Genomic DNA, 56790 nt, shown 5'->3' with positions numbered 1-56790 from the left:
TCCGTGCGGGCGGCCGGGTAGCCCGACAGCGTGCGCGCCTGCACGGGCACGCCGCTGGCGTCGACGAGGACGTCGACGTCGATCTCGGCGGCCACCGTGCGCTCCGGGAGGCCGAGCGCGGCGACGACCTTCGGGTGCAGCTCGCCGAGGTGGCCGACGAGGACGCCGTCGGCCGTGGTCACCCGGGCGCAGCGACCGGGGTGGTAGGGCATGACGTCGTCGGCCTCGAGCGTCAGGCGCAGCGCGAGCGCCTCGCCGAGCTGGGTGACGAGCTCGACGACGTCGGCGAGGTCGGCACGACGACCCGCACCCCACCAGCCGGCGCGGTCGCGGTCGCCGGCGAGGACGAGGGCGAGGTGCCGGGGCTGGGCGGGGACGGCCGCGCGGATCGCCGCGAGCGTCTCGGCGTCCGGGTGCACGCCGACGTCGGCGGTCGGCGCGGGCTGCTGCTCGCCCTCGCGCTGCACGACGAGCCCGGTCTCGAAGAGCGCGACGTCCTTCGCCCCGCGGGCGAGGTTGCGGCGCAGCGACTCGACGAGCGTCGTGAGCACGCGGGTGCGCATGAGCGGCTGCTCGTCGGAGAGCGGGTTGGCGACGACGAGGGTGCGCTCGCGCTCGGCCGCTGCGTCGAGCCCGAGGGCCTCGTGCTGGGCGTCGCCGACGAAGGGCGGGTTCCACACCTCGGAGAGACCCTGCGCCGCGAGCACGGTCGCGAGCAGACGGCGCACGCCCTGGCCGTGGGTCAGCCCGCGGCCGCCCGGCGCGGTCGGGACCACGGACGGGATGGCCTCGTAGCCCTCGAGCCGGGCGACCTCCTCGACGAGGTCCTCCCCCGTCGTGAGGTCGGGTCGCCAGGTCGGCGGGACGACGACGTACGTCTCGTCCTCGGTGCTCACCTCGCAGCCGATCTCGCGCAGGCGGCGCTCGACGGTCGGGCCGTCGTAGGGCACGCCGACGACGCGGCCGGGCAGGTCGGCGGCCATGCGCACCGGCTCGGGGCGCAGCGGCTCGCCGACGTCGGTGACACCGGGGTCGGCCGTGCCGCCCCCGTGCTCGACGAGCAGCTCGACGGCCATCTGGGCGGCAGCGGCGGCGAGCTGCGGGTCGACGCCGCGCTCGAAGCGGCGCGACGCCTCCGAGGGCAGCCGGTGACGGCGGGCGGTCCGGGCGACCGACACCGCGTCGAAGTGGGCCGCCTCGAGCAGGACGTCCGTCGTCGACGGACCGACCTCGCTGTCCTGGCCGCCCATGACACCGGCGATGGCGAGCACGCGCTCGCCCCCCTCGGTGACGAGCAGGTCCTGCGGGCTGAGGGCGCGCTCGACGTCGTCGAGGGTCGTGAGCCGCTCGCCGTCGCGGGCGCGGCGCACGACGACCGGCCCGTCGAGGGTCGCGACGTCGAAGGCGTGCAGCGGCTGGCCGAGGTCGAGCATGACGTAGTTCGTCACGTCGACGGGCAGCGAGATCGGACGCATGCCCGCCTCGGTGAGCCGCGTCGCCATCCAGTCCGGCGTGGGCGCGGAGACGTCGATGCCGCGCACGACGCGGGCGACGTAGCGGTCGCAGCCGGGACGGCCGCGCACCGGGGAGTCGTCGCGCAGCTCGACGGGGTAGCCGCCGGCGCCGGCCGCCGGGGCGCGCTCGGCGAGCGCGAGGGCCGGGTCGACGAAGGGGGCGCCCGTCGAGTGGGCGTACTCGCGGGCGACGCCGCGCACGGCGAAGCAGTAGCCGCGGTCCGGGGTGACGTTGATCTCGACGGTCTCGCGGTCGAGGCCGAGGAGCGGGATCGCGTCCTGGCCGGGCTGCAGCGAGGAGGCGTCGGGACGGTCGGTGAGCACGAGGATCCCGTCGTGGTCCTCGCCGATGCCGAGCTCGGCGACCGAGCAGATCATCCCGGCGCTCACGTGCCCGTAGGTCTTGCGCGCCGAGATCTCGAAACCGCCGGGCAGCACCCCGCCGGGGAGGATGACGACGACGAGGTCGCCCGCGTCGAAGTTGTGCGCGCCGCAGACGATGCCCTGGGGCTCACCGGTGCCGTTGGCGTCGCCGACGTCGACCGTGCACCAGTTGATCGTCTTGCCGTTCTTCTGCTCCTCCGGCTCGCGGGTGAGCACCCGGCCCACGACGAGCGGGCCGGTGACGTCACCGGTGTGCAGGCCTTCTTCCTCGAGCCCGACCTGCACGAGGGCGGCGGCCACGTCGAGGCCGCTCACCCCGTCGGGCAGGGTGACGTGCTCGCCGAGCCAGTCGACGGGTACCCGCATCAGATCTCCATCCCGAACTGGGCGTCGAATCGCACGTCACCCTCGATCATGTCGCGCATGTCGGACACCCCGGTCCGGAACATCAGCGCCCGGTCGATGCCCATCCCGAAGGCGAAGCCGGTGTACCGGTCGGGGTCGACCCCGCTCGCCGTGAGGACGTTGCGGTTGACCATCCCGCAGCCGCCCCACTCGATCCAGCCCGTGCCCTTGCACGTACGGCAGTCGGGGTCCTCGCCGCGGCACACGAAGCAGCGCAGGTCCATCTCGGCGCTCGGCTCGGTGAAGGGGAAGTACGAGGGGCGCAGCCGCGTCGTGATGCCCTCGCCGAAGAGCGAGGTCGCGAGCCGGTCGAGCGTGCCCTTGAGGTGCGCCATCGTCAGCCCCTCGTCGACGGCGATGCCCTCGACCTGGTGGAAGGCCGGCATGTGCGTCGCGTCGAGCTCGTCGGTGCGGAAGACGCGGCCGATCGCGGCGACGTAGAGCGGCACGCCGCGCTCGATGAGCGAGCGCGCCTGGACCGGTGAGGTGTGGGTGCGCAGGACGAGACCGGCGTCGGCGGGCTCGAGGTAGAAGGTGTCCTGCATCTGGCGCGCGGGGTGGTCGGCGTCGAAGTTCAGCGCGTCGAAGTTGAACCACTCGGCCTCGACCTCCGGACCCTCGGCGATCTCCCAGCCCATGCCGACGAAGAGGTCGGCGATGCGCTCGGACATCAGCTCGATGGGGTGCCGGCGCCCGAGCGGGCGGCGGGCCGCGCGCTGGGTGACGTCGAGGGTCTCCTCGCGCAGGATCCGCTCGTCGCGCTCGGCCTCGAGCTCTCCCTGGCGGGCCGTGAGGGCCTGGGCCACCCGGCCGCGGGCCTGCCCGACGCGCTTGCCGGCCTCGGCCTTGGCGCTCGGGGGCAGGGCGCCGATCTCTCGATTGGCCAGGGCCAGCGGGCTCTTGTCCCCCTGGTGGGCGGGGCGCACGGCCTTGAGCTCCTCGAGGGAGCTCGCGGCGGCGATCGCGGCGAGGGCGGCGTCGACGGCCTCCTCGACGGCGGCGGGCGCGAGCGCGGCCACCTCGACGGGGTCGTAGCTGGTGTTGGGTCCGGACACGCCTGAGAGTCTAGGTAATGCCCGCGGGAGATCTCACCGCGGTTTCGCTCGCGCTCGCGGGCGGCAGGGGTGACGATGGCCAGGGCCCGACGACGCAGCCGGGCCGACCTGCCCGACCGACGAAGGAGTCACCCCGTGCCCGAGCCCAGCCACGCCGTGGGACGCACCGACCTGCCGATGCCCGAGCGCACGATCGGCGCCGACCTCGACGCGACGGTCGCGGCGCACGCAGACCGGGACGCGCTCGTGGAGATGGCGAGCGGGCGGCGCTGGACCTACGCCCAGCTGCGCCGCGACGTCGACGAGCTGGCCCGCGGCTTCCTCGCCATGGGCGTGCGGCCGGGTGACCGCGTCGGCATCTGGGCCCCGAGCTGCGCCGAGTGGACCCTCACCCAGTACGCGACGGCGAAGATCGGCGCCGTCCTCGTCACCGTCAACCCCGCCTACCGCACCCACGAGCTGCAGTACGTCCTCGCCCAGGCCGGCACGAGCGTGCTCGTCTGCACGCAGTCCTTCAAGGGCAGCGACTACCCGCAGATGGTGGCCGAGGTGCGCGACGAGCTGCCGGAGCTGCGCGAGGTCGTCGTCATCGGCACGCCGTCGTGGGACGCCCTCGTGGCCGGCGCGCGGTCCGTTGACGCCGACGAGCTCGCCCGGGTCGGCGAGGGGCTCGCCCCGGACGACCCGATCAACATCCAGTACACGTCGGGCACGACGGGCTTCCCGAAGGGGGCGACCCTCTCCCACCGCAACATCCTGGGCAACGGGTGGTTCGTCGGCGAGGGCTGCCGCTACACGCACGAGGACCGGATCTGCATCCCCGTGCCCTTCTACCACTGCTTCGGCATGGTCATGGGTAACCTCGCGGCCACCTCGCACGGGGCCTGCATGGTCATCCCCGCCCCCGCCTTCGACCCCGCCCTCACGCTCGCCGCCGTGGCGGCCGAGCGGTGCACGAGCCTGTACGGGGTGCCGACGATGTTCATCGCCGAGTGGGCCCTGCCGGACCGCGAGAGCTACGACCTGTCCACCCTGCGCACGGGGATCATGGCCGGCTCCCCCTGCCCCGCCGAGCTCATGCGCCAGGTCCTCGACGCCGGGATCAGCGACATGACGATCTGCTACGGCATGACCGAGACCTCGCCGGTCTCGACGCAGACGAGCCCGGACGACCCCTTCGAGGCCAAGGTCGGCACCGTCGGGCGCGTCGGACCTCACCTCGAGGTCAAGGTGGTCGACCCGACCACCGGCGAGACGGTGCCCCGCGGCGAACCCGGCGAGCTGTGCACGAAGGGGTACTCCGTGATGCTCGGCTACTGGCGCGAGCCGCAGAAGAGCGCCGAGGCGATCCGCGACGGGTGGATGCACACGGGCGACCTCGCGGTCATGGACGACGAGGGCTTCGTGCGGATCACCGGGCGGATCAAGGACGTCGTCATCCGTGGGGGCGAGAACATCTACCCCCGCGAGATCGAGGAGTTCCTCTACACCCACCCCGACGTCCTCGACGCCCAGGTCATCGGGGTCCCCGACGATCGCTACGGCGAGGAGCTCATGGCCTGGGTGCGTCTGCGTGAGGGCGCCGAGCCGATGACCGCGCAGTCGCTGCGCGACTTCTGCACCGGCCGCCTCGCCCACTACAAGATCCCGCGCTTCGTCCACGTCGTCGACGACTTCCCGATGACCGTCACCGGCAAGGTGCGCAAGGTCGAGATGCGCGAGGCGGCCGCGCAGATCCTGCGGCGGGACGGTGCCTGACGACGGGCGAAGGGGTGCGCCCCCTCAGTCGTCGAGCTCGACCTCCTGGAGGGTCCCGTCGGGCTTCACGGGGTTCTCGAGGCCGTTGGGCAGGAAGGGGTTGTCGGAGTCGAGCACGTCCTGGCGGTAGGGCTCGGCGTCGGACTCGTTGCTGATGACGAGCTGCCCGTCGCGGATGACGAGCCCCTGCGACAGCGGGCTGAGGTCGTCGCGGACGACGGTCTGCTCCCCCGTCACCGGGTCGACCTGCACGAGGTTCGACGGGTCGTCCGGGCCACGGGACTGCGTGAAGTAGTAGTGCTCGCCGTCGCTGACGAGCCCCTGGATGTTGTACGGGGCCTCGAAGGTGTGGACCGGCTCGGGCATCCAGGTGCTCGGCGGGCCGGGCGAGTACGCCGGGGTCGGCAGCTCTCCGTCCGGTCCGAGCTCGTACTCGTAGACCGTCGGGGTGTCGCCGTCCGCGTCGCCGCGGTTGAGGTACTCGGCCACGACGAGCCGCCCGTCGGCGACGGTGAGCGTCGAGCCCGTCGGCACCCGCACCGTCTCGACCGGGGCGGTCGGGTCGGCGGAGGTGTCGTCACCGCCGGCCGCGAGCAGGGTGTCGAGCGAGTAGCGCTGGACGTACGAGCCGTCGCTGCCCTCCTCGCCGTTGCCGGAGACGTAGACGTTGTCCCCGTTGACGGCCAGGCCGCCGTAGTGGTCGTTGCCCTCGACGGGCACGTAGCGCGTCTGGCCGTCCTCGGTCTGGATCGCGAGGAGCCCCTGCTCGGGGTTGTCGTGGTCGTAGAAGGCCCAGACGTAGGCGCCCTCCTCCTCGCTGTAGCCGAAGCCCTGCGGCACCCACGGGCGCCCGTCGTCGGGATAGGGGATCTCGACGTCCTCGGCGCTGGGCAAGGGGCCGCGGCGACCCCCACCGGGATCGGTGCTCGTGCGGACCGGCCCGGTGCCGCCCGTCCCGGGCGCGCCGCCGCCCCCTTCGCCGCTCGCCGCGCGCTGGTCGGCCGCCTGCTGCCGGGCCCGCTCCGAGACGAGGCGCAGCATCGCCGACGCGTCGCCCAGCGAGCGGTGGGCGCCCTGCCACTGCTGCCCGAAGGACTCGACGTCGGGGCCCGACCACGACTGCCCGAGGACCGCTATCCCCGAGGTGCCCGTCTGCGCGACGACGTCGACCCGGTCGGCCAGCGCCGACAGCGCCACCCCCACCTGCTCGACCCGCTCCGGGTCCTGCCCCTGCGTCACCGTCATCGGCTTCCCCCGTCTCTCGCGCACGGCCTGCTCGTCCCGGGTCAGCGTAGGGGCACCCCCGCCGCTGGCCCATGGGGACGACTCCCCGGCCGACGCCCCGCCGGGCGCCCTAAACTTGACTGGTTCCAGATCATGCGGGACTCTGGACGGATGCACCCCACCCTGTCCCCCGACGACGCCGCGCAGATGCTGCGTGCGCGGTCGCTGCGGGTGACCGCGCCGCGGGTCGCGGTCCTCACGGTGCTTGCCGCGACACCCCACGCGACGGTCGACGTCATCACGACCTCGACCCGCGAGGTGCTCGGCTCGGTGAGCACCCAGGCCGTCTACGACGTCCTCGCCGCTCTCGCCCGCGCCGGCCTCGTGCGCCGTTTCGAGCCGGCCGGGCACCCGGCCCGCTACGAGATCGAGCTCGGCGACAACCACCACCACCTCGTCTGCCGCTCCTGCGCGACGATGGTCGACGTCGACTGCGCGACGGGCTCCGCCCCCTGCCTCGACGCCGCCGACGACAACGGCTTCGCCATCGACGAGGCCGAGGTCATCTACTGGGGCCTGTGCCCCCGGTGCCAGGCCGAGCTCGAGCCGGCGCTGAGCGTGGACGCCCGCTGAGCGCACAGCCCCCCGGTGGGTCATGATCGAGGTGGGCCGCCGCGACGCGGACCGGCCGGCTGAGATCTCGACCGAGGAGCACAGCGCATGTCCACCCCTTCGCACCCCGCCCCGCACGCAGGCCCTGACGGGACCGTCGACGTCTCCGGGCCGTCCACCACCGCCAGCGGTGCGCCCGTCGCCAGCGACCGCAACAGCCTCTCCGTCGGGGCGAACGGCCCGCTGCTGCTCCACGACCACCACCTCGTCGACACGCTCGCCCACTTCAACCGCGAGAACATCCCAGAGCGCAAGCCGCATGCGAAGGGTTCCGGCGCCTTCGGCCGCTTCGAGGTGACCGGGGACGTCAGCCGGTACACGAGGGCCGCGGTCTTCCAGCCCGGGACGACGACCCGGATGCTCGCGCGCTTCTCGACCGTCGCCGGCGAGCTCGGCTCGCCCGACACGTGGCGCGACGTCCGCGGCTTCTCGCTGCGCTTCTACTCCTCCGAGGGCAACTACGACCTCGTCGGCAACAACACCCCGGTCTTCTTCGTCCGCGACCCCATGAAGTTCCCCCACTTCATCCGCAGCCAGAAGCGCCTGCCGGACTCCGGGCTGCGCGACATGACGATGCAGTGGGACTTCTGGACCGCCAACCCCGAGTCGGCGCACCAGGTCACCTACCTCATGGGTGACCGCGGGCTCCCCCGCACGTGGCGTCACATGAACGGCTACGGCTCGCACACGTACATGTGGGTGGACGCGCAGGGCGAGCGCTCCTGGGTGAAGTACCACTTCCACAGCGAGCAGGGCGTCGAGGCGCTCACCGGCGAGGCCGCCGAGCGGATCGCCGGGTCGGACGCGGACTTCCACCGCCGCGACCTCTTCGAGGCGATCGAGCGCGGCGACGCCCCGCGCTGGACGATGTCGGTGCAGGTCATGCCCTACGAGGACGCGAAGGCCTACCGGTACAACCCCTTCGACCTCACGAAGGTCTGGCCGCATGAGGACTACCCGCTCATCGAGGTCGGCACGATGACCCTCGACGAGAACCCCGTGAACTTCTTCGCGCAGATCGAGCAGGCCGCCTTCGCGCCGAGCAACACCGTGCCCGGCATCGGCTTCTCCCCCGACAAGATGCTCCTCGGCCGGGTCTTCGCCTACGCCGACGCGCACCGCGCGCGGGTGGGTGTCAACGCCGACCAGCTGCCGGTCAACCGCCCCGCGGTCGAGCGCACCAACGCCTCCGTCTTCGACGGGGCGATGACCTACGAGCACTCCGGTGCCGCGCCGACCTACCTGCCGAACAGCTACGGACGCCCGCACGCGGACGAGACCGGCCCGGTGGCCGCCGGGTGGGAGGCCGACGGCGAGATGGTGCGCTCGGCCTACGAGCTGCACCCGCAGGACGACGACTTCGGCCAGGCGGGGCTGCTCGTGCGTGAGGTCTTCGACGACGCGCAGCGCGAGCGGCTCGTCGCCACCGTCGCGGGCACCCTGCCCGACGTCGTCGAGCCCGTCCTGTCACGGGTCTTCGAGTACTGGCGCAGCGTCGACGGCGACATCGGCGCGCGCATCCAGGCCGCCTACGAGGAGGCGAAGGGGGCCAGCCTCCCCGGCGGCGACGCCGACGACGCCAAGGCCGAGCAGGACGTCATCAGGGAGTCCCGCACCCACGCGGACGCCTGAGCGGCGCCCTCGAGGGACCCGAGGACGACCCGAAGGGGGTGCCCCTCACCGTGGTGAGGGGCACCCCCTTCGTCGTGCGCGGGTGATGCGCTCGGGCCAGCTCAGGCGCGGGTCGAGGCGTAGAGGCACAGGGTCGCCGCCATCGCGAGGTTCAGCGACTCGGCGTGCCCGTAGATCGGGACGCGGACGACCTCGTCGCAGGCGGTGAGGAGGTCGTCGGGCAGGCCCCAGGCCTCGTTGCCCATGACCCAGGCGTGGGGGCGGGTGCGGTCGACCTCGTCGACGCTCGCGCGGCCCGAGCCGTCGGCGGCGTAGGTGCTCACGCCGGCCTCGTCCAGGCGGGCCAGGGTGGTGGGCACGTCGAGACCGGTGACGACCGGGACGTGGAAGAGGGAGCCGACGGTCGAGCGGACGACCTTCGGGGCGGTGACGTCGACCGAGGACCCCGAGACGAGGACGGCGTCGGCCCCCGCGGCGTCGGCACCGCGGATGACGGTGCCGAGGTTGCCGGGGTCACGGACGTTGGTGAGGAAGACGAGGGTGCGGGGGCCGACGGCGAGGACGTCGTCGAGCCCGGCGGGCTGCCAGCCGACGACGGCGGCCATGCCCTGCGGGTGCTCGGCGTCGCACATCGCGGCGAGGACCTCCTCGCTCACCTCGTGCACGAAGCGACCCGCCTCGCGCGCGTCGTGGACGACGTCGGCGTAGCGGTCGGCCGCCTCGGCGGTGACGTAGAGGTCGACGACGTCGTGGGGGGCGAAGCGCACGGCCTCGCGCACGCCCTGGGGACCCTCGACGAGGAGGCGTCCCGTGCGGCGTCGCACGGGACGACGAGAGAGCCCTCGCACCGACCGCACCCGGTCGGAACCGGGGTTGGTCAGCACGGGGCTCTCTCGGTGCTGCTCTGCGCTCAGGCGCTGGCCGTCTCGGTCTGCGCCGGGACGTTGGCCCGGGCGATCTCGACGAGCGCGGCGAAGGCGGCCTCGTCGTTGACGGCGAGCTCGGCGAGCATACGACGGTCGACCTCGATCTCAGCGGCGCGCAGCCCCTGGATGAAGCGGTTGTACGTCATGCCGTTGGCGCGGGCGCCGGCGTTGATGCGCTGGATCCACAGGCGACGGAAGTCGCCCTTCTTGGCCCGGCGGTCGCGGTAGCTGTAGCCCAGCGAGTGGGTGACCTGCTCCTTGGCCTTGCGGTAGAGCCGCGAGCGCTGACCGCGGTAACCGCTGGCCCGCTCGAGGACGACCCGGCGCTTCTTCTGGGCGTTGACCGCCCGCTTCACGCGTGCCACGTGAGTACTCCTTCGTTGTGGGGTGTGTCGACTGGCAGGTCAGAGGCCGAGGAGCCGCTTGACCTTCTTGGTCTCGGCCGGGCTCAGCTCGACGTCGTTCGCCAGGCGGCGGGCGTGCTGCGGGGTCTTCTCGTGGAACTTGTGCACGTGGTTGGCGCGCTGGCGCATGATCTTGCCCGAGCCGGTCACCCGGAAGCGCTTCTTGGCACCGCTGTGCGTCTTGTTCTTCGGCATCTCGCCGTTCTCCTTGCTGATCTGCTCTGCTGGTTGGCGGGGGACGGCGCTCAGGCCTGCGAGGTGCTCTCGCTCGCGGGGGCCTGCTCGACCTGGTCGGCCTGGACCTCGGTGCTCTCGACCTCGGTGGTCTCGGTCTGCGGGGTCTGGGCCTCGACGGCCTCGGCCTGCGCGGCCTCGTCCTTCATCCGACGCTGCTGGGCGCGTGCCTCGGACTTCTTCTTGGTCGGCCCGAGGACCATGACCATGTTGCGGCCATCCTGCTTCGGCGAGGACTCGACGAAGCCGAGCTCGGCGACGTCCTCGGCGAGACGCTGCAGGAGACGGAAGCCCAGCTCCGGGCGCGACTGCTCGCGGCCGCGGAACATGATCGTCACCTTGACCTTGTCGCCGGCGCTGAGGAAGCGCACGACGTGGCCCTTCTTCGTGCCGTAGTCGTGGGCGTCGATCTTCGGGCGGAGCTTGATCTCCTTGATGATCGTGTTGACCTGGTTCTTGCGCGCTTCGCGCGCCTTCATGGCGGCTTCGTACTTGTACTTGCCGAAGTCCATGAGCTTGGCCACAGGGGGCTTGGCCATCGGGGCGACCTCGACGAGATCGAGGTCGGCCTCGGCGGCCAGACGGAGGGCGTCCTCGACCCGGACGATCCCCACCTGCTCCCCGTTAGGCCCGACAAGCCGCACCTCGGGGACACGGATGCGGTCGTTGATGCGAGGCTCGCTGATGTGATGCTCCTTCGTCGGTGGTCCTGGTCCCGGCACGACGAAGGGCTCCTCGCCGTGCGAGGAGCCCACCTGGACACGAGCACCACGACGCCGTCGGACCCCCGCCGAGACGGCGAGGCCGAGGACGACCGTGACGGTCGCGACCTGAGACCCGGCCGATCGAGTCGGCCCGGGTGGAAGCGGTGAAGCCCCTCTTGCGCTGCACGCGGACGTGCAACCGGTCGACGTCAAGACTAGCAGCGGCCCCGCGGCCGACGAAATCAGCCCGGTCAGCCCACGCGGGCGGGCGGGCGCGAAGCCCGGGCCGACGCGACGGAGCGGCTGCGCCGCCGCGCCTGGAGCACGACGAGAGCCGCTCCCGCGACGAGCAGACCCGCCACGGAGACCGCGACGAACCCCGCCGGGGCACCGGCGTGGTCGATCGCGAAGCCCGCGACGGGAGCACCGAGGGCGCTGCCTCCGGTGATCGCCGACCCGTGCCAGCCGAGGGCCTCGCCGCGCGAGCGCTCGGGCACGATCCGGCTCAGCTGCTCGGTCGTCGCGGTGAGCGTCGGCGCGCAGAAGAAGCCGGCGAGCAGCAGGGCCAGGCTGCTGACGAGCGTCGACGAGGTGAGCGCGACCGGCAGCGTGGCGAGCGCGAGGGCGACGAGGAGCACGTGCGCGGGGACGCTGCGGTGCCACATGCCGTAGAGCAGACCGCCGACGAGCGAGCCGAAGGCCCACACGGCCATCGCGACCGCGACCCCCGTCTCCTCCCCCACCGCGCGCAGCAGCGCGACGACCGAGACGTCGGTGCCCGAGAGGATCACCGTCGTCGCGGCGGTCATCGCGAGCACGGCGACGGCCGCGCCGGAGAACCACGAGCGCGCCGGGGCGAGGGTCGAGGAGGACTGCGTCGAGTCCTGGGCGGGCGCGTCGCTGACGATCGTCGGGTCCATCCACCACATCGCCGCCGCGCCGAGGACCCCCAGCCACATGAGGACGAGCAGGACGTAGCGGGTGTCGAGGGCGCTCGCGGCGACGACGCCGATGGCGGGGCCGATCATGAAGGAGATCTCCGTCGCGACGGAGTCGAGCGAGAGCGCGCTGCGGCGCTGCTGCTCGGGCACGGCGTGGAGAATCATCTGGCGCAGCACCCCCCAGATCGGCACCTGGAAGAGGCCGGCGACGACGACGGCCGCGACGAGCGGCCAGTACGACAAGAAGGGCGCGACCGACCACACGAGCGGCAGCACGACGAGCGAGGGCACGAAGGTGCGGCGCAGGCCCTGCCGGTCGACGAGCCGGCCGCGCCACGGGTTGCTCACGGCGAGCGCGAGGGTCAGGGCCATGCTCGCGATGCCGGCCTTGCCGTAGCTCTGCCCGAGGTGGGTGACGACGTGCAGCGTGAGCGCGATGAGGCTCGCCGCCATCGGGGTGCGCAGGATGATGCCGAAGATCAGCGCGTGGCGCACCTGCGGGATCCGCAGCACGTCACGGTAGGGGGCGATGGTCACAACCACCTATGGTGCGGCTGCCCCGCCCTCCCCGGCAAACCGGTCCCGACGCGAGGCGAAGGGGTGACCTCAGCTCACCCGGAAGGTGAGCCCGTCCACCCGCGCCCGCAGCTCGCCGTCGGCGGCGAGCCGCTCGCCCACCCCTTCGACGACGGCCTGCAGCTGCTCGGTCGCCAGGCCGGGCACGATCTGCAGCGACAGGACGAGCTCGCCGGCCTCTGCGCCCGCGACGAGCTCGTGCCCGAGGACCTGGGGCGCACCGGAGAGCGCGGCGTCGACGGAGCGGGCGACGAAGGGGTCCTCGTGCGGCGGCAGCCAGGGCTGACGCTGGACGAGCGCCCACAGCATGCTCGAGCGCACCTCGACGGCGTGCTCGCTCGCGCAGTCGAGCACCATGAGCTGGGCCTGCTCGGAGATCGCCGCCTCGGCGGCCCGCTCGGCCGTGACCGGCACGGGGCGCAGCGAGGTGTCGAAGGCCGCGAGGTCGGCAGCGCTGGAGAAGACGGGCAGCGCGGTGCGCCCGTCGGGGTTGTCGAGCAGGACGACGGCCATGTCCGTCTCCTTCTCGGCGGTGAGGCCGCCCACGCCCTCGGTCGTCTCGGCCGCGACGGCCGTCACCGGCACGAGCAGCCGAGCACCGCGCAGGGCCTCGACGAGCGCCGCGTCGTCGCCCGTGCCGAGCGCGGCGCCCAGGCGAGGGTCGCGCGAGCCGTCGTCGCCCTCGAAGCCCGAGTGCGGCACGGCCCGCCCGCCCCACGGGACCCCGGCCGAGTCGGCCGGGCCCGTCTGCGGGACCTGCTCGGGCTGGTCGGGCTTGTCGGGAGAGGTCACTGGGGCCCGGCCGCCTCGATGGCGTCGGCCATCGTCAGGGTGCCCCGGTAGAGCGCCGAGCCGACGATCGCTCCCTCGACGCCCGCCGGCACGAGCTCGCGCAGGGCGGCGACGTCGTCCGCGGTCGTCACGCCGCCGGAGGCGACGACGGGTCGCTGGGTCGCGGCGCAGACGTCACGCAGGAGCGAGAGGTTCGGCCCGGCGAGCATGCCGTCCTTCGCGACGTCGGTGACGACGTAGCGGGCGCAGCCCTCGGAGTCCAGGCGCGCGAGCGTCTCCCAGAGGTCTCCCCCTTCGCTCGTCCACCCGCGCGCCGCGAGCGTCGTGCCGCGCACGTCGAGACCGACGGCGACCCGGTCGCCGTACGTCGCGATGGCGCTCGCGGTCCACTCGGGGTCCTCGAGCGCCGCGGTGCCGAGGTTGACGCGCCGGCACCCGGTCGCGAGGGCGCGACGCAGGGTCACCTCGTCGCGGATGCCCCCGCTCATCTCGACGTCGATGTCGAGCCGGCCGACGATCTCGGCGAGCAGGTCGGCGTTGCTCCCCCGCCCGAAGGCGGCGTCGAGGTCGACGAGGTGGAGCCAGCGCGAGCCCTGCTCCTGCCACGACAGCGCCGCCTCGACGGGGTCGCCGAACTGGCCCCCGCTGCCGGCGACGCCCTGGACGAGCTGGACGGCCCGCCCCTCGGAGACGTCGACGGCCGGCAGCAGCTCCAGGCTCGGGATCGGGTCGGTCGCGCTGGTCATAGTGAGCTCACCCAGTTCTTCAAGAGGTGCAGTCCCGCGTCCCCGGACTTCTCGGGGTGGAACTGCGTGGCGGACAAGGTGCCGTCCTCGACGGCGGCGGCGAAGGGGTGGCCGTGCTCGGCGACCGAGACGACCCGCTCCCCCAGCGCTCCCGTGTCGGTGACGGCGTAGGAGTGGACGAAGTAGAAGCGCTCGCCGTCGAGCCCGTCGAGCAGCGCGCTGCCCCGGCCGGCGACGACGGGGGTCCAGCCCATGTGCGGCACGACGGGGGCGTCGACCCGGTGCACGGAGCCCGGCCACAGCCCCAGGCCCGGCTGCGGGTCGGGCGAGGGCTCGTCGGAGCCGTCGAGCATGACCTGCATGCCGACGCAGATGCCGAGGGTCGGTGCGCCGTGGGCGAGCCGGGCCCGGACGACCTCCCCACCGCCGGCGTCGCGCAGACCGGTCATGCACGCGTGGAAGTTGCCGACGCCGGGCACGAGCAGGCCGTCGGCCCGCTCGGCGCGGACGAGGTCGGAGGTGAGCTCGACGGCGGCGCCGACGTGCTCGAGGGCGCGGACGACGGAGCGGACGTTGCCGCTGCCGTAGTCGAGGACGACGACGTCGGTCATGGGCGGCCGTCCTCGGCGACGCGGGCGAAGCCGGCGAGCGAGCGGGGGTCGGGCTCGACGAGCGCGCCGGGCTGGTCCTCGCCGCGCACGACCTGCGCACCGGGCAGCTGGAGCACCTCGAGGACGTGCGCGAGCCAGTCGTGCGAGGGCAGCTGGGTCTCCTCGAGCGCGGCGGTCACCTCGGCGGTGCTCACCCCGGCCCCGGCGAAGGGGGCGAGGTCACCCGGGCGCAGCGGCGCGAGGTCGCCCTGGCGCACGAGGGAGCCCCGACGCATCCGGACGGCCCAGCGCTTCATCGTGCGCCAGCCGGTGGACTGGGCGGCGATGACGGCGCGGTCGCCGACGACGCCGAGACCGAGGGAGGGCGCCACGCGGGGCCCGACGGGTCGGGCGAGCAGCACCGACGTCGGGTCGTCGTAGGGGGCCGCGGCCGCGACCCGGCCGGGTGCCGCGGAGACGAGGGTCCAGCCGTGCTGCTCGGCGACGTGGCAGGCCACGACGCCGCGCCGGACCCACGTCGAGGCCGACGCGGCCGACGCGGAGACGAGGACGAGTGCGCTCACCAGGATCGGCTTACAGCGCGCCCTTGGCGCTGGGGATGCCCTCGACCCGGGGGTCGAGAGCCACCGCGGCGCGCAGGGCACGGGCGACGGCCTTGAACTGCGCCTCGACGATGTGGTGCGGGTCGCGGCCGGCGAGCACGCGCACGTGGAGGGCGATGCCGGCGTGGTGGCCGAGCGTCTCGAGGACGTGCCGGGTGAGGGAGCCGACGTAGGCGCCGCCGATGACGACGTACTGCTGCCCCTCGGGCTCACCGGTGTGGACGACGTAGGGGCGGCCGGCGACGTCGACGACGGCGTGCACGAGCGCCTCGTCGAGCGGCACGGTCGCGTCGCCGAAGCGAGAGATGCCGGACTTGTCGCCGAGCGCCTCGCGCAGGGCGTCGCCGAGGCAGATCGCGACGTCCTCGACGGTGTGGTGCGCGTCGACGTCGGTGTCACCGGTGGCCGTGACGTCGATGTCGATGAGGCTGTGCTTGGCCAGCGAGGCGAGCATGTGGTCGTAGAAGCGCACCCCCGTCGAGACCGAGCTGCGCCCGGTGCCGTCGAGGTCGATGCGCAGCTCGACCGAGCTCTCGGACGTGGCGCGCGAGATGGTCGCGGTCCGGTGCTGCTGGGTGGTCACGGGCGGGCCCCTTCGGCAGTGGCGGTCGTGGTGCTGGTCGGCGCGAGGTGCTGCGGGAGCAGGGAGCGCAGGGCGGTGAGGAAGGCGGTGGTCTCCTCCGGCGTGCCCGCGGTGACCCGCAGGTGGCCGGAGATGCCGACGTCGCGGACGAGCACGCCCGCGTCGAGCAGAGCCTGCCAGGTGGCGGGGGCGTCGGCGAGCCCTCCGAAGAGGACGAAGTTGGCGTCGCTGGGCACGGGTCGCAGACCCATCTCGGCGAGCTCGGTGACGAGCCGGTCGCGCTGCTCCTTGATCGCCTCGACCGTCGACAGCAGCCGCGGCGCGTGGGCCAGGGCGACCTCGGCGACGGCCTGGGTGGGCGTCGAGAGGTGGTAGGGCAGGCGCACGAGCCGCAGGGCGTCGACGAGGCTCGGGTGCGCTGCGAGGTAGCCCAGGCGCGCCCCGGCGAGGGTGAAGGCCTTGCTCATCGTGCGCGTGACGACGAGCCGCTCGTGGTGCTCGAGCAGCGCGAGGGCGCTCGGGGTGCCCGGCCGGGCGAACTCGGCGTACGCCTCGTCGACGACGACGATCGCCCGGGGCGCGGCCGCGAGGACCGCCTCGATGGACTCGAAGGGCAGCGCGGTGCCCGTCGGGTTGTTCGGGGAGCACAAGAAGACGAGGTCGGGGTCGCTCGCCCGGACCTGCTCGACCGCCGAGCCCACCTCGAGGTCGAAGCTCTCGGCGTCGCGCTGGCCGTCCACCCAGCGGGTGCCGAGGGTCTCGACGATGATCGGGTGCATCGAGTACGCCGGCGTGAAGCCCAGGGCGGTGCGCCCGGCCCCGCCGAAGGCGAGCACGAGGTGCTGGAGCACCTCGTTGCTGCCGTTCCCTGCCCACACCTGCTCGGGACGCAGCCGGGTGCCGGACTGCAGCTCGAGGTAGTCGACGAGCGCCTTGCGCAGCCCGACGAACTCGCGGTCCGGGTAGCGGTTGAGCCCGGCGAGGTCCTCCCCCAGGCGCGCGAGGACGTCGGCGACGACCTCGTCGGGCACGGGATAGCTGCTCTCGTTGGTGTTGAGCTGCACGGCGACGTCGAGCTGGGGGGCGCCGTAGGCGGTCCGGCCGCGCAGGTCGGGTCGCAGGGCGGCCTCGACCTGGGCGCCGGGGGCCGGTGCGGGCCCGCTCATCGGGCCACCGTCTGCCCGGTGCGCGCCGTGACGGCCTCGCCGTGCGCGGGCAGGTCCTCGGCCTCGGCGAGCGTGACGACGTGCTGACCGACCTCGGTGAGGGCCTGCTCGTCGTAGTGGATGACGTGGATGCCGCGCAGGAAGGACTGCACGGACAGGCCGCTGCTGTGGCAGGCGCACCCGCCGGTGGGCAGGACGTGGTTGCTGCCGGCGGCGTAGTCGCCGAGCGAGACGGGGCTGTACGTGCCGACGAAGACCGCGCCGGCGTTGCGCACCCGGGCGGCGACGGCGGGTGAGTCGGCCGTGATGATCTCGAGGTGCTCGGCCCCGTAGGCGTTGACGACGGCGAGCCCGGCGTCGAGGTCGTCGACGAGCACGACCCCGGACTGCGGACCGGTGAGGGCGGTCCGGACGCGCTCGGAGTGCTTCGTCGCGAGGGCGCGTCGGGTCACCGCCTCTTCGACGGCGGCGGCGAGCTCGGTGCTGTCGGTGACGAGCACCGACGCGGCGAGCGGGTCGTGCTCGGCCTGGCTGACGAGGTCGGCGGCGACGTGCTCGGGGTCGGCACCCGCGTCCGCGAGCACGGCGATCTCGGTCGGGCCGGCCTCGGAGTCGATGCCGATGAGGCCCTTGAGCAGGCGCTTGGCGGCGGCGACGTAGACGTTGCCCGGGCCGGTGACGAGGCTCACCGGCTCGCAGCGCGGCACGCGCCCGTCGACCGGCTCGGCCGTCGTGTCGTCGAAGCCGTGGGCGAAGGCGGCGACGGCCTGGGCCCCGCCGGTCGCGTAGACCTCGTCGACCCCGAGGAGCGCGCAGGCGGCGAGGATCGTCGGGTGCGGGTAGCCGGCGAGCTCGCCGGCGTTGTCGCGCTGGGGCGGGCTAGCCACGGCGAGCGAGGAGACCCCGGCGATCTGGGCGGGGACGACGTTCATGACGACCGAGGACGGGTAGACCGCGAGACCGCCGGGCACGTAGAGGCCGACGCGGTCGACGGGCACCCAGCGCTCGGTGACGGTGCCGCCCGGGCTCACCTGCGTCGTGACGTCGGTGCGCACCTGGTCGGCGTGCACGAGCCGCGCCCGCTCGATCGAGACCTCGAGCGCGCGGCGCACGTCGGGGTCGAGGAGCTCGAGCGCACGCTGCATGACCTCGGCCGGCACGCGCAGGCGCTGCGGGCGCACCCCGTCGAAGCGCTCGGCGAGCTCGAGGAGGGCCTCGGCGCCGCGCTCGGCGACGTCGGCGACGATGGGGGTGACGGCATGCAGGGCGGCCTCGACGTCGTACTCCGCGCGCGGCAGCGCCGCACGCAGCTCGGTCACCGACAGGTCGGTACCACGCAGGTCAGTCGTCGAGAGCATGGCTCCATCTTAGGTACCGCTCGCGGCACCCCTTCGCCAGGTCTCACCAGGCGGGGGTGCGCTCAGACCTCGCCGTAGAAGACCCGGTCGGTGACGGAGCGGGCGTGCCGCGCCGTGCGGCGGTAGGACTCGGCGAGGGTGAGCCCGGACTGTGGCGGCATGCCGACGATCCGGCCGACCCCGTCTGCCTCGCGCAGGTTCGAGGGCACCGAGTCGACGGGCCGGGCGCGCAGGAGCATCCCGGCGTTGCGCAGCCGTGAGGCCATCGACCACGCCTCGCGCATCGCGTCGGCGTCGGCGCGCTCGAGCAGACCGGCCTCCACCGCGGCCGCGATCGCCGGCAGGGTCTGGGTCGTGCGCAGGCCGGCCACCTCGTGGGCGTGCTGCATCTGGAGGAGCTGGATCGTCCACTCGACGTCCGACAGCCCGCCGTAGCCGAGCTTGAAGTGGGTGCGCCGGTCGGCTCCGCGCGGCAGGCGCTCGCCCTCCATGCGCGCCTTGAGGCGGCGCACCTGGCGCACCGCGTCGCTCGAGAGACCCCCCTTCGGCCACCGCATCGGGTCGACGAGCGCCATGAAGCGCTCCCCCAGGGCCTCGTCGCCCGCGCACGGGGCCGCGCGCAGCAGGGCCTGGGCCTCCCAGGGCTCGGACCACCGCTCGTAGTACGCCCGGTAGGACGCGAGGCTGCGCACGAGCGGGCCGGCCTTGCCCTCCGGGCGCAGGTCGGCGTCGAGCCCCAGCGGCGGGTCGCTGCCGGGGGTGCCGAGCAGCGTGCGCAGACGGGAGACGACGGCAGCCGCCGCCTCCTGGGCCTCGGCGTCCGCCACCCCGTCGTGGGGGTCGTGGACGAAGAGGACGTCGGCGTCGCTCGCGTAGCCGACCTCGCGCCCGCCGAGGCGGCCCATGCCGACGACGAGCAGGTCGGTGCCGAGCGGGCGCCCGAGCTCGGCCTCGACGGCCGGCCCGACGACGCCGAGCGCCGCGTCGAGGGTGGCGCAGGTGAGCTCGGTGAGGGCACGCCCGACGTCGTCGAGCCCGATCTGCTCGGTGAGGTCGGCGACGGCGACGCGGAAGAACTCGGCGCGTCGGATCGCCCGGATCGAGGAGATCGCGCTCTCGAGCTCGTCCTTGCGGCCGGCGGCGGCCCGCATCCGGCGCTCGATGTCCTCGCGCGAGCGCGGGACGAGCCCGCCGCTCTCGCCGAGCATCTGCACCGCCTCCGGGCTGGAGAGGAGGAGGTCGCCGGTGAAGCGGCTCGCCCCCAGCACCCGGGCGAGGGTGCGGGCGGCGGTGCCCTCGTCGCGCAGCAGGCGCAGGTACCAGGGGGTCGTGCCGAGGGCGTCGCTCACCTTGCGGAAGGCGAGCAGCCCGGCGTCGGGGTCGGCCTCCTCGCCGAACCACTCGAGCATGACCGGCAGCAGCTGGCGGTGGATCGATGCGCTGCGCGAGACACCCCCGGTGAGCCCCTCGATGTGCCGCAGCGCGCCCGCGGGGTCGCGGTAGCCCAGCGCCAGCAGGCGCTCGCGGGCGGCCTCCGGCGACAGGCGCACGTCGTCGTCGGAGAGCCGGGCGACCGCCGAGAGCAGCGGGCGGTAGAAGAGGCGCTGGTGCAGCCGGCGCACCTCGAGCGAGGTCTCCGAGCGCAGCGCGGTGACGCCCTTCTCCGGCTCGGAGAAGATGCGCAGGGCCCGGCCGAGGTGGCGCAGGTCGGTGGCCCCGGTGGGCATGAGATGGGTGCGTCTCATCCGGCGCAGCTGGATCCGGTGCTCGAGCGTGCGCAGGGTCCGGTACGCGTGGTCGAGCGTCGATGCGTCACGTCGCCCGACGTAGCTGCCCCGGGACAGGGCGGCGAGCGCGTCGAGGGTGGTGCCCGAGCGCAGCGTCTCGTCGGTGCGCCCGTGGACCATCTGGAGCAGCTGGACGCTGAACTCGACGTCCCGCAGCCCGCCCGGACCGAGCTTGAGCTGGCGCGCGGCCTCGCCGCTGGGGATGTGGTCCTCCACCCGGCGCCGCATGGACTGCACGTCGTCGACGAAGTCCTCACGTGAGCTCGCCTGCCACACGAAAGGGCGGATGGCGTCGAGGTAGGCGGCGCCCACCTCGGGGTCCCCGGCCATCGGGCGGGCCTTGAGCAGCGCCTGGAACTCCCAGGTCTTGGCCCACCGCTGGTAGTAGGTGCGATGGCTGGCCACCGTGCGCACGAGCGGACCCTGGGCGCCCTCGGGCCGGAGGTTGGCGTCGACGGGCCACAACGACCCGTGCGCGGTCGACGAGGCGCAGGCCGACATCAGCCGGCTGGCCAGCCGGGTCGCGGCAGCGATCGCCTCGCCCTCGTCGTGCCCCTCGGCGGCCTCGGCGACGAAGATGACGTCGACGTCGGAGATGTAGTTGAGCTCTCGACCGCCGGCCTTGCCCATGCCGATGACCGCGAGGCGTGCCGCCGCGGCCTCGTCGGGCAGCTCGTCCTGGGCGATGACGAGCGCGGCCTCGAGTGCTGCGCCGGCGAGATCTGCGAGGGCGGCGGCAGCGACCGGCAGCTCCGAGACGGGGTCGCCGGAGGTGACGTCGAGCGCGGCGATGGCGACGAGCTGACGCCGGTACTCGACGCGCAGCGCGTCCTGGGGCTCGAGGTCACCCGGGTCGCGCACGGCGGCGATCATCGCCCCGGCTCGGGCTGCGGGGTCGAGCCCCTCGGCCTCGACGACCGCGTGCCAGTGCCCAGGGTGCGCGACGAGGTGGTCGGTGAGGGCGGTCGACGCACCGAGCACCCCGAGGACCCGACGTCGGGCCCGGTCGTCGGCGCACAGGGCGCCGAGCAGTCCGTCCTCGCCCTGCTGGGCGGCCGCCTCGACGAGGCGCACCAGGCCGAGGAGCGCGGCGTCTGGGTCGGCACAGCGAGACAGCGTGTCGACGAGCGCGTCGCGGCAGCCCTTGAGCTCGGTGAGCACGGGGTCGGCGAGCAGCTGCTCAGCACGCTCCGCGTCGACCAGGCCGCGCCGGGCCAGGCTCGACGGCTCTCGTCGCCCGGGCGCCATCACAGGCGAGGCAGCAGGCGCTCGAGCTCGAAGGGGGTGACCTGGCGCCTGTAGTCGTCCCACTCCTGCTTCTTGTTGCGCAGGACGAAGTCGAAGACGTGCTCCCCCAGGGTCTGGGCGACGAGCTCGCTGGACTCCATCGCGTCGATCGCCTCCGAGAGCGAGGCGGGCAGGGGCTTGATGCCCATGGCGCGACGCTCGCGGTCCGTGAGCTGCCAGACGTCGTCCTCGGTCTCGGCCGGCAGGTCGTAGCCCTCCTCGATCCCCTTGAGCCCCGCGGCGAGCATCACCGAGAAGGCGAGGTAGGGATTGCACGCGGCGTCGAGCGTGCGCACCTCGACCCGGCTGCTGTTGGCCTTGTTCGGCTTGTACATCGGCACGCGGACCATCGCGGAGCGGTTGTTGTGGCCCCAGGTGAGGTGCGCCGGTGCCTCGCCGCCGCCCCACAGCCGCTTGTAGCTGTTGACCCACTGGTTGGTGATGAGGGTGAACTCGCGTCCGTGGGTGAGCAGGCCCGCGATGAACTGGCGGCCGGTCTTGCTCAGCGAGTACGGCGCACCGGGCTCGTAGAAGGCGTTCGAGTCGCCCTCGAAGAGCGACATGTGGGTGTGCATGCCCGAGCCCGGGTGGTCGGCGAAGACCTTGGGCATGAAGGTCGCGTAGATGCCCTGCTCGAGCGCGACCTCCTTGATGACGGTGCGGAAGGTCATGATGTTGTCGGCGGTCGACAGCGCGTCGGCGTAGCGCAGGTCGATCTCGTTCTGGCCCGGAGCGCCCTCGTGGTGGCTGAACTCCACGGAGATGCCCACCTGCTCGAGCATGGTGATGGCAGCGCGACGGAAGTCGTGCGCCGTCCCCTTCGGCACGTGGTCGAAGTACCCGCCCTGGTCGACCGGCTCGGGGGCCCCGGAGCCGGACTTGAGGAGGAAGAACTCGATCTCGGGGTGGGTGTAGAAGGAGAAGCCCATGTCCGCGGCCCGCGAGAGCGTGCGCCGCAGGACGTAGCGCGCGTCGGCCAGCGCCGGGTTGCCGTCGGGCAGGGTGATGTCGCAGAACATCCGCGCGGTGCCGGGGCGCTCGCCGCGCCACGGCAGGACCTGGAAGGTCGATGGGTCGGGCTTGGCCAGCATGTCCGCCTCGTACACGCGGGTGAAGCCCTCGATGGCGCTGCCGTCGAAGCCGATCCCCTCGGCGAAGGCACCCTCGAGCTCCGCGGGGGCGATGGCGACCGACTTCAGCGTCCCGAGGACGTCGGTGAACCACAGCCGCACGAAGCGGATGTCGCGCTCCTCGATGGTGCGAAGGACGAACTCCTGCTGGCGATCCATGGCCCCATCCTGCCCCATGGACGCACGACGCCCGCCGTGACCACGCGGGTCACGGCGGGCGCCGTCGGGGGTGGCGTCAGGCACGCCGGGCCGGGCTCACTTCTTGCGCGAGACCTGGACCTGCATGTTGTCGCCGGTGCCGGAGAGCACCTCGATCGTCGTCCCGGAGCCCGCGACCTTCGTCGAGCCCTGGGGGTTCTTCGCCGACCAGTACTTGTCGACGTTGGTGTCGTCGAACTTCGGGATGGCCGCCTGCCAGCGCAGCGAGGTCGCCGTGCCGTTCTTGTGGAAGGTCACCGGGTCGGTCCGCTCGAGGCCGAAGGTGGCGTCGAAGGGCTGACGACGGTTGCCCAGGAGCGAGCCGTCCGAGAACGTGACCGGGGTGGGCCGGGCGTCGACGGGAAGGACCTGGCCGTAGCCGGGGTGTTGGCTCGTGTTGTTGTCGCTGTACTCGTTGTTGATGTACCAGACGAGCAGGCCGTTCTGGTACGGGAAGCGCTCCACCCAGTCCGGCTTGGTCGAGGACCAGCCGAAGTTGTACGGGCCCGTCTTGAGGTACTTGTCGTACCCGCTGTAGACGCGGTTCTCCGCGAGGTAGTAGCTCTGGACCGTCTCGGTCGTCGTGCCGTCCATGCGCTCGAAGCCCTTGGCGGTCCAGCCGTTGTCACCGGACTCGACGTCGTCGGAGAGCAGGGTCGCGCCGTCGGCGGTCACCGTGATGTCGTCGAGGAAGGGACCGTCCTCGTGGACGCCGCCGTCGGTGGCGTAGCGGAAGCGGAAGTCGACCTTCTGACCAGCCCACTTCGACAGGTCCCAGGTCTTCTGGGTCCACGAGCGGCTGACACCGCTGATCGGGCTGCCGGTGTCGGTCCACGTCGCGCCGCCGTCGGTGCTCACCTGGCCGTAGAGGAAGTCGTAGCCCTCCTCGATGTCGTACCAGGTCCAGGCGGAGACCGAGGCGGTCTTCTTGCCGGTGAGGTCGATGCTGCGGGTCAGCGTGCTGTTGAGGTCGTCCGCCGAGCCGCCCCACCACTGCATGGAGCCGGAGTGCGGGGTGTTGTACTCCGTCGTGTTCGTCTTCTCCGGGAGGAGGACGGACAGCGCCTGCGGCCGCTTCTTGTCGTCGCGGTCGGCCGGGCCGAGCTTGGCCGTGGTCACCCGCTTCTTCGACGGGTCGATGGTCTGGACGTCGAGCCAGCCGAGCTGCAGCTTCTCCCACGCGCCCATGTAGCCGGGCTTGGAGCCGATGTCCTCGGTGCCGTCGTTGAGCCAGCTGCCGGCGGACATGAGGGTCCAGAAGCCGGTGCCGTTGTCGCCACCGGCGGTGTCGTAGAGGTCGGGCAGACCGAGGTCGTGGCCGAACTCGTGGGTGAAGACGCCCAGGCCGCCGTTCTCGGGCTCGGTGGTGTAGTCACCGATCCACAGGCCGGAGTCTCCGATCGGGACACCACCGAGGAGGTTGCCGGAGGGACCGGCCTTGCCCGCGAGGTTGGAGTAGGCGTACCAGCGGTGGCTCCAGATGGCGTCCTCGCCCTCGGCGCCGCCGCCGGCCTCCTCGCCCTCACCGGCGTGGATGGCCTGGAAGTGGTCGATGTAGCCGTCCGGCTCGTCGAAGTCACCGTCGCCGTCGTGGTCGTAGCGGTCCCACTGGTCGAAGGTGCGCAGGTAGGCCTTGATCTCCTCGAGGCTCTTGCCCTGGGCGACCTGGTCGTCGTACCAGGCCTGCGCGGTGTCCTTGACGTAGTTCCAGTAGCCGTCGGCCTCGGAGGTGCCGTCGCCCTTGACGGGGTTGTGCCCGTAGCGCGCCTCGTTGTAGGGCACCTTCACCCAGTCGGAGACGTCACCGGTGGTGCTGAAGCGACCGTTGGACTGCTTGAGGTAGAAGTCGCGGAAGGACTCCTTGCCCTCGGCGAACATGAGGTCCTGGTAGTGCTCCTGGTCGAAGTCGCTCTGCCAGATCGTCGAGTTGTTGTCCGTGGCGTCGTTGTTCCAGTTGCGGTCCGGCTTCGGGATCCGGTTGTGCACCGGGCCCGGGGCGCCGCCCTGGGGCGAGCTGACCCTGTCACCGAAGTCGGTGAGGACCGTGAAGACCGAGGCCTCGCGGTTGACGTCGTACTCGACGTACTTGCTCTTCTTGCGGTTGCCCTTGCCGTCCTTCGCGCCCTTGAGCTCGATGACCTTCTTGCCGCCGCGGGTGACGACGTCGGCCTCGCCCTTGACGAGCTTGTCGACGGCGTCCTCGCGCAGGCGGCGCTGCGCGTCGCCCAGCGGGTTGGGCTTGTCGTCCTGCTGGACGTTCTTGCTGGTCCCGTCCTGGGGCGGGACCTCGCTCGCACCGGCGGTCGCGGTCGCGGTCGTGGGGGCGAGGGTGAAGACCAGGGCCGAGGTGGCGATCCCGGCCAGAGCTGTGCTGTGACGTCTCTTCACTAGGGGACTTCTTTCGTGGACGAGCGGCTCAGGGGTGCCGCGTGACGGTCCTCGTAGTTGAGCAAGCCGTCCGGCCGTCCGGAAGAGATCCGAGATCTTCTTGGAGGAATCCTTACTTCTTGCAGTCCGTGCACTGACTGCCGAGCGGTCATCCTGCCCCGTCGGGGCGACCCCCTAGGCTGACGCCATGCCCTCGAGCCCGAACGCCCAGGACGCACCCGGCGAGACCACCGCCCCGTACGGCGGGGGCACCGCCCCGGCCGCCGCCGGCGCCGCCGGCAAGCGCCGCGTGCGCATCCCGCACCTGCAGGCGATGACCGACCGTGGCGATCGCTGGAGCATGCTCACCGCCTACGACATGTACACGGCGGAGATCTTCGACGAGGCCGGCATCGAGGTGCTCCTCGTCGGCGACTCGGCCGGCAACAACGTCTACGGCTACGACACGACGCTGCCGGTGAGCGTCGAGGAGATGGTCTTCCTCACGCGGGCCGTCTCCCGCGCCGCGACGCGCGCGCTCGTCCTGGCCGATCTCCCCTTCGGCAGCTACCAGGCCTCCCCCGAGCAGGGCTACCTCACGGCCGCCCGCTTCATGAAGGAGGGCGGCGCGCACGCCGTCAAGCTCGAGGGCGGGGTCGAGATGGCACCGACGATCGAGCGCCTCGTGCGCGGCGGCATCCCGGTGTGCGCGCACATCGGCTTCACCCCGCAGAGCGAGCACACCCTCGGCGGCTACCGGGTCCAGGGCCGCGGCGAGGAGCAGGCCGAGCGCACGCTCGCCGACGCCCGCGCCGTCGAGGCCGCCGGGGCCTTCGCCGTCGTCCTCGAGATGGTGCCCGCGCCCGTCGCCGCCCGGGTGAGCGAGGAGCTGCGCATCCCCACCGTCGGCATCGGCGCCGGCCCGTCGTGCGACGCCCAGGTGCTCGTGTGGCAGGACATGGCCGGCCTGCGCGGGGGCAAGGCGCCCCGCTTCGTCAAGAAGTACGCCGACCTGCGCGGCGAGCTCTCCCGCGCTGCGGGCGAGTTCGCCCGTGAGGTCCAGGCCGGCACCTTCCCCGCCGCGGAGCACTCCTTCGATGCCTGACGAGCTGCCCGAGATCCGCACGCGCTGGTCCGAGGTGAGCGGCGGCATCGACGCGGCCACCGCCTACCAGCGCCGCTTCGACGCGCTCGTCGAGCGCGGCGTCGACATCCACGGCGAGGCCCGCTTCGTCCACGAGCTGCTGCCCGCCCCCATCCGGGTCCTCGACGCCGGTTGCGGCACCGGGCGCGTCGCCTCCGAGCTGACCCGCCTGGGCCACGACGTCGTCGGGGTCGACGCCGACGGCGACATGATCGAGGTGGCGCGCGAGCGAGACGACGTCACCCGCTTCGTGCGGGCCGACCTCGCCTCGCTGGAGCTGCGCGGCCAGACCTTCGACGTCGTGCTCATGGCGGGCAACGTCGTGCCCTACCTCGCCGACGGCACGCTCGTCGACGTCCTGCGCCACCTGCGCGGCCATCTCACCCCCGAGGGCGTTCTCGTCGCCGGGTGGTCGTTGCCCGGGCACGAGCCCGCCGCGGCCGCACCGGTCTCGTGGCAGACCTACGAGCGCGCGACCTTCGCCGCCGGGCTCTCCCTCGTGCGCCGCTACGCCGGGTGGGACGCCCAGGCGTGGCCGGGTGACGGCTCCTACTGCCTCGCCCTCCACCGGCGCAGCTGAGGTCTGGTCCGAGCACGGCGAAGGGGGGAGCCACCCGCTGCGGCGGGTGGCTCCCCCTTCGACGGCACGAGACGGGCCTCAGCGGCCCTCCTCGTACTCCTCGTCCTCCTGGTCCCACTGCGCGGTGCGCTCGGCGGCCGAGGCGAGGGCGTTGCGGGCCTGCTCCTCGGTGTCGTACGGGCCCATGAGGTTCTCACCCGCGGACTTGCTCTCGTCGGGCTCCACCTGGCCGGACTCGATGTTGTACCAGTAGGTCATCGACAGCTCCTTCTGCGCAGACATGGCGGCCTCGCCGTTGCGTCGCCGACGAGATGCCTAGACTCCACCGTATGCCCGGAGCAGCACCTGCCAGCCCCGCCGCGCCCGTCCGACCCGGCACGGTCTCGCCCCGCCGACCCGTCCCGGCCTCGATCGCCCGTCCCGAGTACGTCGACCGCCCCGCGCCCCAGCCGTACACCGGCCCCGAGGTCAAGGACGCCGAGACGATCGAGCGGATGCGCGTGGCCGGCCGGCTCGCCGCGCGCGCCATGGCCGCCGCCGCCGAGGTCATCGCCCCGGGCGTGACAACCGACGAGATCGACCGCGTCGGCCACGAGTACCTCCTCGACCACGGCGCCTACCCCTCGACCCTCGGCTACCGCGGCTTCCCGAAGTCGCTGTGCACCTCGGTCAACGAGGTTGTCTGTCACGGCATCCCCGACGACCGCCCGCTCCAGGACGGCGACGTCGTCAACATCGACATCACGGCCTACCTCGACGGCGTCCACGGCGACACCGACGCGACCTATCTCGTCGGCGAGGTCGACGAGGAGTCGCGCCTGCTCGTCGAGCGCACCCACGAGGCGATGATGCGCGGCATCCGCGCGGCCGTGCCCGGCCGTCAGGTCAACATCATCGGCCGGGTCATCGAGAAGTACGCGGCCCGCTTCGGCTACGGCGTCGTGCGCGACTTCACCGGTCATGGCATCGGCAGCGCCTTCCACTCCGGTCTCGTCATCCCGAACTACGACGCGGCCCCCGGCTACGACACCGTCATCGAGCCCGGCATGACCTTCACCGTCGAGCCGATGCTCAACCTCGGCACCCACGAGTGGACGATGTGGGAGGACGGCTGGACCGTCGCGACGAAGGACCTGCGCCGCTCGGCGCAGTTCGAGCACACCGTCCTCATCACCGAGGACGGCCCCGAGATCCTCACCCTGCCCTGACCCCCTGACCGCGCACGAGAAGCGAGATCACATGGCCACGACGAGCACCGCCCTCGGCATCGACGTCGGCGGCTCCGGCATCAAGGGAGCCCCCGTCGACCTGCGCAAGGGCGCCTTCGCCGACGACCGTCTGCGCATCCCGACGCCCGACGTCGCGACACCCGACGCGGTGTGCGACGTCGTCGCCGAGATCGTCTCCCAGTTCGGGCTGAAGAAGGACGCGGCGGTCGGCATCACGCTGCCCGCGGTCGTCACCCACGGCGTCGCGCGCAGCGCCGCGAACATCGACCCCTCGTGGGTGGACGTCGACGCCGAGGCGCTCTTCGAGAAGCGGCTGGGGCGCGACGTCGTCATCGTCAACGACGCCGACGCGGCCGGGGTCGCCGAGCGGCACTTCGGCGCGGCGCGCAAGCACGACGGGCTCGTCGTGCTCACGACGCTCGGCACCGGCATCGGCTCGGCCGTGCTCCTCGACGGGCAGCTCATGCCCAACTCCGAGCTCGGCCACCTCGAGATCGACGGGCACGACGCGGAGACCCGCGCCGCCGACAGCGCCCGCGAGCGCGAGGACCTCGACTGGGAGCAGTGGGCCCAGCGCCTCACCCGCTACTACCGCGTCGTCGAGGACCTGCTGTGGCCCGACCTCTTCGTCGTCGGCGGTGGCGTGAGCAAGCACGCCGACCACTTCCTGCCGCTCCTCGAGATCCGCACCGAGATCGTCCCGGCGAAGCTGCGCAACAAGGCCGGCATCATCGGCGCGGCCTACCTGGCGGCGAACGCCTGAGGCCGCCGTCGTCCCCCCGAGGGGCACGGCACCTCGAGCAGCCATGGCAGCCACCGGAGGTCACGACCAGACGCTGAGGCGCAGCCTCGGGCTCGGCGACGCGGTCGTCGTCGGGCTCGCCGCGATGCTCGGCGCAGGGGTCTTCGTCGCCTTCGCGCCGGCGGCCCGCGCGGCCGGGGACCTGCTCCTCGTCGCGCTGGCGATCGCGGTCCTCGTCGCCGGGGCGAACGCCCACAGCAGTGCTCGGCTCGCCGCGCGCTACCCGACGTCCGGCGGCGCCTACGTCTACGGCCGAGAGCGTCTCGGGGTGCCGTGGGGGCACCTGGCCGGGTGGGCCTTCATCACCGGCAAGACGGCGTCCTGCGCGGCGATGGCCCTCACCGTGGGCGCGTACCTCATGCCCGACCAGCAGGCCGTGCTCGCCGTCCTCGTCGTCCTCGCGGTGCTGGCGCTCAACCTCGCCGGCGTGCAGCGCAGCGCGAGGGTCGCGTCAGCGGTCGTCGCGCTCGTGCTCGTCGCGCTGCTCGGCTTCGTCGCCGTCATGCTCGCCTCGCCCCCGGCGATCCTGTCCGACCTGCCCGCCCGCGAGAGCGAGCCGGGGCTGCTCGGGGCGGTCCAGGGCGCGGGATTCCTCTTCTTCGCGATGGCCGGGTACGCCCGGGTCGCCACCCTCGGCGAGGAGGTGCGCGACCCCGAGCGCACGCTCCCCCGGGCGATCGCCCTGTCGCTGGGCGTCGTGACGGTCGTCTACCTGCTCGTCGCCTCGGCCTTCCTCTTCACCGTCGGGCCCGACTGGCTCAGCGCGCGGGTCTCCCCCGTCGCCGAGGCCGCCGAGATCTCCGGTCTGCCGTGGCTGGGCCCGGTGATGCGCGTCGTCGCCGGTGTCGCCGCCGGCGGAGCCCTCCTCGCGCTCCTCCTGGGTGTCTCGCGCACCGTGCTCGCGATGGCGCGCGACCACCACCTGCCCCGTGGGCTGGCGCTCGTCGACGCGAAGGGGGTCCCCGCCCGGGCGGAGACCACCGTGGCCGTCGTCGTGCTGCTGCTCGTCGTCCTCTTCGACGTGCGGGCGGTCATCGGCTTCTCCAGCGTGTGCGTGCTCACCTACTACGCGATCGCCAACGCCAGCGCGCTGACCCTCCCGGGCTCGGCGGCCCTGCGGGTCGTCCCGGTCGTCGGGCTCGTCGGCTGCGTCGTCGTCGCGCTGTGCCTGCCGGTGCAGAGCGTCGTCGTCGGGGCGGCCGTGCTCGCCGTCGGTGCGGCGGTCGGGTGGTTCCGGCACGTGGCCCGGCACGACGTGCCCGACGCGGGCTGAGCGCGGGCCGGGCCCGGTCCATCGGTGGTCGGCGCGGTGACGCCGATGGGTGATCGGTCAGCGACCCATCGGGGTCTTGCCCATGAGCACCGAGACGCAGGCACCCATGACGACGACGAGAGGCAGCACGGCGATCGCGAGTCCGAAGGTCATGGGGACAGAGAAGCCGCTCGGCGGCGGGGCTGGCAAAGACCTGTCCAGACTTCTGCGAGAGGCCAGGTGCGGCCGACCCCGAAGGGGGATGAGTCAGCCTGTAAGCCGGGTTCTGTCCACCGCCCCGAGGGGCGGATGGGCGGCCATCCATCTGGGGCCGTCGTCACCGACGACCTCGTCGCGTCCTACCCGTGCGCTCGGGCGGGCAGCCCTCGGGCGCGCACTGTCTGGACTTGCTCCAGGTGGGGTTTACCTAGCCGGACCGGTCACCCGGCCCGCTGGTGGTCTCTTACACCACCCTTTCACCCTTACCGGTGCGAGCACCGGCGGTCTTCTCTCTGTGGCACTGTCCCGCGGGTCACCCCGGGTGGCCGTTAGCCACCACCTCGCCCTGCGGAGCCCGGACTTTCCTCGACATCGCTGCCGCGGCCGCCCGGCTGACTCATCCGCGGGACAGCATACGGCTCCTGGCTGCTCCCCCTTCGCCACCGGTCACGACCTCGGGAAGGAACCTTCGACCTCGGGAAGGCAATGTCCCTTCCCGAGGTCGAGCTTTCCCGCCCCAGGGCGGGAAAGCTGGGACGACCGGGGAGGCGAAGGCGAAGGGGGTCAGACGACGACGAGGTCGACGGTGCCGGCAGCGACGTCGGCAGCGACGACCCGCACGGTCACCTGCGAGCCGAGCTCGGCGCGGCCGGAGGCCCGGGCGATCGCCGGGGGCTCGCTCAGCTGGAGCTCGACGCGCTCCTTGTCCTCGTCGACCTCGACGACGACGCCCGTGAGCTCCTCTCCCACCCGTCCGCGCAGCACGGCGGCCTCGACGGCGTCGGTGCTCGCGCGCTCGACGGCGCCGGCGAGGCGGTCAGAGGCCGCCATGACCTCCGGCAGCTGCGGGAGCGCGGCGCGGGCCCAGGCCGGCACCTCCTCGCCGGCGCTCACCGCGGCGCACACGGCGAGGCCGAAGCGGTCGACGAGCCGGCGCAGCGGCGCGGTGACGTGCGCGTAGGGCGCGGCGATGGCCGACTGCTCCGTGTGCTCGGGCAGCTCGCCGTCGAAGGCGGTGTACCCCGCCCCGCGGAAGAGCGATGTGGCCTCGTGGATGAGCGCGAGATGGCGCCCGTCCGTGCGGTCCAGCGAGCGCAGCATCTCGCCGTGGGGCACGTCGTCGCGCCACTGCACGCCGAGCGCCCGGGCGGCGGCGCGCAGACGACGCAGCGCGCGCTCGTCCGGCGGGGGCATCGTGCGCAGGATCCCGACCCGGGCGTCGAGCATGAGCCGGGCGGCGCACATGCCGGTCATCAGCGAGATCTGCGCGTTCCAGTCCTCGATGGCGAGGAGCGGGCGCAGCTGGAGGGTGTACGAGCCGTCCTCGGCGCGCTCCACCTCCTGCTCGGGCATGGGCAGGGTGGCCCCGCCGCGGGCCTGCTCGAGGGCGATCCGGAGCTCCCCCACCTCGCGCAGCAGGACGAGGCGCTCGTCGGGCTCGGCCGTCTCGAGCTGCTCCTGGGCGTGCTCGTAGTCGAGGCGGTCGGCCGAGCGGACCATCGCGGGGTAGAGCTCGACGGCGGTGACCTCGCCGGTCTCGTCGAGGCGCATGTCCCACAGGTAGGCCGGCGTGGCCTGACCGGGCAGCAGGCTGGCAGCCCCCTCGGAGAGCACCGGCGGGTGCAGCGGCACCCGCTCGTCCGGGGCGTAGATCGTCTGGCCCCGGCGCCGTGCCTCGGCGTCGATCGCGCCACCGGGCTCGACGAAGGAGACGAGGTGCGCGATCGCGTAGCGCACGCGGTAGCCCTGGCCCTCGCGCTCGAGGTGCATCGCCTGGTCGAGGTCCATCGAGCCGGGAGGGTCGATCGTCAGCAGCGGCAGCGCGGTCTCGTCGCGCCCGGGCAGAGACCGCGGCCGCTCCGCGACGCGCTGCGCCTCGGCGACCGCCTCGGGCGGGAAGTCCTCGGGCACCTCGAGCTCGGTGCGGATCGCCGCGAAGCGGGCCACGAGGTCGGGATCGGGCTCCCCCGTCGAGCGGTCGCGCAGGCCGAGGACGCGGTGGGTACCCATGTGGCTCACCCTAGGGCGGGTCCGCTCAGGTCAGCGTGCTGCGCAGTGCCTGGTCGAGGTCGGCCACGAGGTCGGCGCTCGCCTCTAGCCCGATCGAGACCCGCAGGGTCCCGTCGGTGATGCCGATCGCGGCGCGCGCCTCCTCCCCCATCCGGCGGTGCGTGGTCGTCGCGGGATGGGTGATGAGCGACTTGCTGTCGCCGAGGTTGTTGGAGATGTCGACGAGCCGCAGCGCGTCCATGACGGCGAAGGCGTCGTCCTTTCCCCCGCCGATCTCGAAGGTCACCACCGTGCCGCCCCCGCTCATCTGCCGGCGGGCGAGGTCGTGCTGGGGGTGCGAGGGCAGCCAGGGGTAGACGGTCGAGACGACACCGGGGTGCGCGTCGAGGTGCTCCGCGACGGCGAGGGCGGAGGCTGCCATCGCGCGCACCCGCAGGTCCATCGTCTCCAGGCCCTTGAGCAGCACCCAGGCGTTGAAGGGCGACAGGCTCGGGCCGGTGTGCCGCACGAGCTGCTCGACGGGCCCGTGGATGTACTCCTGCGGCCCGAGGATCGCGCCGCCGAGCACCCGGCCCTGCCCGTCGATGTGCTTCGTCGCCGAGTACACGACGACGTCGGCGCCGTGGTCGAGCGGGCGGGAGAAGACGGGGGTGCCGAAGACGTTGTCGACGACGACCTGGGCCCCCGCGGCGTGGGCGAGCTCGCACACGGCCTCGATGTCGACGAGCTCTTGCATCGGGTTGCTCGGCGTCTCGAAGAAGACGGCGGTCGTCGGCTGGGCCAGGGCCTCGCGCCACTGCTCGAGGTCGGGCCCGTCGACGAAGACGGTCTCGACGCCCCAGCGCGGGAGGATCTCGTCGAGGATGACGAAGCACGAGCCGAAGAGCCCACGAGAGGCGACGACCCGGTCACCGGCGCCGAGCAGCGCGCCCAGGGCGGTGAAGACCGCGCCCATGCCCGACCCGGTCGCGTAGCAGGCGGGGGCTCCCTCGAGGAGCCGCAGTCGCTCCTCGAACATCGCGACGGTCGGGTTGCCGTAGCGCGAGTAGACGAACTTGCTGCGCTCGCCGGAGAAGGCGGCCTCGGCCTCTCGGGCCGAGCCGTACACGAAGCCGGAGGTGAGGTACATCGCCTCGGCGGTCTCGTCGAAGGCGCTGCGGGCCTGACCACCGCGCACGGAGAGCGTGCGCGGGTCGAGACCGGCGGGGTCGAGGTAGGGCTGGGGGTTGCCGGGGCCGAGGTCGTGCGTCACGGGTCAGTCCTGGCGCCAGGGCAGCCCGGCGACCTTCCACCCGGCGAGGGTGCGGCGGCCGGCGTCGTCGACGCCGCCCTCGAAGCCGTCGAGGATGTTGTACGCCTCGTCCCACCCGGCAGCGGTGGCCTCGTCGGCCGCTGCCACGGAGCGCACCCCGGAGCGGCACAGGAAGTACACCGGCTGGTCGCGGCGCACGCCGAGCTGGTCGAGCTCGGCGACGAAGTCGGGGTTGCGCTCGCCCCCGGGGAAACGGGTCCACTCGACCGCGACGAGCGGGCGGCCGAGCTCGGCGAGGTCGGGCCGGCCGACGAAGGTCAGCTCGGCGCGGGTGCGCACGTCGACGAGGACGGCGTCGGGCTGGGAGCGCAGCGCCTCCCAGGTCTGCTCGGGCGTGACATCACCGGCGTAGGTCATGCGGCGCACCCTAGACCAGCCCCGCGGCGTCCCGCGGAGGCGTGTCAGCCCGCGGCGCGGGAGACGAGGAAGGCCGTGCCGAGGAAGCGCACGAGGCACCCGAGGGTGCCGAAGGTCGCGAAGCGGACGAGGCCGCTGCGACGCACACCGGCGGCCACCGTGATGACGGCGAAGGGAGGGATCCCGGTGAGCCCGGAGACGAAGACGACGAGCGGGCCGAGGACGGGGCGCTCCAGGGTGTCGATGGCCCGGCTCGTCCAGCGCGCGAGGACCCGCTTGACCACGGCCGTCCAGCCCTCGTCCGGGGGTCGCCCCTGCGGGTCGTCATCGGGCACGACACTCTGCCGTCGCGCACGACGCCGGGCGAAGAGGGCCATCCCGCGGTCGGCGGCGACGTAGTGGCTCACCTTGCCCACCATGAAGCCGGCGGTCATGAGCAGGATGTGCCAGTGCCAGGTCTCGGGGAAGACGAGCGGCAGCGCGAGGGCGTACACCTCGGCGTTGAGCGGCGGGATGAAGGCCGAGAGCAGCCCGAAGGCCACGGCCCCGACGAGCCCGGAGGTCTGCAGCCAGCCGGGGACGTCGCCGGCGCCGATGAGCTCGACCACTACGTGCGGTTGGTGAAGGCGACGACGGCCTCGCCGCCGGGCCAGGCCTCGACGGCGGTGAGCGAGCCCGGGGCGCCGGCGAGACGCCAGATCCGGTCGTGCGGGATGCCGAGCACGTGCGCGAGGACGACGAGGATCGGCTTGCGGTGGCACACGACGACGACGGTGCCCCCGCGGGCCACGACGGCCTCCCAGGCGGCGAGCACGCGCGTCGTCAGCTCCTCGTGGCTCTCCCCGCCGGGCGGGGCGAAGGCGGGGTCGTCGCGCAGCGCGGCGAAGCCCGCGGCGTCCGCGGCGACGAGCTCGCCGACCGAGGCGCCGTCCCACTCGCCGAAGGACTGCTCGTCCCAGTCCGCCACCTGCACCGGCGTGACGCCGAGCGCGTCGGCGACGTGCTCGGCGGTCTCACGGGCCCGCCGCAGCGAGGAGCTGATGACGACGCTCTCGGCGTCGCCGACGAGGGCGCGCACGCCCCGGGCGGCGGCCTGCGCCTGCTCGTGGCCCCTCGGCGCGAGCGCGGGGTCGGCCCCGCCGCGACCGTCGAGGCGGGCCTCGAGGGTGAAGTCGGTGACCCCGTGCCGCACGAGGACGACGCGGGTCGGCTCGCCCTCGCGCCGGGGCGGGCGCACGGGCAGCTGGTCGGTGTCCTTCGTCGGCTCGAGGTCCTCCGGGGACAGGCCGACCCCGGCGTCGGGCGCCTGCGCGCTCGCCGAGACGTCCTCGGACGCGACGCCGTCGTGCCAGTCGGCGACGTGGTCGCCGTCCATGCCCCGGTTCGACAGCGCGTCGGCGTCGCCGTTCTGCGCGCGCGGGATCCAGGTGAAGCGCACCGAGCCGCCGGCCTGCGTGATGTCGGCGAGCAGGTCACGGGCGGTCAGGGCGAGCGCACGCATGTCGGCGTGCTTGATCTTCCACCGCCCGCTCATCTGCTCGACGACGAGCTTGGAGTCCATCGCGACCTCGACGTCGGCCGAGGGGTCGATGCGCAGCACCGCCTCGAGCCCGGCGATCATCCCGCGGTACTCGGCGACGTTGTTCGAGGCCTTGCCCAGCGGGGCGGCGAGCTCGACGAGCAACGCGCCGGACGCGCGGTCCCGCACGAGCGCGCCGTACCCGGCCACGCCGGGGTTGCCGCGCGAGCCGCCGTCGGCCTCGACCCGGAGGCGCCGACCCATCAGGCGGGCAGACCGGACTCGTCGGTGCGCACGACGATGCGCCCGCACTCCTCGCAGCGCAGCACCTCGTCCTCCGGCGCCGCGGCCATGCGGTTGAGCTCGACGGGGTTGAGCTCGAGCTGGCAGCCACCGCATCGTCGAGCCCGCAGCGCGGCGGCCCCGAGGCCACCGCTCTGCGCCCGGACGCGGTCGTAGAGGGCGAGCAGCGGGTCGTCGATCTCGGCGAGGATCGACGCGCGCGGTGCGCTCACCTCGCGCTCCTGGGCGTCGAGGTCGGCCCGCGCGGCGGCGAGCTCGTCGGTGAGCCGGGCGACCTCGGCCTCCGCGGCGGGCACCTGGGCGGTCGCGTCGTCGAGACGTGCGCGGACCTCCTCGGCGCGCTCCATGACCTCGAGCTCGACGTCCTCGAGCGTGGCCTGGCGGCGGGCGAGGGACTCGAGCTCGTGCTGGAGGGCCTGGAGGTCCTTCGCGCTGCCCTGGCCGGACTCGAGCCGCGAGCGGTCCCGGGTCGCCCGGTCCCGGACGAGCTGGACGTCGCCCTCGGCCCGCGCGAGCTCGCGCTCGACGTCGCTCACCTGGGTCTGCGCCATGATGACGGCGTCCTGGACCTTCCCCAGACGGGCGTGCGCGGCCTCGAGCTCGGCCTGCTGGGGGATGCGGGCCCGGGCGTGCGCGATCTGCGAGAGGCGCGTGTCGAGCTGCTGCAGGTCGAGCAGCCGCAGCTGCACGGTGGGGTCGGCCTTCACTGGGGGGCTCCTTCGGGGCCGGTGGCACCGACCGTGAAGGTCCACGGGTCGGTGCGCAGGGTGCTGACGTGGGTCTCCACGGTAGTCGTGTCGTGGCCGTGCTCCTGCAGCACCCGCAGCAGGTCGCGCGTCGCGCGCTCCAGCCACAGCGACTCCGTCGCCCAGTGGCCGGCGTCGACGAGGTAGGGCGTGCCTCCCCGCGCCTCCTCGCGCGCCTCGAGGGCGGGGTGGTGGCGCAGGTCGGCGGTGACGTAGACGTCGGCCCCGCTCGCCCGGACCGCGTCGAAGAGCCCGTCACCGGATCCGCCGAGCAGCGCGACGCGGCGCACGGCCGCGTCGGGCGGCCCGGCGACCCGGACGCCCCCGGCGGCTGCGGGCAGGCGCCCCGCGAGGTCACCGGCGAAGGTCGCGAGGTCCACGGCGTCGTCGAGGTCGCCGACGAGACCGAGGGGCTGGCCCTCCTCGACCGAGAGCGGGCCCCATCGCGTGAGGCCGCACGCCTGCGCGAGCGCGGTGTTGACCCCGGGGTCGGCGACGTCGGCGTTCGTGTGCGCCACGTAGAGCGCGACGTCGCCGACGACGAGCGAGGTGACGCTCTCCCCCTTCGCCGTCGTCGTCGCGACGGAGTGGATGCCGCGCAGGAGGAGCGGGTGGTGGGTGAGCAGGAGGTCGGCGCCGAGCTCGCGGGCCTCGGCGATGACGGCGAGGGTCGGGTCGACGGCCGCGTGGACGCGGCGCACGGGCTGCGCGAGGTCACCGGTGACGAGACCCACCTGGTCCCAGGACTGGGCCCTCGAGCTCGGGTACAGCTGCTCGAGAGCGGCGACGACGTCGCCGAGGGTGATGCTCATGTGGGCCCGGCCGGGATCGAACCGACGACATCCACGGTGTAAACGTGGCGCTCTGCCAGCTGAGCTACAGGCCCCTGCCCACCCACGCGGTGCGGGGGACGGACGTCATTCTCGCAGGGCTGGCGCACCCCGCCGCGCACTCAGGAGCGCGCGTCCTCGATGAGGTTGATCTCGTAGAGCACGAGGTCGAGCGCGTCGGCCGCCGAGACCGGGCTGAAGCGCTGGGGCGTCTGCGGCGTGATCGTCGAGGCGACCGGGCTGAGCACGGTCCACGGGGTGGGGTGGCAGAACTGCACGACCGAGTATCGGTCGCCGCTCTGGCCCGGCGCCGCGACGACGCGGTGGATGCCCGGCTCGACGAGGCCGTTCGTCACGACCTCGAGCATGAGCCCGGTGTTGATGATCGCCCCGCCCTCGGGGGCGACGGCGTCGATCCACTCCCCCGTGTCCTTGAGCTTGACCTGCAGCCCGGAGGCCGTGGCACGGGGCAGCGCGGTGATGAGGTTGATGTCGGCGTGCTCGGCCGCCCACACGTGCGGCTGCTCGGGCGCGGACTCCATCGCCGGGTAGTGGATCGCGCGCGAGAGCGTCGGGCCGTCGACGAGCATCCGCTCGAAGTAGTCGGCGTGCGCGCCGATGCCGGTCGCGATGATCCTCAGGATCCGGCGCTGGAGGTCGGCGACCTCGTCGTGGAAGGTCGTGAGGGTCCGCGTGATGCCCGGCACGGCGGCCTCGGGGAGGACGGCGTCGTGGTAGCGGTGCGGGTAGCGGGTGCGAAGGGGGTGCCCGGCCGGGATGTCGCGGCCCCAGTTGAGCATCTCCTTCCAGTCCGCGACGTCGGCGCTGGCCGCGGTCTCGACGAGCAGCCCGGTGTAGCCGGTCTGGCCGTGCGTGCCGGGGGCGACGAAGCGGTCCTTGCTCTCCTGCTCCTGGGTGAAGAACTCCTCGAGCATCCCGTAGGCCTCGTCGACGAGGTCCTCGGACAGGTCGTGGCGCACGAACACGAAGCCGGTCTCCAGCGAGGTCATCATCCCCTCGACGACCGCCCGGGCGCGCTGCGCGTCCCCGGACTCGAAGGCTGCCAGGTCGACCTCGAGGATGTGCTCGCTCATGGCGGGGAGGCTACCGCGCCGCCCGACGCGCGGCGTACCGCTCAGCCGAGCACGACGAGCTCGTACCCCGGTGCGCGACGCGGCAGCAGGGCGGAGACGGCGACGGGGTCGACGTAGGCGGCCGTCGCCCACACGTCCGCCCACAGCAGGTCCGGCCCGACGACGCTCGCCGACCCGGCCGGCGAGATCGCCGTCCCCGACCTCGGGTCGTAGACGTGGGCCCCCCGGGCCGCCGCACCGGACGTCGCCACCGCGCCGCGGGCCACCTCGACGACCCGGGCCACCCGGGTGCGGTCGGCCGGGTCCTCGATGCCCACCCGCCACGGCGGGACCGGACCGGCGAGGCCGGTGCCCGTGCCGGCGACGACGTCGCCACCGGCGTCGACGAGGTGCTGCACCCCGGGGACGAGACGCAGCTGCTCGGAGGCGGTGGCGACGGCCCACCCCTTGACCAGGCCCGTCGGATCGAAGACCCGGCCCCCTCCCGGAGCCGGCGCCCGGGCGCTGAAGAGACCGTCCGTGACGTCCTCTGCCCGCGCGCAGAGGTCGGCCACCTCGGCGAGCCACGGGTGGGCCTCGTCGAGGCCGATCTCACCGCGCCGCACCCGCACGAGGTCGGAGTCGTCCCGGTAGGTCGAGAAGACCCGGTCGACGCGGCGCAGCCGGGCGTAGACCTGCTCGACGTGCGGGGCGGCGCCGTCGAGCAGGTGCACGGGCCCGCGCACGGCCACCGACACGGGCATGCCCATGACCTCCTCGACCCACGAGCGACGAGCCTGTCCCGGCGGGGCCCACGGCCGCACCGGCGTGGCGGTCACAGCCCGGCCTCGTCGAGGGCCGACTGCAGGGATCCCGTGTACCCCTGCCAGGTCACCGTCGCCCCGGAGACGGCGTCGATGTCCGCGCTCTGGGCGGTGACGGTCTCGGACTCGTAGACGGGGACGGCGTAGCCGTTGATCTGCTCGTCACGCGGGTTGCCGGTGGGCACCTGGACGGCGTCGGCGGAGGTGACCCGCCCGCCGGAGACGGTGATCTGCACCTGGACCGGCCCCCACTGCGTGCTCATGACGTCTCCGGTGTACGTCGTGCCTGCCCCGCTCGACCCCGCGGAGCCGGTCGTGGCGCCCGCGGCCGGGGCGGCCCCGGCCACCGCCGGCGAGCTGATGTGGGTGGCCGCCCGGCCGGTCGACGTCGAGTAGGACAGCAGGACGAGCAGCGCGCCGAGCGTGCTCGCGGACCAGATGACGATGCGTCGCATCTCGCTCCTTCGTGGTGGGTGGTCGGGCCGCACGTGCGGGGCTCTACAGCTCGAAGCTCTCGCGGTGGACCGCGTCGTCGGGCACGCCGAGGGCGCGCAGCGCCGCGACGACGGCGTCGGTCCACCCCGGCGCCCCGCACAGGTAGACCTCGCGCGACGCGACGTCGGGCACGAGGTGGGCGATGGCCGCTGCGTCGTCGAGAGAGGTCGCCCCGAGCGGCAGCCAGCTGCCGGGCGCGCGACGACCGGCGAGGGTCACGTAGCGCGCGCCGACGGCCTCCGCGGTCCGTGCGCTCTGCGCGACGAGCGCGTCGTGCGGGGTGCGCACGCGGTGCACGAGGACGGCGTCCTCGACGTCGTCGCCGAGGTCGCCGAGCAGCGAGCGCAGCGGTGCGACGCCGACGCCCGACCCCATGAGGAGCACCCGCGGGCGGGTCCTGACGCCGTCGTGCAGACGGCCGTAGGGGCCCTCGAGGAGCACCCGGGCACCGGGCCGCAGGTCCGCGACCGCGGCCGACCCGTCGCCGACGTGGGCGACCGTGACCTCGAGGGTGTCGCGACCGGGGGCGGCCGACAACGAGTACGGGTGCGCGCGGGTCCACCCCGGCGCACCGAGGAAGCGCCACTGGAAGAACTGACCGCCCCGTGCCTGCAGCGCCGCGACGCCGGGGCCGCCGACGCGCACCGTCGTGGCGCCCGGGCCGGCCGGGACGACGTCGACGACACGAAGGGGGGCCCGCAGCGAGCGGTGCAGCGGCACGGCGACCCGCCACAGGAGCACGGCACCGGCCGTCGCTCCCCACAGCCCCCACCACACGACCGTCGCGAGCCGGGACCCGAGGAGGTCCGCGCCCGTCCACAGCTGGTGCGGCAGGACCAGGCCCGCCCCGAGGTAGCCGTAGAGGTGCAGCAGGTGCCACGACTCCCGGCGCAGCCGGCGCCGGGCGCGGGCGAGGGAGGTCACGACGACGAGGCAGAGGGCCGCGGTGCCGGCGAGCGCCAGCAGCATGCCCGGGTAGTCGAGGACGAGGTCGGCGAGCGTGCCGAGCAGACCCAGCGGGGAGCGCGCGGCGTAGCCGGCGCTGATGAGGACGACGTGCACCCACAGCAGGACGAAGGAGGAGAAGCCGACGACGCGGTGCGCCCGGGCGAGCGCGTCCTGCCCCCACGCCCGCTCGACGACGGGCACCCGCGCCATGAGCACGACCTGGAGCAGGAGCAGCGCCGAGGCGACGAGGCCGGTGAGCCGGCCGAGGGAGACGAGGGCGCCGCCGAGGTCGCCGAGCTCGCGCAGACCGCCGCCGTACGCCCAGAGGGCGCACACGGCGACGACGACCCCCCAGGCCGCCGTCGCGGTCGCAGCACGCCACCAGCGCGGCGGGCCGGACCGCCGGGCCGCAGGTGCGGGCACGGGCAGAGGGGGTGCCGGGACGGGCAGGGTCGGTGCGCTCACCTCACCGAGGGTCGACGCGGACCCTGTGGCCCGGCTGTGCTCCCCCTTCGCCGCCCGTGTGGGTCTGCGTCAGGTCAGACGCGGTCGAGCGCGGCGACCTCCGCGCGCACCCGGGCGAAGTCGCGACGCTGGCCCTGCTCGTTGACGCCGGACCACACGACGCGGCCGTCCCGGCCGACGAGGAAGGTGCCGCGCACCGCCATGCCGGCCTTCTCGTCGAGGACGCCGTAGCTGCGGGCGACCTCGCCGTGGGGCCAGAAGTCGGAGAGCAGCGGGAAGAAGTAGCCCTGCTGGTCGGCCCACGCGCGCAGGCTGAACATCGGGTCGCACGAGATGGCGAGCACCTCGCTCGTGGAGGTGACGAAGGAGCCGAGGTCGTCGCGGATCTCGCTCAGCTCACCCGTGCAGATGCCGGAGAAGGCGAAGGGGTAGAAGACGAGCAGGACGTTCTTCTCGCCGGCGAACTGCGACAGGCGCACGCTCGCGCCGTTCTGGTCGCGCAGGGCGAGATCCGGGGCGAGGTCGCCGACCGCCGGCGGGCGGGCGCTCCTCGTGGGTGCGGGGACGGGCTGGTGCCGCCTCATCGCCCGCCCTTGGGCGACACGAGCCGGGTCGCCACCCAGTCCGGGCCGCACTTCGTCGTGCCCGAGGTGTGCAGACCGGCCGTGCTCGCGGCCTCCTCGATCTCCGTCGCGTCGACCTCGTCGGGTCGCCCGGAGGTGGGGGTGACGAGCACGATGCTGCCGCCCTCCTCGAGGGTGCCCAGCGTGTCGACGAGCGCGTCGGTGAGGTCGCCGTCGGAGTCACGCCACCACATGAGGACGTGGTCGACCACACCCGTGTAGTCCTCGTCCTCCAGCTCTCCCCCGACGACCTCGACGACCGAGGCCCGGAAGCCCTCGTCGATGTCCTCGTCCCAGCCGAACTCCTGGATCACCTGGTCGTGCTCCAGACCAAGCCGGCTCACGGCGCTCGTGGCGCTCTCCCCGCTCACCTCGTACCACCTCTCGTGCTTCGCGTGATGTCTGTCATCAAGTCCACCCAATCACGACCCGGATGGCAAGGGTCGGCTAGGGGCGCTGGGAGTTGGCCCGGCGCGCCGAGCGCGGGAGCGCGCGCGCATCTCCTCGGCCACCTCCTGCGCGTCCCGGGCGGCGAGGTGCTGGGCGAGCGGGCGGACCGCCCCGACGGTCGAGACGAGCCGCACGTCGGCCAGCCCGAGCCGGCGCGCGAGCGGGCCCTGCGAGACCTCGACGGACTGGATGCGCCCCCAGGGCACGACGGTGACGACGCGGGCGAGCCGCCCGCTGCGCACGACGGCGACCTCGTCGGCGAGCAGGACGCCCCGCCGCCGCCAGGCCCACGGGTCGAGCAGCCGGGCCGAGGGCGGGCAGCCGACGGCCTGCGGCGGCAGGCCGTCGCGCATCACCGACCGCGCCGGGGTCGTGTCCATCGTCGTCGAGAGCACGCCGAGCAGGCCCTCGGCCTCGGCTCGGCTCGCGGCGGGCACGATGACGCCCTCCTCGACGACGGTGTCGCCGCCGACCTTGACCCCGGCGATGTTGACGGCCACCGACCACCAGTCGGGGCGACGCCACAGCAGCGGCTGGGTGAGCTCGACCGCCTGCACGCGGTGCAGCGGCACGGTCGACGTCGCGAGCTCGGTGAGCCCGTGCTGCGAGGCGAGGGTGCGACCGCTCACCCGCATCGTGAGGTTGCCCCAGGTCAGCAGGCGCCGGACCTTGCCGACGACGTAGAGCAGGAGCGGCACGACGAAACCGGTGACCGCGACCTGCCCGAAGAGCGCCCCGACGCCCAGGCCGAGGACGACGAGCACGGTGATGACGAGGGTGTCGAGCGTGAGCACGGTCGAGGCGAGAAGCCGGCCGAAGGGCATCGAGACGACCGGGGGCGGCGGGGGTCCCGCCGGCGAAGGGGGACCCGCCGGCGACGGGGGACCCGCCGCGGGTGAGGGGGCGAGCCCGTCGGGCGAGACCTCCGTGCTCTCGTCCCGGGCGTCCCCGTCGTCCCCCGCGCCGACCGGGTCGGCGCCGGCGCGCTCGGCCAGCCCGAGGAGCTGGTCGCGCAGCACGGCGGCGGAGCGCCGGTCGAGGTAGGCGAGCGACATGTGCGAGTCTCCGCCGCCCGCGGACTCGACCCGCACCTCCGCGAGCCCGACGAGCCGGGCGAGGAGGGGCTGGGTCGTGCTCACGGCCTGGATCTGCGCGTACCGGGCCTGGCGGTGACGGCGGAAGAGGACGCCCTGGGTGAGCTCGATGGTGCTCGGGCCGAGCCGGTAGCGGGTGAACCACCACGACGCCGCGGCCACGGCGACGACGCCGAGGACGACGAGGGCGACCGCGGCGACGGCCAGCAGAGGGTGCTCACCCGCCGACGCCTCCCACCCGCCGTCGGGTCCCCCTTCGCCCCGGCCGGTGATCCCGCCGAGGAGGTCCTCGACGAGCTGGCTGGCGAGGTAGCCGACGACGGCGAGCAGGAGCAGCCCGCCGCGCAGCAGCGGGGAGAGGGGGTGGAAGCGCTGCCAGCCCGGCTCGGGCGGGGCGCTCACAGCCCCGCCCGGCGGCTCTCGCCCAGCGAGCTGAGGCTCTCGCGCAGCCGGTGGGCGACCGGCTCGGGCAGGCCGGGGATCGACCCGGCGCTCTGGGGGTTGGCGGTGTGCACCTCGACCTCGGCGAGACCGGCACGACGCAGCAGCGGGCCCGCCTCGACGTCGACGTACTGGATGCGGCCGTAGGGGATCGTCACGAGGGTGCGGACAATCCGCCCCTTGCGGATCACCAGCTCGTCGGGCAGCTCGGCATAGCTCATCGCGCTCACCTGGCGGCCGACGAGCCACCACGCCCAGGCCCACAGCAGGAGCAGCACGACGGCCGGGACGGCAGCCCACCGCCACACCGTCGCGGCGACGACGACCGCGGCGAGCGTCAGGGGGGCGAGGACGACCGAGGTGGCGACCCGACGCACCCCTGCCAGGCCCGGGTCGACCCGCGCCCAGCGCACCGCTCCGTCGTCGTAGAGGTCCAGGGCGGGCGGCTGCTCCGTCATGCGCTCATCCAACCACCACCCCGGAATGTGACCGTGGCCACCTCGGGTGGGAGACTGGTCCCAGCAACCCACCGCGTGGTGGGCCCGGTGCAGCACCCTGCACCCCCGTGCACCGAAAGGACGCAGACGTGACCGTCCCTGACGACCGGCCCGACGACGGCCCGATCCTCAACGGCATCCCCACCCACCTGCCGGACATCGACCCCGACGAGACCCAGGAGTGGGTCGAGTCGCTCGAGGCCCTCGTCGACCAGGCCGGCCGCCGCCGAGCCCGCTACGTGATGCTGCGCCTGCTCGAGCGCGCCCGGGCGATGAACGTCGGCGTCCCGTCGCTGACGACGACCGACTACGTCAACACCATCCGTCCCGAGCACGAGCCCTGGTACCCCGGCGACGAGGAGGTCGAGCGGCGCTACCGCTCGTGGATCCGCTGGAACGCCGCGGTGCAGGTGCACCGCGCGCAGCGCCCCGAGATCTCTGTCGGCGGTCACATCTCGACGTACGCCTCCGCGGCGACCCTCTACGAGGTGGGCTTCAACCACTTCTGGCGCGGCAAGGACCACCCCGGCGGCGGCGACCACATCTTCTTCCAGGGCCACGCCTCCCCCGGCATGTACGCCCGCGCCTTCCTCGAGGGCCGGCTGTCCGAGGACCAGATGGACGGCTTCCGCCAGGAGAAGAGCCACGAGGTCGACGGCAAGCCCTTCGGGCTGCCGAGCTACCCGCACCCGCGCCTCATGCCCGACTTCTGGGAGTTCCCGACCGTCTCGATGGGCCTGGGCCCGATGGACGCGATCTACCAGGCGCAGTTCAACAAGTACCTGCACAACCGGGGCATCAAGGACACGAGCGAGCAGCACGTGTGGGCCTTCCTCGGCGACGGCGAGATGGACGAGGCCGAGAGCCGGGGGCTGCTGCAGACCGCGGCGACCGACGAGCTCGACAACCTCACCTTCGTCATCAACTGCAACCTCCAGCGCCTCGACGGGCCGGTGCGCGGCAACGGCAAGATCATCCAGGAGCTCGAGGCCTTCTTCCGCGGCGCCGGGTGGAACGTCATCAAGGTCGTGTGGGGCCGCGGGTGGGACCCGCTGCTCGCCGCCGACCACGACGGCGCCCTGGTCAACCTCATGAACCAGACGCCGGACGGCGACTACCAGACCTACCGCGCGAACGACGGCCGGTACGTCCGCGAGCACTTCTTCGACCGCGACCCCCGCACCCGCAAGATGGTGCAGGACTGGAGCGACGAGGACGTGTGGTGGAAGCTCAAGCGCGGCGGCCACGACTACAACAAGGTCTTCGCGGCCTACAAGGCGGCGACCGAGCACACCGGCCAGCCGACCGTCATCCTCGTCAAGACCATCAAGGGCTACGGCCTGGGCACGCACTTCGCCGCCCGCAACGCCACGCACCAGATGAAGAAGCTCACGCTCGACGACCTCAAGGGTCTGCGCGACGGGCTGAAGATCCCGATCAGCGACGAGGTCCTCGAGGCCGACCCGAAGGCGCCGCCGTACTACCACCCGGGGACCGACGACGAGGCCGTGCGCTACATGCTCGAGCGCCGCGAGAAGCTCGGCGGCTCGCTGCCCTCGCGCCGGGTGAAGTACAAGGACCTCACCCTGCCCGGCGACGACGCCTACAAGCAGATGGCCAAGGGCTCGGGCAAGCAGGAGGTCGCCACGACGATGGCGTGGGTGCGTCTCGTCAAGGACCTCATGCGCGAGAAGGACTTCGGCGACCGCGTCGTGCCGATCATCCCGGACGAGGCCCGCACCTTCGGGATGGACTCCTTCTTCCCGACGAAGAAGATCTACAACCCGCACGGCCAGAACTACACCTCGGTCGACGCCGACCTCATGCTCGCCTACAAGGAGTCCGAGCAGGGTCAGATCATCCACACCGGCATCAACGAGGCCGGCTCGGTCGCGGCCTTCATCGCCGCCGGCTCGAGCTACGCCACCCACGGCCAGCCGATGATCCCGCTGTACATCTTCTACTCGATGTTCGGCTTCCAGCGCACCGGTGACGGCATCTGGGCGGCCGCCGACCAGATGACGCGAGGCTTCCTCCTCGGGGCCACCGCCGGTCGCACGACGCTCACGGGCGAGGGCCTGCAGCACGCCGACGGGCACTCGCAGATCCTCGCGGCGACCAACCCCGCCGTCGTCACGTGGGACCCCGCCTTCGGCTTCGAGATCGGGCACATCATGCGCCGCGGCCTCGAGACGATGTACGGCGGCGACGCCCCGCAGGACGACCCGTCGCGCAACAAGATCTACTACCTCACCCTCTACAACGAGCCGTACGTGCAGCCGGCCGAGCCGGAGGGCGTCGACGTCGACGGCCTGCTCAAGGGCATGTACCTCTACAAGAAGGGCGACGCCGAGGGTCTGGGCGACACCCCGCCGCGCTGCCAGCTGCTCGGCAGCGGTGTCGGCATGCCGTGGGTCCTCGAGGCCCAGGAGCTGCTGCGCAAGGACTGGGGCGTCGTCGCCGACGCGTGGTCGGTGACGTCGTGGACCGAGCTGCGCCGTGAGGCGATGGACTGCGACGAGCAGGCCTTCCTCCACCCGGAGCAGGAGAAGCGCACGCCGTACATCACGACGGCCCTCGAGCCGGCGGTCGGCCCGGTCGTCGCGGTCTCGGACTACATGAAGCAGGTCCAGGACCAGATCCGTCCCTGGGTCCCCGAGGAGTTCTCGGCGCTCGGCACGGACGGCTTCGGCTTCTCCGACACCCGCGCCGCGGCCCGTCGCTTCTTCCACGTCGACGGCCCGTCCGTCGCGGTCCGGGCGCTGCAGATGCTCGCCGCCCGCGGCTGGGTGGACGCCTCGGTCCCCGAGGAGGCGGCGAAGAAGTACCAGCTGCTCGACGTGCGGGCCGGCACCTCCGGCAACGCCGGGGGCGACGCCTGAGCGCACCCCGCTCGCCCGCGAGGGCGACGCACGAGGCCCCCGCCACGCACCTGCGTGGCGGGGGCCTCGTGGGTCCGGGGCGGGCTCAGCCGCGCTCGTGGAGCATCTCGGTGCGGGCCTGCACGCACACGTCGGGCTGGTCGCAGAAGATGCCGTCGACGTCGGTCTCGAGGAAGGCCCGGGCCTCGTCGATCGCGCGGCCGAAGTGCGAGGGGTCGCTGCCGACCCGGTAGTCGGTCGGCAGGAAGGAGTTCTCCGCCCGGAAGGTCCACGGCATGACCGTGAGCCCGACCGCGTGGGCGTCGCGCACGAAGGTCGTCGGCGTCCCCAGGGAGCCGTCTGCTCGGCGCGGGATGACCTGGGACTTCTCCGGGCCGTAGCCGTCGATCCAGCGGGAGAGGTCCTTCATCGCCGCCGGCGTCGTCAGCTGGGCGTAGGTGGTCCCCCGCCCGCTGAGGTCGAAGGGGCCCCCCTTCGCCGTCGTGAGGAAGGTCGTGCGCGCCCGGAAGCCGTGCTGCTCGCGCAGGTCCTTCAGGGCGGTGAGCTCGAAGGACTGGACCCACAGCGGTGCTCGGCGGTGGTCGAGGTGGTGCTTGCGGGCCAGGCGGGCCACCTCGCGCTCGGGGTCGAAGCCCTCCGCGTGGAGGTAGGTCGAGTGCTTGATCTCGGGGATGACGCCGATGACCCGGCCGGTGCGCCGCGAGAGCTCCTCGCGCTGGCGCAGCACCTCCTCGAAGGTCGGCACCTCGAAGCGGCCGTCGTACATCGCCGACTCCTCGCGCAGCTCGCCGAGGCGCTCGGTCGCGCGCAGCGTCTTCAGCTCGGCGAGGGTGAAGTCGTCGACGAACCACCCGGTCGTGCGCACCCCGTCGAGCAGCTTCGTCGTGCGCCGGTCGGCGAACTCGGGGCGCTGCGCGACGTCGGTCGTGCCGCCGATCTCGGGCTCGTGACGGTCGACGAGCACGCCGTCCCTCGTCATGACGAGGTCGGGCTCGATGTAGTCCGCGCCCTGGCCGACGGCCAGCTCGTAGGCGGCGAGGGTGTGCTCGGGGCGGTAGCCCGACGCGCCGCGGTGGGCCACGACGAGCGGGCGGATCATGTCCTTCTCGCGCAGACCGGGGCCGCCGGTGACGCTCTGGGTCTGGGTGTCGAGGGCGGGGGCCGGCGCGGAGACGGCGGCGGCCGCGGGGGCGGCGAGAGCCGCGGCCGCGAGCACGCCGGTGGCGATCTTCGTGGGGGTCATGGCGGCGACGCTAGGGACGCCCGGCCAGCAGGCCGCGACGCGCAGGTGGCGCGCCGGTGACGATCAGATGAGGTCGCGGGGACGGACCGGCGCGCGGTGCGCGCGCGGGAGGTCCTACGCTGACCTCGTGTCCAAGGTCCTCACCTCTCTGCCAGTCAACGAACGCGTCGGGATCGCCTTCTCGGGTGGTCTCGACACATCTGTCGCCGTCGCGTGGATGCGCGAGAAGGGCGCGGTCCCGTGCACGTACACGGCCGACCTCGGCCAGTACGACGAGGACGACATCGAGACGATCCCCGGCCGCGCCGGGCAGTACGGCGCCGAGATCAGCCGGCTCGTCGACTGCAAGGGCCCCCTCGTCGAGGAGGGTCTCGCCGCGATCGCGACCGGTGCCTTCCACATCCGCTCGGGCGGCCGCACGTACTTCAACACCACCCCGCTCGGGCGCGCCGTCACCGGCACGATGCTCGTGCGCGCGATGGCGCAGGACGGCGTGTCGATCTGGGGCGACGGCTCGACCTTCAAGGGCAACGACATCGAGCGCTTCTACCGCTACGGCCTCATGGCGAACCCCGCGCTGCGGGTCTACAAGCCGTGGCTCGACGCCGACTTCGTCACCGAGCTCGGCGGGCGCCAGGAGATGAGCGAGTGGCTCACCGCGCGTGACCTGCCCTACCGCGCGAGCGCCGAGAAGGCGTACAGCACGGACGCGAACATCTGGGGCGCGACCCACGAGGCGAAGACCCTCGAGCACCTCGACGAGTCCATCGAGATCGTCGAGCCGATCATGGGCGTGCGCTTCTGGGACCCCGAGGTCGCCATCGAGACCGAGGACGTCACCGTGCGCTTCGAGCGCGGCCGTCCCGTGGCGATCAACGGCACCCGCTACGACGACCCGGTGGCCCTCGTCCACGAGGCCAACACCATCGGCGGTCGCCACGGCCTGGGCATGTCGGACCAGATCGAGAACCGGATCATCGAGGCGAAGTCGCGCGGCATCTACGAGGCCCCCGCGATGGCGCTGCTCCACATCACCTACGAGCGCCTCGTCGCCGCGATCCACAACGAGGACACCGTCGAGGCGTACCACACGCAGGGCCGCCGCCTCGGGCGCCTCATGTACGAGGGCCGCTGGTTCGACCCCCAGGCGCTCATGCTGCGCGAGTCGATCGAGCGCTGGGTCGCCTCGCTCGTCACCGGCGAGGTCACCCTGCGGCTGCGCCGGGGCGACGACTGGAGCATCGTGTCGACGGCGGGCGAGAACTTCAGCTACCACCCCGACAAGCTGTCGATGGAGCGCACCGAGAACGCCGCCTTCGGCCCGGTCGACCGCATCGGCCAGCTGACGATGCGCAACCTCGACATCGCCGACAGCCGCGCGAAGCTCGAGATCTACGCCGGCCAGGACCAGCTCGGCGGCGGGTACGCCGACCTCATGGGCGAGCTCGAGCCCGGTGGCGCCGAGCAGATCGCCTCCAACCCGGCGGCCGCGGCTGTCGACGACGAGGACGACGCGCTCGACCGCGCCGCCATGGAGTTCGGCACCGACTGACCTCGCACCTCTGCACGCACCCGGCCCCGTCGTCCTCGACGGGGCCGGTTGTCGTCCGCCCACAAAGACAGCCCCTAGAGTGCGCTCGTGCCCACCGCGTCTCCCGTCCCCTCGCGCGCCCAGGCCGCCGTGCGCCGGCGGGCCGGCGAGCTCGCGACCGCGGCGACGAGACAGCTCGAGGAGAGCCACTCCTGGTACGCCGACCTCAGCGCCCAGGAGCGCGCCTGGGTGGCCCAGGTCGCCCAGGCGGGCATCGCCGACTTCGTCGCGTGGCTGGCCGCCGGCACGCACGGCGGGACGGCCCGACCAGGCGCGATCTTCGCCTCCGCACCACGCGAGCTGACCCGCTCGATCACCCTCGCCCAGACCCTGTCGTTGCTCCGCGAGGTCGTCCGCGTCGTCGAGTCACGGGTCGAGAGCGTCGTGCGCGCCGAGGACGTCGTCGTCGTGCGCGAGGCGATCCTGCGCTACAGCAGCGAGGTCGCCTTCGGCGCCGCCCTCGTCTACGCCGAGGCGGCCGAGCAGCGCGGTGCGTGGGACGCGCGGCTCGAGGCGCTCGTCCTCGACGCGGTCCTGCGCGGCGAGGTCGACGAGTCGATCCGCTCGCAGGCCTCGGCCCTCGGATGGACCGCGACGACCGGGGTGGTCGTCGTCGTCGGCCGTGCCCCGGCGCCCGACGAGAGCGGGATCGAAGGGGTCCTGTCCCACCTGCACCGGGCGGCCGCCCGCCGTCATCTCGCCGTCATCGCCGGGGTCCAGGGACGCCGGCTCGTCGCGGTGCTCGGCCAGGTCGAGGACGTCACCGCCGAGGTGAGCGCGCTCGCCGACTGCTTCGGCGACGGCCCGCTCGTGCACGGACTCGTCGTCGACGACCTCGTCGAGGGCGCGCTGTCGGCCGCCGCCGCGATGGCCGGCTACGACGCGTCCGGCGGCTGGCCGGCCTGCCCTCGCCCGTGCCCCGCCTCGGACCTGCTGCCCGAGCGGGCCCTCGTCGGCGACGAGTGGGCGCGCCACGAGCTCGTGACGACCGTGTGGGAGCCGTTGCGCGCGCAGCCGGCGCTGCTGCGCACCGCCGAGATCCACCTCGACACGAAGGGGGGCCTCGAGGGCACCGCGCGCGCCCTCTTCGTCCACGTCAACACGGTGCGCTACCGCCTGGGCAAGATCACCGACGCCACGGGCTATGACCTCGCTGAGCCGCACGACGCCTTCACCGTGCGCACTGCCCTGACGATCGGCCGGTTGTTGGAGGTAACCTCCAACAACTGACTGATTTTGCTGTGCCCGTCGCCGTCGCGTCGACGGCCCGATCATCGCGAAGGTGGAGACGTGCTTGCGATCACCTGCCCCGGTCAGGGCTCCCAGACCCCCGGTTTCCTCGCCCCCTGGCTCGAGCTCCCCGGGATGCGCGACCGCCTCCACTGGCTGTCCACCGTCGCCGGTCTCGACCTCGAGCAGCACGGCACCGTCTCCGACGAGGCGACGATCAAGGACACGGCCGTCGCCCAGCCCCTCATCGTCGCCGCGGGCCTGCTCGGCATGCTCGGCCTCTTCCAGCACCCGGCCGACGGCTTCCGCGTCGTCGGCGTCGGCGCGGGTCACTCCGTCGGCGAGCTCACGGCCGCTGCCGCGGCGGGCGTCATCAGCGCCGAGCAGGCGATGGTCCTCGTCGCCCAGCGCGGCCGCGCGATGGCCGCCGCCTCGGCGCAGACCCCGACCGGCATGAGCGCGGTCGTCGGCGGCGACGAGAGCGAGGTGCTCGCCGCGATCGAGCGCCACGGTCTCACCCCCGCCAACGTCAACGGCGCCGGCCAGGTCGTCGCGGCCGGTGCGCTCGACGCGCTCGCCGCCCTGGCCGACGACGCCCCCGCGAAGGCCCGGGTCATCCCGCTCTCGGTCGCCGGCGCCTTCCACACCGACTACATGTCGCCCGCCGTCGAGACCCTCTCGCGCCTCTCGCGCGCCGTCTCCACCCACGACGCACGCGTCCCGCTGCTGTCGAACTCCGACGGCACCGTCGTCGGCTCCGGCAGCGAGGTGCTGCGGCGCATCGTGCGTCAGGTCTCCTCGCCGGTGCGCTGGGACCTGTGCATGGACACGATGCGCGACCTCGGCGTGACCGGGATCATCGAGGTGCCGCCAGCCGGCGCCCTCACAGGTCTGGCCAAGCGTGGCCTCAAGGGCGTCGAGACGCTCGCGCTGCGCACCCCGGACGACCTCGAGGCGGCCCACCGCATGGTGCGCGAGCACGGCGAGGAGCGCACCGCGTCCGACCCGGCCTGGCGCCTCGTCGTCGCCCCGGTCAAGGGCACCGTCGCCGTCGAGCCGCACGGCCCCGGCGACTCCCTGAGCCCGGGCGACCTCGTCGCCCGCGTCTCCTCCCTTCGCGACACCCACCAGGTCATCTCGGCCTACGGCGGCCAGGTCGTCGAGTGGCTCGTCGAGGAGGGCGACCCCGTCTCCCCCGGCCAGCCGCTGCTGCGCCTGCACCCGACGGGAGAGCTCGCATGAGCAGCATGGTGACCCTCAGCCCCGGCCTGGGCACGACGCCGGGCGGCTACCACTCGCGGATCTCGGGCATCGGCGGGTACCGCCCCGAGCGGGTCGTGCCCAACAGCGAGATCGTCGAGCGGATCGACTCCAGCGACGAGTGGATCCGCCAGCGCTCCGGCATCGAGGCCCGCCACCGCGCGGCCCCGGAGGAGACCGTCGTCGACATGGCCGAGCAGGCCGCGCGCGCCGCGATCGCGCACGCCGGGCTCGAGGTCGACCAGGTCGACGCGGTCCTCGTCGCGACGGTGACCCACCCCTACCAGACGCCCGCCGCGGCGCCCGAGCTCGCGCACCGCCTGGGCCTGACGTGCATGGCCATCGACCTCAGCGCCGCGTGCGCCGGGTACTGCTACGGCATCGGCCTGGCCTCGGACATGGTGCGCTCGGGCTCGGCCCAGAACGTCCTCGTCCTCGGCGTCGAGAAGCTCTCGGACTTCACCGACTACGACGACCGCACCATCGCCTTCATCTTCGGCGACGGCGCCGGCGCCGCGGTCGTCTCCCGCTCCGAGACGCCGGGCATCAGCCCCACCGTCTGGGGCAGCGACGGCGAGCAGAAGGCCGTCATCGCCCAGGACGAGTCGTGGATGGAGGTCCGGGCCAACCCGGACCTGCAGTTCCCCTCGATCAAGATGCAGGGCCAGAGCGTCTTCCGCTGGGCCGTGTGGACGATCGCGAAGAAGGCCCAGGAGACCCTCGACGCGGCCGGGCTCACCGTCGCCGACGTGGACGTCTTCGTGCCGCACCAGGCGAACATGCGGATCATCGACTCGCTGGCCAAGACCCTCGGCCTGCCCGAGTCGGTCGTCATCGCCGACGACATCCGCACGACGGCCAACACCTCGGCCGCCTCCGTGCCGCTCGCGATGAGCAAGCTCGTCGAGTCCGGCCAGATCCGCAGCGGCGACGTCGTCCTGCAGATCGCCTTCGGCGCCGGCCTGGCCTACGCCGGCCAGGTCGTCATCGCCCCCTGACCACCCGCACCACCAGCACCACCCACACAGAAGAAGGAGACACGCATGGCCTACACCGACCAGGAGATCCTCGAGGGCCTCGCCGAGGTCGTCGCCGAGGAGACCGGCATCGACGCTGCCGAGGTCACCGCCGACAAGAGCTTCACCGACGACCTCGACGTGGACTCGCTGTCGATGATGACCATCGCGGTCACCGCGGAGGAGAAGTTCGGGGTGAAGATCCCCGACGAGGAGGTCAAGAACCTCAAGACCGTCGGCGACGCCGTCACCTACATCAAGACCAACCAGGGCTGATCGCCCGCACCACCGCGCTGCCACGCGGCGCCGGTCGTCACCACGACCGGTGCCGCGCGGCCGCCGGGCCCACCCCCTTCGCCGACCCCACCACGGAGAACTCATGACTTCACCCACCGTCGTCGTCACCGGTCTCGGGGCGACCACCCCGCTCGGCGGGGACGTCACCTCCACCTGGGAGGCCGCGCTCGCGGGGACCCCCGGCGCCCGGCCCCTCACCCAGGAGTGGGTGAGCGAGCACGAGCTGCCCGTCACCTTCGCCGCCAGCCTCACCACCCCGGTGGCCGAGGTGCTCAAGAAGGTCGAGACCAAGCGGCTTGACCCCTTCGCCCAGTACGCGCTCGTCGCCGCCCGTGAGGCCTGGCAGCACGCCGGCGCCCCCGAGGTCGAGCCCGAGCGGCTCGGCGTCGCCGTCGGCAGCGGCATCGGCGGGGTGCAGACCCTCATCACCGCGTGGGACACCCTCGGCTCGAAGGGGGCCCGTCGGGTCTACCCGCTGTCGATCCCCATGCTCATGCCCAACAGCGCCTCCGGCACGATCTCGCTCGAGCTCGGTGCCCGCGCGGGCGCCCACACCCTCGTCTCGGCCTGCAGCTCCGGCGCGGAGTCGATCGGCTACGGCCTGCAGATGATCCGCGACGGCAAGGCCGACGTCGTCGTCTGCGGCGGCTCCGAGGCCGCGATCCACCCGCTGCCCATCGCCGGCTTCGCCGCGATGCAGGCGCTGTCGACCCGCAACGACGACCCGGCGACCGCCTCGCGCCCCTACGACACGACGCGCGACGGCTTCGTCCTCGGCGAGGGCGCCGCGATCATGGTCCTCGAGTCCGAGGAGCACGCGAAGGCCCGCGGCGCGACGATCTACGCGACGCTCGCCGGCTTCGGCGTGAGCGCCGACGCCCACCACATGGCTGCCCCCGAGCCCGAGGGCGCCGGTGCCAGCCGCGCGATGGCCGACGCCGTGACCGACGCCGGGGCCACCCCCGCCGACGTCGTCCACATCAACGCCCACGCGACGTCGACGCCCGTCGGCGACGTCGCCGAGGTGGCCGCGATCCGTCGCGCCTTCGGCGACGAGGCCGACCACATGGCCGTGAGCGGCACGAAGTCGATGACCGGTCACCTCCTGGGTGCGGCCGGCTCGCTCGAGGCGATCTTCTCCGCGCTCGCGGTCTACCACCGGGTCGCTCCCCCGACGATCAACATCACCGATCTCGACCCGGCCGTCACGCTCGACGTCGTGCGCGACGAGCCCCGTCCGCTCGGCGACGGCCAGATCATCGCGCTCAACAACTCCTTCGGCTTCGGCGGTCACAACGTCGCGCTCGCCTTCGGGAGCATCTGATGGCGCGCCAGCCCAGCGCCGCGAGCGCTGCCGTGAGCAAGGCCGGCAAGCCCGACCGCCTGCAGGACCCGCGTCACCCGGAGAAGCGCCTGCGGGCCTTCCTCGACGAGGGCTCGGTCGAGCTCCTCGGGCCCGACGACGGCTCCGGCATGATGGCCGCGCGCGGCACGGTCGACGGCCAGCAGGTCATCACCTTCGTCTCCGACGCGACGATCATGGGCGGCGCGATGGGTGTCGACGGCTGCCGCGTCGTCGTCGACGCCTACGAGCTCGCCCTCGCCGAGCAGCTGCCGATCATCGGCCTGTGGCACAGCGGCGGCGCCCGTCTGCCCGAGGGCGTCGTCTCGCTGCACGCCGTCGGCCTGATCTTCGCGATCATGACCCGCGCGAGCGGCAAGATCCCCCAGATCTCCATCGTCATCGGCGCGGCTGCCGGCGGCGCCGCGTACGGCCCCGCGCTCACCGACGTCGTCATCCTCGCCCCCGAGGGCCGGATCTTCGTCACCGGGCCCGACGTCGTGCGCTCCGTCACCGGCGAGGCCGTCGACGCGCTGCGCCTCGGTGGGCCCGAGCCGCACGGGCGTCGCTCCGGCGTCGTCCACGTCCTCGCGAGCTCCGTCGACGACGCCTTCGCCCGGGGCCGCGCCATCGCGCGCCTCATGGACCCGGCGACGCAGGGCGACTTCGACGTCGACGGCGTCGAGGACCGCGACCTCGCGGCCTCGCTGCCCGAGTCGGCCAAGCGCGCCTACGACGTGCACTCCCTCGTCGACGACCTCCTCGACGAGGGCACGACGGAGGAGCTCCACGCGCGGTGGGCGCCGAACATCGTCACCGCGCTCGGCCGTCTCGGCGGTCGCAGCGTCGGCGTCATCGCCAACAACCCGATGCGCCTGGGCGGCTGCCTCGACTCCGCCTCGGCGGAGAAGTCGGCCCGCTTCGTGCGGATGTGCGACGCCTTCGGCATCCCGCTCGTCGTCCTCGTCGACGTGCCGGGCTACCTGCCCGGTGTCGGCCAGGAGTGGGACGGCGTCGTACGACGCGGGGCGAAGCTGCTCCACGCCTTCGCCGAGGCGGTCGTCCCACGCGTCACCGTCGTCACCCGCAAGACCTTCGGCGGTGCCTACATCGCGATGAACTCGCGCTCGCTCGGCGCGACGAAGGTCTACGCCTGGCCCGACGCGCACGTGGCGGTCATGGGCTCGGTCGCGGCCATCCGGATCCTGCACCGCCGGCGCCTGGCCGAGGTCGACGACTCCGAGCGCGCCGCCGTCGAGGAGCAGCTCGCCGCTGAGCACGACCGCCTCTCCGGTGGTCTGCCGCGGGCGGTCGAGATCGGCGTCGTCGACGAGATCGTCGAGCCGACGGGGACCCGCTCCGCGGTCGTCGCCACCCTCGCCGCCGCCCCCGCGGCCCGTGGGCAGCACACGAACATCCCGCTCTGAGGCCTCAGCTTTCCCGCCCAGGGCGGGAAAGCTCGACCTCGGGAAAGAACATTTCCTTCCCGAGGTCGAAGGTCCTTGCCCGAGGTGACTGGGACGGGTGACTCAGGGCATGGCGAAGGGGTGCGCCGCGGGGAGGATCCGCGGCGCCCCCCGTCGTCAGGGGTGGGTGGGGGTGGGCCGCCCATGGGGCGCCCCCGCACCGGCGCGCCCACGCCCGCGGGGGGGGAGGGGGC

General features: G+C 73.2%; 51 protein-coding genes, 1 tRNA gene and 1 other RNA gene (1 of these 53 only partly in view). 16 read left to right on the top strand and 37 right to left on the bottom strand.

Going from position 1 to position 56790, the window contains the following annotated elements; translation table 11 throughout:
* Window positions 1-2264, bottom strand: the 5' portion of a protein-coding gene (gene pheT / locus LIV55_RS16465) for a phenylalanine--tRNA ligase subunit beta (RefSeq protein WP_229300952.1). 259 nt of this gene lie to the left of the window's left edge; the window shows 2264 of its 2523 coding nt (coding positions 1-2264); its start codon is at window positions 2262-2264; its stop codon lies off the left edge, out of view.
* Window positions 2264-3358 (bottom strand): phenylalanine--tRNA ligase subunit alpha, encoded by a 1095-nt coding sequence (gene pheS / locus LIV55_RS16460; RefSeq protein WP_123090781.1) that lies wholly within the window; start codon window positions 3356-3358, stop codon window positions 2264-2266. The genes pheT and pheS overlap by 1 nt, the downstream gene beginning before the upstream one ends.
* A 177-nt stretch (window positions 3359-3535) precedes the next feature.
* On the opposite strand from pheS, the gene LIV55_RS16455 reads away from it, so the two are divergent.
* Entirely contained in the window at window positions 3536-5116 is a 1581-nt protein-coding gene (locus LIV55_RS16455; protein ID WP_229301020.1) for an AMP-binding protein, read from the top strand.
* A 24-nt stretch (window positions 5117-5140) separates the two neighbouring features.
* Here LIV55_RS16455 and LIV55_RS16450 read toward each other — a convergent pair whose 3' ends face one another.
* Window positions 5141-6361, bottom strand: a complete 1221-nt coding sequence (locus LIV55_RS16450) for a WXG100 family type VII secretion target (protein WP_229300951.1) — start codon at window positions 6359-6361, stop codon at window positions 5141-5143.
* Between the two features lie 150 nt (window positions 6362-6511).
* Between LIV55_RS16450 and LIV55_RS16445 the strand changes: the two genes are divergently transcribed.
* The gene (locus LIV55_RS16445) at window positions 6512-6973 is read left to right on the top strand and encodes a Fur family transcriptional regulator (protein ID WP_191681072.1); all 462 of its coding nucleotides are present in this window, start codon (window positions 6512-6514) and stop codon (window positions 6971-6973) included.
* Window positions 6974-7060: 87 nt separating this feature from the next.
* On the top strand, window positions 7061-8644 hold the full coding sequence (locus LIV55_RS16440) for a catalase (RefSeq protein WP_229300950.1): 1584 nt from the start codon (window positions 7061-7063) through the stop codon (window positions 8642-8644).
* A gap of 101 nt (window positions 8645-8745) precedes the next feature.
* On the opposite strand, the gene LIV55_RS16435 is transcribed toward LIV55_RS16440, so the two are convergent.
* The 15 genes from LIV55_RS16435 to LIV55_RS16365 all read right to left on the bottom strand — a co-directional run bounded on the left by LIV55_RS16435 (window position 8746) and on the right by LIV55_RS16365 (window position 25077).
* Complete coding sequence (locus LIV55_RS16435) at window positions 8746-9528, bottom strand: TrmH family RNA methyltransferase (RefSeq protein WP_229300949.1); 783 nt, start codon at window positions 9526-9528, stop codon at window positions 8746-8748.
* 26 nt (window positions 9529-9554) lie between these two features.
* Window positions 9555-9935 carry a 50S ribosomal protein L20 gene (gene rplT, locus LIV55_RS16430; RefSeq protein ID WP_068274144.1) on the bottom strand — a complete coding sequence of 127 codons (381 nt, stop codon included), beginning with the start codon at window positions 9933-9935 and terminating at the stop codon, window positions 9555-9557.
* Between the two features lie 39 nt (window positions 9936-9974).
* A complete protein-coding gene (gene rpmI, locus LIV55_RS16425) occupies window positions 9975-10169 on the bottom strand; it encodes a 50S ribosomal protein L35 (protein WP_068274142.1) in 195 nt (64 codons plus the stop codon).
* 50 nt (window positions 10170-10219) lie between these two features.
* Entirely contained in the window at window positions 10220-10852 is a 633-nt protein-coding gene (gene infC / locus LIV55_RS16420) for a translation initiation factor IF-3 (RefSeq protein ID WP_308012932.1), read from the bottom strand.
* A gap of 311 nt (window positions 10853-11163) precedes the next feature.
* Entirely contained in the window at window positions 11164-12390 is a 1227-nt protein-coding gene (locus LIV55_RS16415) for an MFS transporter (protein ID WP_191563433.1), read from the bottom strand.
* A 69-nt stretch (window positions 12391-12459) separates the two neighbouring features.
* Window positions 12460-13221, bottom strand: a complete 762-nt coding sequence (locus LIV55_RS16410) for an SseB family protein (RefSeq protein WP_229300947.1) — start codon at window positions 13219-13221, stop codon at window positions 12460-12462.
* Window positions 13218-13967, bottom strand: coding sequence for a bifunctional 1-(5-phosphoribosyl)-5-((5-phosphoribosylamino)methylideneamino)imidazole-4-carboxamide isomerase/phosphoribosylanthranilate isomerase PriA (gene priA / locus LIV55_RS16405; RefSeq protein WP_229300945.1), 750 nt, complete (start codon window positions 13965-13967; stop codon window positions 13218-13220). The genes LIV55_RS16410 and priA overlap by 4 nt, the downstream gene beginning before the upstream one ends.
* Entirely contained in the window at window positions 13964-14578 is a 615-nt protein-coding gene (hisH, locus tag LIV55_RS16400; RefSeq protein ID WP_229300944.1) for an imidazole glycerol phosphate synthase subunit HisH, read from the bottom strand. The genes priA and hisH overlap by 4 nt, the downstream gene beginning before the upstream one ends.
* Complete coding sequence (locus LIV55_RS16395; protein WP_068274128.1) at window positions 14575-15141, bottom strand: hypothetical protein; 567 nt, start codon at window positions 15139-15141, stop codon at window positions 14575-14577. The genes hisH and LIV55_RS16395 overlap by 4 nt, the downstream gene beginning before the upstream one ends.
* Before the next feature lie 10 nt (window positions 15142-15151).
* Window positions 15152-15763, bottom strand: a complete 612-nt coding sequence (gene hisB, locus LIV55_RS16390; RefSeq protein WP_068274126.1) for an imidazoleglycerol-phosphate dehydratase HisB — start codon at window positions 15761-15763, stop codon at window positions 15152-15154.
* A complete protein-coding gene (locus tag LIV55_RS16385; protein WP_229300943.1) occupies window positions 15760-16929 on the bottom strand; it encodes a histidinol-phosphate transaminase in 1170 nt (389 codons plus the stop codon). The genes hisB and LIV55_RS16385 overlap by 4 nt, the downstream gene beginning before the upstream one ends.
* The gene (hisD, locus tag LIV55_RS16380) at window positions 16926-18287 is read right to left on the bottom strand and encodes a histidinol dehydrogenase (protein ID WP_229300942.1); all 1362 of its coding nucleotides are present in this window, start codon (window positions 18285-18287) and stop codon (window positions 16926-16928) included. The genes LIV55_RS16385 and hisD overlap by 4 nt, the downstream gene beginning before the upstream one ends.
* Window positions 18288-18349: 62 nt before the next feature.
* Entirely contained in the window at window positions 18350-21322 is a 2973-nt protein-coding gene (locus tag LIV55_RS16375; protein WP_229300941.1) for a bifunctional [glutamine synthetase] adenylyltransferase/[glutamine synthetase]-adenylyl-L-tyrosine phosphorylase, read from the bottom strand.
* Complete coding sequence (locus LIV55_RS16370; protein ID WP_191563426.1) at window positions 21322-22650, bottom strand: glutamine synthetase family protein; 1329 nt, start codon at window positions 22648-22650, stop codon at window positions 21322-21324. The genes LIV55_RS16375 and LIV55_RS16370 overlap by 1 nt, the downstream gene beginning before the upstream one ends.
* A gap of 96 nt (window positions 22651-22746) precedes the next feature.
* Window positions 22747-25077: an immune inhibitor A domain-containing protein gene (locus LIV55_RS16365; protein ID WP_229300940.1), complete on the bottom strand. Its 2331-nt coding sequence runs from the start codon at window positions 25075-25077 to the stop codon at window positions 22747-22749.
* A 187-nt stretch (window positions 25078-25264) separates the two neighbouring features.
* On the opposite strand from LIV55_RS16365, the gene panB reads away from it, so the two are divergent.
* The gene (gene panB, locus LIV55_RS16360) at window positions 25265-26161 is read left to right on the top strand and encodes a 3-methyl-2-oxobutanoate hydroxymethyltransferase (protein WP_123090794.1); all 897 of its coding nucleotides are present in this window, start codon (window positions 25265-25267) and stop codon (window positions 26159-26161) included.
* Window positions 26154-26780, top strand: a complete 627-nt coding sequence (locus LIV55_RS16355) for a class I SAM-dependent methyltransferase (protein WP_229300939.1) — start codon at window positions 26154-26156, stop codon at window positions 26778-26780. The genes panB and LIV55_RS16355 overlap by 8 nt, the downstream gene beginning before the upstream one ends.
* 78 nt (window positions 26781-26858) lie before the next feature.
* Here LIV55_RS16355 and LIV55_RS16350 read toward each other — a convergent pair whose 3' ends face one another.
* The gene (locus LIV55_RS16350; protein ID WP_225985042.1) at window positions 26859-27062 is read right to left on the bottom strand and encodes a methionine aminopeptidase; all 204 of its coding nucleotides are present in this window, start codon (window positions 27060-27062) and stop codon (window positions 26859-26861) included.
* A gap of 47 nt (window positions 27063-27109) precedes the next feature.
* Here LIV55_RS16350 and map point away from each other — a divergent pair, with 47 nt between their 5' ends.
* The 3 genes from map to LIV55_RS16335 are packed head-to-tail and all read left to right on the top strand — an operon-like array spanning window position 27110 to window position 30084.
* Window positions 27110-27988: a type I methionyl aminopeptidase gene (gene map, locus LIV55_RS16345; protein ID WP_229300938.1), complete on the top strand. Its 879-nt coding sequence runs from the start codon at window positions 27110-27112 to the stop codon at window positions 27986-27988.
* A gap of 31 nt (window positions 27989-28019) precedes the next feature.
* On the top strand, window positions 28020-28772 hold the full coding sequence (ppgK, locus tag LIV55_RS16340) for a polyphosphate--glucose phosphotransferase (protein ID WP_123090796.1): 753 nt from the start codon (window positions 28020-28022) through the stop codon (window positions 28770-28772).
* 43 nt (window positions 28773-28815) lie between these two features.
* Window positions 28816-30084: an APC family permease gene (locus tag LIV55_RS16335; protein WP_229300937.1), complete on the top strand. Its 1269-nt coding sequence runs from the start codon at window positions 28816-28818 to the stop codon at window positions 30082-30084.
* A 238-nt stretch (window positions 30085-30322) separates the two neighbouring features.
* Here the strand turns inward: LIV55_RS16335 and rnpB are convergent.
* The 17 genes from rnpB to LIV55_RS16250 form a co-directional block, all read right to left on the bottom strand.
* Window positions 30323-30682: RNase P RNA component class A (gene rnpB, locus LIV55_RS16330), an RNA gene on the bottom strand.
* A 164-nt stretch (window positions 30683-30846) separates the two neighbouring features.
* Complete coding sequence (locus tag LIV55_RS16325; RefSeq protein WP_229300936.1) at window positions 30847-32292, bottom strand: ribonuclease catalytic domain-containing protein; 1446 nt, start codon at window positions 32290-32292, stop codon at window positions 30847-30849.
* Window positions 32293-32317: 25 nt separating this feature from the next.
* Window positions 32318-33544, bottom strand: a complete 1227-nt coding sequence (locus LIV55_RS16320; RefSeq protein WP_229300935.1) for an O-succinylhomoserine sulfhydrylase — start codon at window positions 33542-33544, stop codon at window positions 32318-32320.
* A 3-nt stretch (window positions 33545-33547) separates the two neighbouring features.
* A complete protein-coding gene (locus tag LIV55_RS16315; protein WP_123090800.1) occupies window positions 33548-33961 on the bottom strand; it encodes a rhodanese-like domain-containing protein in 414 nt (137 codons plus the stop codon).
* A gap of 44 nt (window positions 33962-34005) precedes the next feature.
* Window positions 34006-34569: a hypothetical protein gene (locus tag LIV55_RS16310; RefSeq protein WP_123090801.1), complete on the bottom strand. Its 564-nt coding sequence runs from the start codon at window positions 34567-34569 to the stop codon at window positions 34006-34008.
* Window positions 34569-35744 carry a bifunctional RNase H/acid phosphatase gene (locus tag LIV55_RS16305; protein WP_229300934.1) on the bottom strand — a complete coding sequence of 392 codons (1176 nt, stop codon included), beginning with the start codon at window positions 35742-35744 and terminating at the stop codon, window positions 34569-34571. The genes LIV55_RS16310 and LIV55_RS16305 overlap by 1 nt, the downstream gene beginning before the upstream one ends.
* Entirely contained in the window at window positions 35744-36490 is a 747-nt protein-coding gene (locus LIV55_RS16300; protein ID WP_229300933.1) for a zinc ribbon domain-containing protein, read from the bottom strand. Before LIV55_RS16300 ends, LIV55_RS16305 begins: the two co-directional genes overlap by 1 nt.
* Entirely contained in the window at window positions 36487-37341 is an 855-nt protein-coding gene (locus LIV55_RS16295; protein WP_229300932.1) for a Nif3-like dinuclear metal center hexameric protein, read from the bottom strand. The genes LIV55_RS16300 and LIV55_RS16295 overlap by 4 nt, the downstream gene beginning before the upstream one ends.
* Window position 37342: 1 nt before the next feature.
* A tRNA-Val gene (locus LIV55_RS16290) sits at window positions 37343-37415 on the bottom strand.
* A 66-nt stretch (window positions 37416-37481) separates the two neighbouring features.
* Window positions 37482-38453 (bottom strand): isopenicillin N synthase family dioxygenase, encoded by a 972-nt coding sequence (locus LIV55_RS16285; protein ID WP_229300931.1) that lies wholly within the window; start codon window positions 38451-38453, stop codon window positions 37482-37484.
* A 41-nt stretch (window positions 38454-38494) separates the two neighbouring features.
* On the bottom strand, window positions 38495-39271 hold the full coding sequence (locus LIV55_RS16280; protein WP_229300930.1) for an FAD:protein FMN transferase: 777 nt from the start codon (window positions 39269-39271) through the stop codon (window positions 38495-38497).
* Complete coding sequence (locus tag LIV55_RS16275) at window positions 39268-39711, bottom strand: FMN-binding protein (protein WP_229300929.1); 444 nt, start codon at window positions 39709-39711, stop codon at window positions 39268-39270. Before LIV55_RS16275 ends, LIV55_RS16280 begins: the two co-directional genes overlap by 4 nt.
* Window positions 39712-39754: 43 nt before the next feature.
* Window positions 39755-41164, bottom strand: coding sequence for a ferredoxin reductase family protein (locus tag LIV55_RS16270; protein WP_229300928.1), 1410 nt, complete (start codon window positions 41162-41164; stop codon window positions 39755-39757).
* 74 nt (window positions 41165-41238) lie between these two features.
* Window positions 41239-41748 carry a peroxiredoxin gene (locus LIV55_RS16265; RefSeq protein WP_123090808.1) on the bottom strand — a complete coding sequence of 170 codons (510 nt, stop codon included), beginning with the start codon at window positions 41746-41748 and terminating at the stop codon, window positions 41239-41241.
* Complete coding sequence (locus LIV55_RS16260) at window positions 41745-42158, bottom strand: DUF3052 domain-containing protein (RefSeq protein ID WP_123090809.1); 414 nt, start codon at window positions 42156-42158, stop codon at window positions 41745-41747. The genes LIV55_RS16265 and LIV55_RS16260 overlap by 4 nt, the downstream gene beginning before the upstream one ends.
* 51 nt (window positions 42159-42209) lie before the next feature.
* A complete protein-coding gene (locus tag LIV55_RS16255; protein WP_229300927.1) occupies window positions 42210-43733 on the bottom strand; it encodes a PH domain-containing protein in 1524 nt (507 codons plus the stop codon).
* Window positions 43730-44230, bottom strand: a complete 501-nt coding sequence (locus LIV55_RS16250) for a PH domain-containing protein (RefSeq protein ID WP_229300926.1) — start codon at window positions 44228-44230, stop codon at window positions 43730-43732. Before LIV55_RS16250 ends, LIV55_RS16255 begins: the two co-directional genes overlap by 4 nt.
* Before the next feature lie 128 nt (window positions 44231-44358).
* Here LIV55_RS16250 and aceE point away from each other — a divergent pair, with 128 nt between their 5' ends.
* Window positions 44359-47151 carry a pyruvate dehydrogenase (acetyl-transferring), homodimeric type gene (gene aceE, locus LIV55_RS16245; RefSeq protein ID WP_068274082.1) on the top strand — a complete coding sequence of 931 codons (2793 nt, stop codon included), beginning with the start codon at window positions 44359-44361 and terminating at the stop codon, window positions 47149-47151.
* An 85-nt stretch (window positions 47152-47236) separates the two neighbouring features.
* On the opposite strand, the gene LIV55_RS16240 is transcribed toward aceE, so the two are convergent.
* Window positions 47237-48394 carry a glycerophosphodiester phosphodiesterase family protein gene (locus tag LIV55_RS16240; RefSeq protein WP_191564617.1) on the bottom strand — a complete coding sequence of 386 codons (1158 nt, stop codon included), beginning with the start codon at window positions 48392-48394 and terminating at the stop codon, window positions 47237-47239.
* A 127-nt stretch (window positions 48395-48521) separates the two neighbouring features.
* Here LIV55_RS16240 and argG point away from each other — a divergent pair, with 127 nt between their 5' ends.
* The 7 genes from argG (at window position 48522) to LIV55_RS16205 (ending at window position 56557) form a co-directional block, all read left to right on the top strand.
* Entirely contained in the window at window positions 48522-49946 is a 1425-nt protein-coding gene (argG, locus tag LIV55_RS16235; RefSeq protein WP_068274080.1) for an argininosuccinate synthase, read from the top strand.
* Window positions 49947-50033: 87 nt separating this feature from the next.
* Window positions 50034-51215, top strand: a complete 1182-nt coding sequence (locus tag LIV55_RS16230) for a PucR family transcriptional regulator (protein ID WP_229300925.1) — start codon at window positions 50034-50036, stop codon at window positions 51213-51215.
* A gap of 60 nt (window positions 51216-51275) precedes the next feature.
* Window positions 51276-52457 (top strand): acyltransferase domain-containing protein, encoded by a 1182-nt coding sequence (locus tag LIV55_RS16225; protein ID WP_068274077.1) that lies wholly within the window; start codon window positions 51276-51278, stop codon window positions 52455-52457.
* Complete coding sequence (locus tag LIV55_RS16220; protein WP_224767002.1) at window positions 52454-53473, top strand: beta-ketoacyl-ACP synthase III; 1020 nt, start codon at window positions 52454-52456, stop codon at window positions 53471-53473. Before LIV55_RS16225 ends, LIV55_RS16220 begins: the two co-directional genes overlap by 4 nt.
* 45 nt (window positions 53474-53518) lie before the next feature.
* Window positions 53519-53767 (top strand): acyl carrier protein, encoded by a 249-nt coding sequence (locus LIV55_RS16215; RefSeq protein ID WP_068274070.1) that lies wholly within the window; start codon window positions 53519-53521, stop codon window positions 53765-53767.
* A 103-nt stretch (window positions 53768-53870) separates the two neighbouring features.
* Complete coding sequence (gene fabF, locus LIV55_RS16210; protein ID WP_123090817.1) at window positions 53871-55112, top strand: beta-ketoacyl-ACP synthase II; 1242 nt, start codon at window positions 53871-53873, stop codon at window positions 55110-55112.
* Window positions 55112-56557: an acyl-CoA carboxylase subunit beta gene (locus LIV55_RS16205; RefSeq protein WP_229300924.1), complete on the top strand. Its 1446-nt coding sequence runs from the start codon at window positions 55112-55114 to the stop codon at window positions 56555-56557. The genes fabF and LIV55_RS16205 overlap by 1 nt, the downstream gene beginning before the upstream one ends.
* Window positions 56558-56790: the final 233 nt, after the last annotated feature.

Source organism: Janibacter melonis (assembly GCF_020567375.1).
Lineage (GTDB): Bacteria > Actinomycetota > Actinomycetes > Actinomycetales > Dermatophilaceae > Marihabitans > Marihabitans melonis.
This window is presented reverse-complemented; position numbering and strand designations above follow the sequence as displayed.

What these genes read in the sequence shown, in the direction of transcription:
- LIV55_RS16455 (WP_229301020.1), top strand. Translation starts at nt 3,536, where the DNA reads ATGCCCGAGCGCACGATCGGCGCCGACCTCGACGCGACGGTCGCGGCG.
- LIV55_RS16450 (WP_229300951.1), bottom strand. Translation starts at nt 6,361, where the DNA reads ATGACGGTGACGCAGGGGCAGGACCCGGAGCGGGTCGAGCAGGTGGGG.
- LIV55_RS16445 (WP_191681072.1), top strand. Translation starts at nt 6,512, where the DNA reads ATGCACCCCACCCTGTCCCCCGACGACGCCGCGCAGATGCTGCGTGCG.
- LIV55_RS16440 (WP_229300950.1), top strand. Translation starts at nt 7,061, where the DNA reads ATGTCCACCCCTTCGCACCCCGCCCCGCACGCAGGCCCTGACGGGACC.
- rpmI (WP_068274142.1), bottom strand. Translation starts at nt 10,169, where the DNA reads ATGCCGAAGAACAAGACGCACAGCGGTGCCAAGAAGCGCTTCCGGGTG.
- priA (WP_229300945.1), bottom strand. Translation starts at nt 13,967, where the DNA reads ATGACCAGCGCGACCGACCCGATCCCGAGCCTGGAGCTGCTGCCGGCC.
- hisH (WP_229300944.1), bottom strand. Translation starts at nt 14,578, where the DNA reads ATGACCGACGTCGTCGTCCTCGACTACGGCAGCGGCAACGTCCGCTCC.
- LIV55_RS16385 (WP_229300943.1), bottom strand. Translation starts at nt 16,929, where the DNA reads ATGAGCGGGCCCGCACCGGCCCCCGGCGCCCAGGTCGAGGCCGCCCTG.
- hisD (WP_229300942.1), bottom strand. Translation starts at nt 18,287, where the DNA reads ATGCTCTCGACGACTGACCTGCGTGGTACCGACCTGTCGGTGACCGAG.
- LIV55_RS16375 (WP_229300941.1), bottom strand. Translation starts at nt 21,322, where the DNA reads ATGGCGCCCGGGCGACGAGAGCCGTCGAGCCTGGCCCGGCGCGGCCTG.
- LIV55_RS16370 (WP_191563426.1), bottom strand. Translation starts at nt 22,650, where the DNA reads ATGGATCGCCAGCAGGAGTTCGTCCTTCGCACCATCGAGGAGCGCGAC.
- panB (WP_123090794.1), top strand. Translation starts at nt 25,265, where the DNA reads ATGCCCTCGAGCCCGAACGCCCAGGACGCACCCGGCGAGACCACCGCC.
- LIV55_RS16355 (WP_229300939.1), top strand. Translation starts at nt 26,154, where the DNA reads ATGCCTGACGAGCTGCCCGAGATCCGCACGCGCTGGTCCGAGGTGAGC.
- LIV55_RS16350 (WP_225985042.1), bottom strand. Translation starts at nt 27,062, where the DNA reads ATGTCTGCGCAGAAGGAGCTGTCGATGACCTACTGGTACAACATCGAG.
- map (WP_229300938.1), top strand. Translation starts at nt 27,110, where the DNA reads ATGCCCGGAGCAGCACCTGCCAGCCCCGCCGCGCCCGTCCGACCCGGC.
- ppgK (WP_123090796.1), top strand. Translation starts at nt 28,020, where the DNA reads ATGGCCACGACGAGCACCGCCCTCGGCATCGACGTCGGCGGCTCCGGC.
- LIV55_RS16335 (WP_229300937.1), top strand. Translation starts at nt 28,816, where the DNA reads ATGGCAGCCACCGGAGGTCACGACCAGACGCTGAGGCGCAGCCTCGGG.
- LIV55_RS16325 (WP_229300936.1), bottom strand. Translation starts at nt 32,292, where the DNA reads ATGGGTACCCACCGCGTCCTCGGCCTGCGCGACCGCTCGACGGGGGAG.
- LIV55_RS16315 (WP_123090800.1), bottom strand. Translation starts at nt 33,961, where the DNA reads ATGACCTACGCCGGTGATGTCACGCCCGAGCAGACCTGGGAGGCGCTG.
- LIV55_RS16305 (WP_229300934.1), bottom strand. Translation starts at nt 35,744, where the DNA reads ATGGGTCGGCGCCTCCGGGTCGAGGCCGACGGCGGCTCGCGCGGCAAC.
- LIV55_RS16295 (WP_229300932.1), bottom strand. Translation starts at nt 37,341, where the DNA reads ATGAGCATCACCCTCGGCGACGTCGTCGCCGCTCTCGAGCAGCTGTAC.
- LIV55_RS16285 (WP_229300931.1), bottom strand. Translation starts at nt 38,453, where the DNA reads ATGAGCGAGCACATCCTCGAGGTCGACCTGGCAGCCTTCGAGTCCGGG.
- LIV55_RS16275 (WP_229300929.1), bottom strand. Translation starts at nt 39,711, where the DNA reads ATGCGACGCATCGTCATCTGGTCCGCGAGCACGCTCGGCGCGCTGCTC.
- LIV55_RS16265 (WP_123090808.1), bottom strand. Translation starts at nt 41,748, where the DNA reads ATGAGGCGGCACCAGCCCGTCCCCGCACCCACGAGGAGCGCCCGCCCG.
- LIV55_RS16250 (WP_229300926.1), bottom strand. Translation starts at nt 44,230, where the DNA reads ATGACGGAGCAGCCGCCCGCCCTGGACCTCTACGACGACGGAGCGGTG.
- LIV55_RS16240 (WP_191564617.1), bottom strand. Translation starts at nt 48,394, where the DNA reads ATGACCCCCACGAAGATCGCCACCGGCGTGCTCGCGGCCGCGGCTCTC.
- LIV55_RS16220 (WP_224767002.1), top strand. Translation starts at nt 52,454, where the DNA reads ATGAGCAGCATGGTGACCCTCAGCCCCGGCCTGGGCACGACGCCGGGC.
- LIV55_RS16215 (WP_068274070.1), top strand. Translation starts at nt 53,519, where the DNA reads ATGGCCTACACCGACCAGGAGATCCTCGAGGGCCTCGCCGAGGTCGTC.
- fabF (WP_123090817.1), top strand. Translation starts at nt 53,871, where the DNA reads ATGACTTCACCCACCGTCGTCGTCACCGGTCTCGGGGCGACCACCCCG.
- LIV55_RS16205 (WP_229300924.1), top strand. Translation starts at nt 55,112, where the DNA reads ATGGCGCGCCAGCCCAGCGCCGCGAGCGCTGCCGTGAGCAAGGCCGGC.